This is a genomic window from Anoxynatronum buryatiense (assembly GCF_900182905.1).
Lineage (GTDB): Bacteria > Bacillota > Clostridia > Peptostreptococcales > Tindalliaceae > Anoxynatronum > Anoxynatronum buryatiense.
In genome coordinates this window covers 57,672-103,824 of record NZ_FXUF01000015.1, presented here as the reverse complement: position 1 = coordinate 103,824, position 46,153 = coordinate 57,672, and the positions used below count along the sequence as shown (strand labels likewise).

The following is a 46,153-nucleotide window of genomic DNA, read 5'->3' as shown; positions in this document are numbered from 1 at the left end:
TACTTGATCCCGATATATCAACCGGTTATTCAAACAATGCAGAAACTCTACTTTAATTTGGAAGGTTTTTCGGACAACTATCTTGACAATTACCGCTGACATACAATGATAAGCATTGGCTTCAAGTAGCCTAAAGGGAGTTATTGGAAATGACAAGAAATGTAGAAGTGTCTGTTGTGATGCCTGTCTATAACGCGAGCAAATATATCGAGGAAGCAATCGAGAGTGTGTTAAACCAAACACACAAAAATTTTGAGTTTATCATTATTGATGATGGGTCTGATGACGGGTCGACAGAAATGATAAAGAGATATGAAAAGCTGGATAATCGCATAATTGCTGTGTATCGGACCAACAAAGGGTTGGTTGAATCTCTCAACGAAGGTATAAGATTAGCTTCTTCACCACTTATTGCTCGTATGGATGCGGATGATGTATGTCTTGAAAAAAGACTTGAAGAACAAGTAGCGTACATGGAATCAAACCCAGATATTGATTTGCTAGGGACAAAAGTAGAAGTAATAGGCGAGTATGAGGAAGAGTATAAAAATGATATTCAGAGGAGATTTGGAAAAGTCGTTGGAAGCACTGAAAGTTTACCGGCGATGCTACTGAGAGAAAACATAATTTGTCATCCGTCATTAATGATCAAGAAGAGTGCTTTGGAGAAGTTGAACTACTACAGTCAAAGACCATCTGAAGATTATGATTTGTGGATGAGAGCTGTATTTGCAGGAATGGGAATTCAGAATCTAGATAAAACATTACTGAAGTACAGAGTGCATCGACAATCGAAAACTAGAACTGAGAATCATATCAATCTTTGCGATCAAATTCATGTCAGGTTAGAATATATGATGGCAAAAGAACTAGTAGATGTAAAAAAAGACTGTTATATTTGGGGAACCGGAGCAGGTGGTACACTTACTGCTGATAGCCTTAAGAGGGTAGTGAAGGGTGTTAGAATAAAGGGTTTTATTGATACATACAAAACTGGCACTTTTTTATCAAAAAAAATATATTCACCCAAAACCGCAGTTGATAACACGTCTTTTATCTTCATTGCGACAACTAAAGGAAAAGTTGAAGTGGAAGATTTTCTAAAAGATAATGGATATGAGCCGATGGTGGATTTTATTTGGTCTGTATGATTTAAGTGGAAGCCGAAAGGTGGGGGCTCATTGAGAAAGGTAATTACATATGGCACATTTGATCTGTTTCACGAAGGCCATATCAATCTGCTCAAACGAGCCAGGGAATATGGCGACTATTTGATTGTGGGAGTAACGACTGAGAGCTACGATGATTCAAGAGGCAAGCTGAATGTGCAGGAAAATTTGATGAAGCGCATTGAAAATGTTCGCAAAAGTGGTTTTGCAGATGAAATCATTATTGAAGAATACGAAGGTCAAAAGATTGAGGATATTCAAAATAGACAAGTAGATGCATTTGTCATTGGATCTGATTGGACGGGAAAATTCGATTATCTTAATGAGTATTGTGAAGTGGTATACCTGGAAAGAACAAAGGGTATTTCCAGTACAGACTTAAGAGCGAGGCAGAACGGAATTATACGTCTTGGAGTAGCAGGGTACGGCAGAATTGCTAATCGTTTTATTCCTGAATCGAAGTATGTTAGTGGGATAAATGTCGAAGGAGTCTTCGGTCGCGATGAATCGGCAGCAGATAGCTTTATAAAGACTCATGAGCTTAATTTTGCAGAAACAAATTATGCTGCTTTTTTAAATCGCGTGGATGCAGTTTATATTGCAACCCCGCATTTGACTCATGTCGATTATGCTCGTAAAGCTCTCGAAGAGAAGAAGCATGTGCTTTGTGAAAAGCCGATAGCACTGACGGCAAAAGAAACAAAAGACTTATACAATCTTGCCAAGAAACAAGGCTGTGTTTTTTTGGAGGCAATTAAGACGGCCTACGCGCCTGGGTTTTTACGTATGATTTCCATTGCAAAGAGTGGAGTTATAGGACAAGTAAGGAACATAGATGCAACCTTCACAAAACTGGTAGGCGGAGACGTCAGAGAACTGAAAAAAGAAACTGGGGGAGGGAGCATAACTGAACTGGCATCATACCCGCTCTTGGCGATTATCAAACTGCTTGGAGAAGATTATATAAGCATAAACCATTTTTCGGTAATGGACGAAAATCATGGTGTTGATGTGTTCACAAAAATTAGTATGGAGTATAAAAATGCAATCGCCACAGCTAAAGTTGGTTTGGGTGTTAAATCCGAAGGTGATTTGATTGTATCGGGCACCAAAGGATATCTATATGTTCCTGCACCATGGTGGAAAACAGATTACTTCGAAACTCGATTTGAAGACCCTAGTCAAAATAATAAGTACTATTTTAGATTCGATGGTGAAGGATTAAGATATGAGTTGGCAGAGTTTGTGAGGATTATTCAAAATGGTAAAACTGAAACATATAAACTTCGTATGGGTGATTCGGTTGCAATCAGCAGCGTAATTGAAAAACTACTTGCAGAACAAGAACGAAAGCAAGCATAAGAGAAAAAGATGGTGGTGAACCATAAATGAATGATCAAATAATTATTTTTGGCGCGTCAACATATGGAAAAAAACTGCTCAAATTGGTTGAAGAAGAGTATGCAAATATCGTATTCTGTGACAACGATAAGGCTAAGTGGGACCAAGTGTTTGAAGGAAAACGAGTCATATCACCTAATCAAATACTTAATCAAAAGAATGCAAGGATAATCATTGCCAGTCAATACAGCGGGCAGATAGCACAGCAGTTGATTAATATGGGATTTAAGAAATTTGAAGTTTTGTTATTAAACGAGATTAGAGAGGGTCGCAAATCAAGTGAGTTCCTGGCCCGGTATAACTATGAAGGTGTAACAGACTGGTCTATCCAGTCCAACAAAGTTTGTTTAATATCCAGGAATGACTCTGGTTCCAGTACAACAGCACTCTACAATAACCAACCGGATTTCATTAAAGATCGGTTCGAAGTTTACTTAGTTAAGGAAAATACAAGATGCAATGATTACTTTTATCATTTGCTGACAGCAAGTGTTGTTGTTACGACGCATGGACCTGTTGCATGTCTTGACGGACAACTGCTGGTTGAATGCTGGCATGGGTTTCCATTGAAAACCGTGGGGAACACTGTGGCGAATCATCAGGAGCAAAAAAAGACGCGTACGCAATGGAATCAACTGTCCTTGATGGCCAGTTACTCGTCATTATATGGAATGGCCATGAAGTTAAGCTTTGATGTTGATGAGACAGTTTTGAGGAACGTGGGTATGCCAAGAAACGATTGGCTGTTTCTATCTGAAGGCATGAACAACCTAAAAAAGCTTGTTGGTGTAAAATCATGCGATACAACAAAAGTACTCTTTGCGCCCACTTTCCGCAAGTCGTTCTATGGGTATGATGAAGAGACAACCACGAAACCTTGGTCAAATGTTTTTGGGTTCCACGATTATTCTGAAGAAAAGATGGAAGCATTTTTAAAGAAGTATCAAATAGAACTATTTGTTAAAGTACACCCTTTAGAAGAGCCTTTCTGGACTACGGTATTCACCAACCAAAAACACCCTTCGCAAGTAACACTGCTAAGAGATGAAGATTTTACGAAGAATTCTCTGGATTTCTATGAGATTCTTAATGCATTTGATATGCTCATTACAGATTATTCATCAGTCTATTTTGACTTTCTTCTCCTTGACAGACCATTAATATTCACACCTGTAGATATAGCAGAATATCAGCAGAAAAGAGGTTTTTTACTTGAACCGTACGATGTTTGGGCTCCAGGAGCAAAAGTGACCAGTCAGTCGGAGCTGATGATTGAGATGAAGAATTTGATTATAGGAGAAGACCATTATTCAAAACAAAGGGACTGGGTTAAGCGGGTTGTACATGAAAAAGAAGACGAAAAAGCTTCTTTGCGACTATGGCATGAAATCCAGCACATCATGATTTCTCGATGAGAAAATGTGAGATAATCATGATAATCTGATGTGGAGGTGAGTCGTGAAACCATTAGTTTCAGTAGTGATACCAGTATATAATGGCGAAAAATATGTCGCAAAAGCAATTAAATCAGTATTAAATCAAACATACACGCACTTAGAGCTGATCATTATAGATGATGGTTCACAGGATCGAACGTCTGACATAGTTTCGTCCATTAAAGACAAACGTATAAAATACTATTATCAAAAAAATGGAGGAGAAGCTTCGGCAAGAAATCTGGGTTTGAGGATGTCGAATAGTGAGCTGATAGCTTTTTTAGATGCAGACGATCTTTATAGGCAAGATAAATTGGAAAGGCAAGTTCAAGCATTGAGAGAAAATGCCGACTGTGGTTTTACTTATTGCTCAGTGGACATCATTGATGCGGATGATCATAAATGCTATAGCATAGATGCAGATGTCGATTTCAAACATAGACAAGATATGCTTGCATATTTACTATACAGACAGTTTATGCCAGCAACAGCTTCGATGATGATCAAGAGAGAATGTCTTAATGAAGACGTCTATTATTCTGAGCAGTACACACATGCAGTAGACTATTTTTTTTCCATTCGACTATTGATGAACACAAAAGGCTGCTATCAGGAAGATCGCCTTTATCAATATCGAAGGCATGGTGAGAACTTAACCAACAATCACATGAAGCAAAAATTATGCGAAAATAGCATTGTGAGAGAGTTGGGAGTTGAACGCATTGCAGAAATTGTTAACGAGTCTTTCTTTGACAAACAGGAAAAAGTGCTACTGCTGTCTAAAATATACTATAAGGTTGGGTTGACTGAGCTTTCAAGAAATCATCTAAGCAATATCCATAGAGACAAATGGGACTTTGAGTTTCACTTTCATGCAGGCGTATGTGCGTACTCTGACGGAGAATATGAAGAAGCTGCCCAATATTTTAAAGTGGCATTGTTAATAGATGCACAGAAGCCGGAAGCATTCAATAACTTGGGATGCTGTAAAATGAAGCTGGGTATGGTTAATGAGGCGACTGAAAGATTTAAAATGGCATATGATCTGAACAAAGATTATATTGATCCTCAGCAAAACCTAGTGAGCGTATCATTAAACGGCCAAGAGATGAGATTGACAGAGAGAGTACTGCGAAAGAGTTTAACGAAGTACTAGCAAACAAAAAAGTTGTCTTAAAGGCTACTGCTACTCTTATAGAATGTGAGGAAACTGAAATGAGTTGGAAGATGGAAGAAAGAGACAAAGAAAGGAAAACCTATATCATCGCCGAAATGTCTGCCAACCATGGCGGCGACTTTCAACATGCGAAAGATATTGTATATGCAGCTAAAGAAGCTGGGGCCGACGCCATCAAGCTGCAAACCTATACCCCAGACACCATGACCCTGAAAAGCGACAAAGCCCCTTTTCAGATTGGCAGCGGGCTATGGAAAGGGGAAAATCTCTATTCCCTTTACGAGAAGGCACAAACCCCTTGGGACTGGCAGGGGAAGCTGAAAGAAGAGGCGGTGGCTCTGGGATTGGGATTCCTCTCCACTCCTTTTGATGAAACCGCTGTGGATTTTCTGGAAAGTATCGGGGTGGATATGTACAAGGTGGCTTCTTTCGAACTGACAGATATCCCCCTCATTAAGTATATGGCCCGGCTTCAGAAACCCATGATCATGTCCACAGGCATGGGTACAGAACTGGAAATACAGGAGGCGGTGGACTGTGTTCGCGCGCAGGGGAATGAGCAGATGTGCCTCTTGAAATGCACCAGCGCCTACCCGGCCACCCTGGAAGACATGCATTTAAACACTATTCCGCATATGCGGAAAACCTATGGAGTGGCCGTTGGCCTTTCAGACCACTCTCTTGGAAGCATCGCCCCAATGACAGCTGTAGCCCTGGGAGCCCGTGTCATTGAAAAGCACCTGTGCCTTGACCGGAAAATCCCCACGCCGGATTCAGCTTTTTCCATGGAACCCGGAGAATTCGCCCAGATGGTGAAAGATGTGCGGGCTGTGGAGGCGGCTTTGGGTGAAGTGCGCTATGGAGCGGGTGAGGGGGAGGCTGTCAGTAAAAGTCACCGCCGGTCTCTGTTTGTGGCCTGCGAAATGGCACCGGGAGATGTTTTCACCCGGGAAAACCTGCGGGTCGTACGCCCCGCCCATGGACTGGCACCAAAACACTATGAAACGGTATTGGGGAAAAAGGCTGCAGCTGTGTTGGAGCCAGGTACACCCCTGACCTGGGAAATGGTGCAAGAATGAATAGATCCGAGTACCATATTCGAAACCTGCTCATGATGGAAGACCAGGTGAAATGGCACCTGCGGGAATGGCGGAACCAGCCTTTTGTGCGAAACCAAATGATCCAGTCCGAAGAAATCAGCGAATCAGCCCATGAAGCCTACCTTCAAAAGCTTCCCCACCACCCCACCCGGCAGGTGTACCTGCTCATGGAGGGCGAAACGCCTTTGGGGGTGATGAATCTGGACTGGTTTCGGGAGACAGATTCTCTGGAGTTTGGTTTTTTTGTCATTCGGGAACATGACCAGTACCGGGGACTGGGGGCGCTGATGGAATATGTGATTCTGGAACATGCCATCAACGAATTGGCAGTGAACGAAGTGTTTTGCCGCACATTGACCACCAATGAAAAAACCATCGCCCTTCACCGCAAGTTTGGTTTTCAGTCTCTGGGGAAGGAAACATTGGAGACCGGAAACCTGCTATTGCGCCAATCCATATCACCCCAGGAATGGCAGGATAAAAAAGATGGACTGAAGCGCATGCTGATGCGCATGGCACCGGTGACGGACATCCAGTGGCAGAATGGAGGGAGTTGATACGATGAAACAAATTGAACAGGGGGCGCTCAACCAATTGGTATGGGAAGGGCTGGAAGAGCTCAATGATACCCTTGAAGACGACCAGAAGCTGACCTTATCTCAGGACATGGCTCTTTTTGGAAAAGAAGGGGTGCTGGACTCTCTGGACTTTGTGAATCTTGTGATGATTTTAGAAGACCTGGTTCACGACAAGTATGGGGAAAGCATCACGTTAATGGATGAAAAAGCCTTTTCTCAAAAGCACAATCCCTTTCACAAGATTGATGCTTTAAGTATGTATATCAAAACGCTGCTGGCAGGTGACGGCCAATGATCATGGTGATCACAGGTACCCGTAAAGGCATTGGCAAAGGAATAGCGCTGCATTATTTGGAAAAAGGGCATATGGTGCTTGGCTGCAGTCGTGGCGAAGGAACCATTGAGCATCCCCGCTACCGTCACTATCAGGCAGATGTTTCCAATGATGAGCAGGTGCAGGCAATGGTGAAATCCATTCGGCAGCAGGAGAATCAAGTGGATGTGCTGATTAACAACGCCGGGGCAGCCGCTATGAATCACCTGCTGTTGACTCCCACTGCCAAAGCCAGGCAACTGCTGGAGGTCAACACTCTGGGAACAATGGTGATGACCCGGGAAATGTGTCGTTTACTGCGGCGATCCCCCGGCGGTCGCATCGTGAATTTCACCACAGTGGCAGTGCCTTTAAACCTGGAAGGGGAGGCAGTGTATGCCGCTTCAAAGGCGGCGGTGGAAACCCTGACCCGCATAGGCGCCAAAGAACTGGCTCCCTATGGGATTACAGTGAACGCCGTTGGGCCGGCACCGGTGAAAACCGATTTGATTGCCGGTGTACCAGAGGAGAAGATTCAAGGGCTCCTGAAGCAACAGGCTATTCATGCCTTCGGCACCATTGAAGATGTGATTCATGTGATTGATTTTTTTGTTAAACCTGAAAGCCGGATGATCACTGGTCAGGTGGTGTATCTGGGAGGGGTGTTTTAATGGAACTGACGATTCTTAAAAAACGATGGCAACAGCAACCGGAGCATGTGGTGCTGATTCATGACAATGACGCCTACACTCATGCCCAGCTGCTGGCGATGTGGGAATGCTGGGACACGAAGCTGTTGAAGTGTGACCTTGTCCCGGGAACCCCAGTGGCCATTGAAAGTGATTTTGGCCCGAAGGCCATCACGTTGATGCTGGCACTCATGGAGCACCATGCCATGATCGTCCCCCTGTCACCTCACATAAAAAATCGAGAACAGTTGCTGGGCATTGCCCAGGCTTCTTTGGTTTTCAACCTTTCTGAAGGTGAAGAACCGAGCCCATTGAATCCGCAGTCGGCGGGGCATCCCCTCTATGACCGATTGATCGCCCAGAAGAGTCCCGGGTTGGTGCTCTTCACTTCGGGTTCTACTGGAGAGCCTAAAGGAGCGGTGCATGATCTGGAGCGTTTGATGGCCAAGTTTCTGGTGCCAAGAAAAGCCCTGCGCACCATGACATTTTTACTGTTTGACCACATTGGCGGTTTTAACACGCTGATGCATGTCCTCTTTAACGGGGGAACGCTGGTGACTCCCACAGAACGCACGCCGGAATCTGTTTGCCATCTCATTGAAGCTCATCGGGTGGAGTTGCTTCCCACTTCTCCCACTTTTCTAAACCTGCTGCTGGTCAGTCGGGCCTATGAATCCCATGACCTTACCAGTCTGAAAATGATTACCTACGGCACGGAACCCATGCCTGAAAGCACGCTGCAACGGCTTCATCAAATTCTGCCCCCGGTGACACTGAAACAGACCTATGGATTATCGGAGCTGGGGATTATGCGCACCAAATCCAAATCCAATGATTCTTTGTGGGTTAAAATTGGAGGAGAGGATTACCAGACTAAGATTGTGGATGGAAAGCTGTGGATTAAGGCTGAGAGCGCCATGCTGGGATACCTTAACGCTCCATCCCCCTTTGATGAAGCGGGCTGGTTCAACACCCAGGACCGGGTGGAAGTGGAAGGGGAGTATGTTCGCTTTCTGGGACGCGATTCAGAAATAATCAATGTGGGCGGCGAAAAGGTCTATCCGGCAGAGGTGGAGAGCATCTTGCTGGAAGTGGAAGGTGTGAAGGATGCCTGGGTGTACGGCGTTTCCAATCCTCTTACGGGCCAGGTGGTGGCCGCCACGGTGGCGGTTGGCGGAGAGCATCATCACCGGGAATTCATCAAACAGTTGAAAACCCATTGTCGTCAACGTCTGGCCAAGTTTAAGTGTCCGGTTAAAATTGAACTGACAGAAAACACTTTTGAGAATCAGCGGTTCAAACGAAATCGCAGTCAAAGAGACGGCATGGTGTCATATGAAATCAAATAGCAACAAATAAAGCGTGAATGAGTGACCCTGGGTCACCCTTAATATGCATGAGAAAGCAGTGGTGTCCATGAAGCAGATTTACCTGATCACCGAAGGGAATCCGATTCTGGGAATGGGCCATGTGACCCGATGCGGTGCCCTGGCAGAAGCCTTCAGAGAAAAGGGGTGTCAGACCTTTCTGGTGGCAGGAGAATCGCCGGTTTCCATGGATTTTCCGGGCAGCCTTTTGAGCTATCCACTGGCGAAGGCGTGTCAACAGGGCGGATGGCAGCAGCAGGACACCCGTGATGCTTTGGCCAAAGTAATGGGGCTTATGGCCTTGCAGGCAGGTGATCCGGAAGAAAAGGTAATGGTGCTGGATCGCTACGACTTGTCGCCGGACTGGGTTCTCCAGTTGAAGCATACCGCTCATCAGGTGGGTTATCTGGATGATTATCATCATCGGATTTCAGAAGCTGATTTTTTAGTGAACCATCAGGTGGGTGCTGAAGAAGAACTGCAACCCGGTGGTTTTTACGAAAATCTCTCCATTCCAATGAAATTGGCAGGAGGGCAATACGCTCTTCTGCGCAATGATTTCAGAGATCTTCCGATTAAAGAACTGGGTGAGACTGTTTTAAACGTGCTCATTATGACAGGCGGCGGGAACCAGAAAGGCTGGCAGGAAAAACTGCTGCAATGGACGTGGGAGATTTACCCAAAACTGGAAGCTATGGCCTCCAAACCGGTGACCCTTCATCTCCTCACCGGGGCACAGGGGCCGCTTTTTCATACCTGGGAGCAACAGACACAGAACTTGCAGGGGATTCAGGTATACCCCCGCATGGCAGCCGACCAGGTGGCGGCCATGATGAAAAAGATGGACCTGGCAATCTCAGCTGGCGGAGGAACTGTATATGAGCTGGCGGCTTGGGGAGTGCCCACACTAGCGTTGGTGTTGGCGGAAAATCAGGAACCCTTTGTGAACGCCATGGAAAAAAGGGGTCTGGTGAGGTCTCTTGGCGGGCATAAAAGACTTGACAGTCAGTACTATCAAAAAATGTTGCTGTCGGCGACGGAAGACCTCCTTTGGCGTCAGACATCCAGCCGCAAAATGCAGCGGCTGGTGGATGGCCGCGGTCCGGAGCGAGTGGCGGCGGCGCTGCTGGCAAACAACAATCGATGAAGGAAATGAGGCGGGAAAATGAACCTTTGTATTGTCCAGGCCCGAATGGCTTCCACCAGACTTCCTGGAAAAGTATTGATGGAGCTGGCGGGTCAACCCATGATTTTACAAACCTTACAACGGCTTCAAGCATCAAAGTACGTGGACCAGCTGGTACTGGCTACTTCCCATCTCCCCCAGGACGATCCCCTGGCTGAAGCGGTGAAACAAGCTGGTTTCCAAGTCTTCCGGGGAGATGAGACGCATGTCCTCAGACGCTATGGTGACTGCAGTCGCCATTACGGAGCCAAGACGGTGATTCGCATCACCGGTGACTGTCCTTTTGTGGATCCTCAGCTGGTGGATTATGGAATTCTTTGTCACAGGATGCAGGAACTGGATTATGCGAGCGTCTCATCCATTCGGGGGCTGGATGTGGAAGTGGTCGCCGCGACGGCGTTGTATGAAGCCGAAGAAAAAGCAGATGAGCCAATGTATACAGAGCACGTCACATCTTATCTTTACACCCATCCGGAACAGTTTAGAGTAGGAAAAGCATCGCTGGGTACCCGCTATCAGCGACCCTACCGGCTGTGCGTGGATGAAGAAGCTGACTATGAAGTGGTGACAAAGGTGGCGGAGGGGATGGGGAACCGCCATGCCAGCGCCGGTGAAATCATCTTGTTTTTGGACCAACATCCTGAGATTGTTGCCATTAATGCGCAGGTACGGCAGAAAACCCTGGCGGATACATAGAAAAACGGAGCATTTTCCAGGTGGGAGCCTGTGAAGATCATCGACACAAAAAAGGAGCTGACCACATTGAATATACTTGTCACCGGCGGAGCCGGGTTTATCGGACGATGGGTGGTGAAAAAACTGTTGGAGGAACAGCACCGGGTATGGGTGCTGGATGATTTTTCCAACGGACGAAAAGAAAACCTGGCGGAGTTTCAGGGTCATCCTCTGTTGATGTCAGTGACTGAAGGGGACATCAAAGACCGTTCATTACTGGAAAGTCTTTTTGAAAACAGCTTCCACCGATGCTATCACCTGGGGGCCAGCATTAACGTGCAAGACAGCATCGACGATCCCCAAACCACCTTCGACAACGATGTGGTGGGCACCTTCAATGTGCTGGAATGCTGTCGAAAATGGAAAACACCCCTGGTTTTCATGAGCACCTGCATGGTGTATGATCAAGCCTCCCGCCCGGAGGGCATCAGCGAAACAGATCCCATCAAACCCGTTTCTCCCTACGCCGGCAGTAAGATTGCCGGGGAGAACATGGTGCTGTCCTACTGGCATGCTTACGGGTTGCCCACGGTGGTGGTGCGTCCCTTCAACACTTACGGGCCCTTCCAGAAAACCGGTGGGGAAGGGGGCGTGGTGGCCATTTTCATCAAACGTCATCTGGCAGGTGAGACCCTAAACATCTACGGCGACGGTACCCAAACCCGGGACCTTCTTTTTGTGGAAGACTGCGCCGATTTTGTGGTGAATGCCGGCATGTCGGATCAGGTACACGGAGAAATTCTCAATGCCGGTCTTGGCCGGGATATCACCATCAATGACCTGGCAGCCATGATTGAACCACAGGCAGACAGGATTCAACATGTTCCCCATATCCATCCCCAGAGTGAAATTGCTAAGCTGTTGTGCAATCATGAAAAAGCCAGCCGTCTGCTGGGATGGCACCCCCAGGTGACGCTGGAAGAGGGGATCTCCCGTACCAGGGAATGGATTCGACAAAATCCTTCCCTGGTGTAGCGCGATGTAGCGTGTAGCGGCAACAAGATCCCTCCCTTCAGCTGCAGAATAAGGAGCATGAAGAACAGCTACATCAGAAAAGAAGCAGTGCAGTGAATATGGTATGATACACAGCATGTATCAGGAGGAATCCTTTATGAAATCATCAATTGAAAGCCCGCTGGCCATTCACGGTGGTCAACCGGTGCGCAGCCAGTTACTGCCATATGGCAAGCAGTGGATTACCCCCGAAGACGAGGCAGTGGTGCACGCAGCATTGCAAAGTGACTACCTGACCACAGGCCCCTCGGTGGAGGCTTTTGAAAAAGCGCTGGCAGAAAAAGCAGGAGCAGCTTATGCCGTCAGTGTTTCCAACGGCACAGCCGCCCTCCATGCGGCCTGTCATGCAGCGGGAATCGGCCCGGGAGATGAAGTGATTACCACCCCCATCACCTTTGCGGCCTCTGCCAATGCCGTGCTGTATCAGGGAGGCACCCCGGTGTTTGCCGACATTGATCCCCTCACCTGGAACATTGACCCGACAGCCATTGAAAAAGCCATCACCCCCCGCACCAAAGCCATTATTCCGGTGGATTTCACTGGTCAGCCAGCCAATATGGAGGCCATTATGGCCATTGCCGAAAAGCATGGCCTGATAGTCATTGAAGACGCCGCCCATTCTTTGGGCGGGTCATGGAAGGGAACCCCCGTAGGATGCCTGGCCCATATGACCACCTGCAGCTTTCATCCGGTGAAACTGATTACCACCGGAGAAGGCGGCGCGGTGGTTACCAGTGATGCGCAGCTGGCTGAAAAATTAAGGCTGTTCCGCAGTCATGGGATCACCAAGGCGGCAGAGCAAAGTGGCACAGGTGAAGGTTTGGAAGAGGCTCATGGCCCTTGGTACCAGGCCCAAAGGCTTTTAGGCTACAATTACCGCCTCACCGACCTGCAAAGTGCTCTGGGAATCAGCCAACTGAAAAAAATCCACTTGTTTCTGGAACGACGGCAGCAGCTGGCGGCCTTTTATCAGCAGGCGTTTTCGCCATTGGAAGCTCTTCAGCTTCCTCACCTTTCTCCAGAAGCGATTTCTGCCTGGCATTTATACGTCATTCGGCTGAGAGGAAAAAACACCATGGACCGGCGCCGATGGTTCTTTGATGCCCTTCGGGCAGAAAATATTGGTGTGAACGTGCATTACCTGCCGGTGTACTGGCATCCTTATTACCAGCAACTGGGCTATCAGAAGGGGATTTGCCCCCAGGCAGAAGCCTATTATGAATCCTGCATCACGCTGCCTCTCTACCCCGCCATGTCAGATGAAGATGCCAGTGATGTGGTGACAGCGGTGAAAAAGGTGATGGCCTACGAAGGCAAGTGAAAGCAATGAAAGGCATCAAAACAAAGAAATATGAAAGAAAGAAATGAAGAAGCAAATGAATAAGGGAACAAAGAAGTAGTGAAGCAAAAAGAATAAAGCATCAGGTTCAACAGGTTCAATGGAGGCACCATTAAAAACAGGGAAAATGACCTAAAGTAGAAGCATTGGAGTGACGATACTCTTCATGAAAGGCAATTGTTAACGTCGATCATGTCGTTTAAGTCAACCAGGTTCCATTAAGATAATGAGGTGTTCCAGTGGCAATGAAAAATCCCTATGCAGCCTATCAAAAATTTGCAAAAAATAAGCCTGTAGTACAACCAACAGCTCAACCGAAGAAAGAAGAAGTGGATCCTGCAATCAGCAGTGCACAGGAAGAAGTTCAAGTGGACCAGGTGACCCAGAATGCAACTCCGGTTTCGGTGCCGCCTAAGGTGCGGGAAGGTTTTGTGCCTCCCCGGGAGAAGGTGCCCAACCCCAATTTGTACCAAATGAAAAAAACATTGGATTTGGAAGGTGAAAAGAAAAAAGCATCACAGCCTTCCAAAAACAATGTAAAGGCATCCAACCCCTACCTGGAATCCAAGATCAACACGGCCACACCGGAAGAACTGGTGCTCATGCTTTATGACGGTGCATTGCGCTTTCTGAAACAGACAGTGATCCATCTGGAAGTGGCGGATAAATCAAAGGCCCATGAAGCCAGTCTGCGAGCCCAGACCATTGTGGCAGAGCTTATGGGAGGGCTTGATAGAAACTATGGCATCTCAGAGCAATTTCACGCCATGTATGATTTCATCTACCGGCTGATGCGGGAAGCCAACGTGGAAAAATCAGCTTCAAAAACCCAAGAAGCGATTGAACTGCTCACCGATATGCGGACTACCTGGCAGGATGCCATGAAGAAAGCAAAGATGGAGCAGTGAGTGGAAACAGCCCCTAAAGGTTTCAGCGAAAGCCCAGGGGGATACAGGGAACCCCTGATGACAATTCGCTGAAGAGAGTGGCCGCAGGAGCGTGATGCAATGGAATGGAAGCTGCGACACCTACAGTCGCCAGACTACCCTTCAATTCAACAGTTAGTCAAAGAGGTCAACTCACACGATGAGTTGACCTATTCCCTTTCAAGAGAATGGTTCGATTATGTGCTGCAACAGGCACCCCACCGGGTGCTGACCGTCTTCAGCGGCGAAGAGCTGACAGGACTGGGAACTCTTTTTGATGAAGAACCAGCAGCAGACAGGAAAAGCACCATCAATATGGTGGTGAGGCCCAGGTGGCGGCATCAGGGCCAGGGAAGCCTGCTTTACAAAAGACTGATATCGGATGCCGTTCATTACAGACGCCGAACCCTTCAGGCAGTGGTCAAGGAAAGTCTTCAAGACTCTTTGGACTTTCTCCAGCGGCGATCCTTTGAAGTCGCGCAATATGCATGGGAAATGGAAAAGGAACTACCAAAAGTTCGCCAGGACCAAAGCGCCTCACAGGGAGGCGGAAGTTCATTGGGAGTTCTTCTGAATACCGGGAAACCTCCAGAAACACCAAGGCTGCGCCCCTTTACACATAGTGAAGCAGAAACCTACAGGCGCCTTTTTAGAGATGGCTTTGCTTATGAGCCTGAAGCTGAAAGCTTCCAAATGATGTGGCAGGATGCCACTGTCACCCCCTGGGTGCTGCTGGTTGACGGAGAGCCGGTGGCTATGGCCACCGTACAGGTGAAAGAACCCTTGTCAAAGGCGTACCTCTATGATATCGTTGTGGCAAAGGCATTTCGGGGCAGTGGGCTGGGAACTGCTCTGTTGGAAGAACTGCTGGTACAGGTTGGGCAGCTTGGCGTTGAAAGCGCCTCATTACTGGTGGCCGGCTCCAATGAAAATGCCTTGAGATTATACCAAAAGCAGGGCTTTTCAGTCACTGAAACACAGCTGGTGCTGGAAAAGCAACTGTGAAGCGCGCTTCTCCGAAGGAATGGATAAAAGACAATGTATCAAACCATGAATGGGGGAGCTCCCATGGAGAGCCTATATGGTTTAACCAAAAAAGAAATGTCAGCATTGACACGTATTTTTGAAAAGCGTGCCGCCATACTGGAAAAAGTCGTTTTATATGGCTCCCGTGCCAGAGGCGACTATCAGAATGCTTCAGATATTGATTTGGCAGTTATAACCAAAGATCAGGGGAAGGCGTTGCATGCGGTTAAGGAAGATTTGGAGAAGGCTGAAATCATTCATACGGTGGATTTAATTGACTATCAACAGATAACCAATGATGCCTTGCGAAATGAAATTGATACTCAGGGAAAGTTGCTTTTCTGCACAACTAAAGAAGGGGGGATTCTACTGACTGCCAACAAGCTTTTCTTCAAATGCAAGGATTTTCAAAAGGCCTTGGGAAAATTAAAAGACAGTCTGGCAAGAGATCCCCATGCAGATGATTTAGTATTGGATGCCACCATCAAGCGTTTCGAATTTACCTATGAGCTGGCATGGAAGCTGATGAAAGCGTATCTCCAGTATATGGGAAACAATGAAGCAACCAACCCCAGAAGTGCCATTAGGGAAGCCTATAAGGAAGGCCTGATTGCAGAGGGGGACGGATGGCTGCAAATGTTGCAGGATCGCAATATGACATCACACACATACGACGAAGAAACAGCCTGGACGATAAGGGACCATATAAAAGAGAAGTATCTTGATATTTTAATCGATTTTGAAACAACGATGACAAGACGGATAGATACCATTGAAAAACAGGAGTAGTCTGTCTGAAAGGAGGAAACCTTATGAATGTGGCAGCAGCTTCAACAGGTTTAAGCCAGGTGCAGGTGCAGCAGTCGGCCAATGTGAAGGTCATGAAAATGGCTATGGATTCGGTGGAAATGCAGCAGGAAATGTTGAAAGAAATGATTCGGGCAGATGCCTCCGTTTCCAACATGGAGCAGTCAGTGATGCCCCATTTGGGTGCTGCGTTGGATGTATACATTTAAGATGTGTCTTTCTGGTATCGGATGGATCTCTGCAACGGAAGACTTGCAGGGGTCCTTTTACATAAGGATGCAATATCATAACAATGAACTGAACCGGAGCATAACTGGGCATATTCCGGGTATAAATGACTAAACAATGCTTTTAACGGGAGGAGGAGGCAGTTGGAACCATTAACACTTGAAACCGTGGTGACGTACATGCATGAAGATCCCAATGGCAAGGGGATTTTCAGCCCCAACCATCATCTCAGAGCGGAGGCTCTGGGAGACCAGACCATTAACCTGGTATTTCGAGTCTGGTCAGAAGAAGACCCGGGCCGTTCAGTAGTGGTGAAGCAGGCCCTGCCCTACGTGCGCCGCATTGGCAAGGGCTGGCCCCTGACACCGGAGCGCCTCAATATTGAAGCAGCCGCCATGCAGCTTCACCATGTCTGCTGTCCGGAGCGTGTGCCAGAACTATACCGTCATGATCCCCAGGCCTATGTGATGATTATCCAGGATCTGCGGCCACGTCAGGAGGTGCGAAAAGCCCTGAATGCCGGCGAGCACTTCCCCCTGCTGGGCAAGCAAATGGGGCGCTATCTGGGGCAGGTATTGAGCAAAACCTCCGATTTCGGTCAGCCAACGGTGGAAAAACGGAAAAAACGGGCAAAATTTGCCAATCCTTATCTGGCCAGACTGACAGAAGACTTGATTCTCCTAAACCCCTTTAAAGATGGAGGCTGGGGAAATCGGGAAGAAGTGGATCAGCGAAAAGAAGTGCAGACCCTGCGGCAGGATCCCATTGTTCTGGAGCGCATGGCCACCCTTCGGTACCGTTTTCGTAACAGCGCCCAGGCATTGATTCATGGGGACCTTCACCTGGGCAGTATTCTGGCAGATCAAAGCACCGCCAAGGTTATTGACCTGGAGTTTGCCACTTATGGCCCCATGGGTTTTGACGTGGGCCTTCTCATGGGAAGCCTGCTGATTAACTGGATAGCACAGGGAAAACCGGAGAGGCATTTGAAAATGGTGGAAGACATGTGGGAGGCTTTTTCCCGGGAAATGAGGCTTTCCTGGCGTCGTTTGGATGCCCGGGAATGGCCCAAAGTATGGCTGGAAAAATTCCTTCATCAGGTGTGGGAGGATGCAGCGGGTTATGCCGCTGCTGAAATGGTGCGCCGGGTGGCGGGGATGACCACTGTCAGTGATTTGGAGCGAATTGATGACCCTGCCCAGCGCCGGGAGATCGACTGTGAGCTGATCTGTATGGCCACTGAGTTGCTCCGTGTGCCAGGGGACGGACCCGGCAGAATTCGGGAGTTGGCCCAGCAAACTGGTTGTCAGGGAATCTGATAATAGCGGCCTTTTTTTACACATAACCTGCCGGAATTCCCCGCAAATCGTAAAATACAACATATAAAAGTGGATCATACGAGATTTTGGGTGAAAAAACAGCCTGTAGCATGAGTTCTCTCACGCCGCAGGCTGTTTCTTTGTCATATAGGAAATAACATACACAAAAAGTTGTCAACTTAGCCTTTACAATGGTTTTAAGCTTCTTATTCACTATTCCCTATTACTTATTCCCTGCCCTGCCGCTAGACACTGGCAGGTTTCAGTTCTTTTGCGAAATGACAGGCCACATACCGCTCCGGCTCCAGCTCCCTTAGTTCAGGGGTGGTCGCTTTGCAGATTTCCTGTCGGTGTTGGCAACGGCCATAAAATCGGCAGCCATCCGGCGGGTTGATGGGGCTTGGAATATCCCCTTCCAGAATAATTTTTTCCTTGCTGGAGTGCAGCGAAGGAACAGGAATGGCCGATAACAATGCCTGGGTATAGGGGTGGAGGGGGTCTTTAAAGATGCTGTTGTACTCCGACAGTTCTACAATTTTCCCCAGGTACATGACGGCGATTCGGTTACTCACATGCTTCACCACGCTCAAATCATGAGAAATGAAGAGATACGTTAATCCAAACTCTGCCTGCAGGTCCATCATCAGGTTCAGAATTTGTGCCTGAATAGAGACGTCCAGCGCTGAGACAGGCTCATCCTGCACGATGAACTTTGGCTTCAGAGCCAGGGCCCGGGCAATGCCGATTCGCTGGCGGCGGCCGCCGTCCAGTTCGTGGGGGTAGGTGTTGATAAGGCGGCGGGCCAGCCCCACTGTGTCCATCAATTCTTCCACCCGTTGCTGCATATCTGTTTTAGCCCGGTAGACTTTATTTACCACCAGAGGCTCCGAGATGATTTCAGAGATGCTCATCCTAGGGTTCAGTGATGCAAAGGGGTCCTGAAACACAATCTGCATTTCCTGGCGCATTTTTCGCATTTGGTCCTTGTTGTAGGTGAGAATGTTCTCACCTTCAAACCAGATTTCTCCGGCGGTAGCCTCCAGCAGACGCAACAGCACACGGCCTGTGGTAGACTTGCCGCAGCCTGATTCACCAACCAGACCAAGGGTTTCACCCTTGTTAATGTAGAGGTTCACATCATCCACTGCATGCAGCAGGCCTTTTTTGGTGTGAAAATATTTTTTGAGATTTTTGGCTTCCAGCAGCTTTTCAGCCATTCAATTCACCTGCCTCTTCGGGGGTAATCGCTTCGTAAAGAAAACAACTCACCGCGTGGTCGGGTGCAATTTCTGTGCGGGCAGGCTCCCTCTGGGAGCATACGGGCATGGCTTTGGGACACCGGGGGTGGAAAGGACAGCCGGGTGGCAGATCAGTGGGGTCGGGCATTAATCCTTTGATGGGCTTCAGCCGGGCATCGTCTTCTTCAATATTGGGAATAGAGCCAAAGAGTCCCAGTGTGTAGGGATGCTTGGGGTCGGTGAAAAGTTTCTCTTTGGTGGTATTTTCAACAACGTTCCCCGCATACATAATGGCCACCTTGTCGCAGATTTCAGCCACGATTCCCAGGTCATGGGTGATCATAATCATGGAAGTGCGAAACTCCCTTTTCAGTTTATTCATCAGTTCAAGTACCTGGGCTTGAATGGTGACATCCAGCGCTGTGGTGGGCTCGTCAGAAATGAGCAGCTCCGGGTTACAGGCCAACGCGATGGCGATGATCACCCGCTGTTTCATGCCCCCCGAAAACTGATGAGGGTACTCGGTGGAGCGCTCCGGTGGAATACCAACGGTGGTGAGCATGTTAAGGGAACGCTTGGTGGCTTCGGCAGCGCTCACCTTTTGGTGCAGTTGGATCACCTCGGCAATCTGATCACCAACGGTCATCACCGGGTTCAGGGAAGTCATGGGATCCTGGAAAATCATGGAGATCTTATTTCCCCGAATCTTGCGGATTTCTGAAGGCCGCTTTTTCAGCAGATCTTCCCCCCGGTACAGAATTTCGCCGTTGAGAACCTTGCCCGGTGGGTCAGGCACCAACTGCATAATGCCCAAAGCAGTGGTGGTTTTACCGGCACCGGTTTCTCCCACCAGCCCCAGGGTCTCGCCCTCATTGATCTCCAGGCTCATGTTGTTAACAGCCTTGGTAGTACCCTCATGGGTGATATAGTGGATGGTTAAATCTTTTATTTCCAGCAATTTGGTTGCTTCACTCAATCAAATCAGCCCCTCTTAATTCTTGAGCCTTGGATCAAGGGCATCCCTTAATCCGTCGCCCAGCAGGTTCAAACCAAAAATGGTGGTCATAATGGCCAGACCAGGGAAGGTGGTCATGTGCCAGTAATCACGAATGTACTGGCGTCCCTGGGAAAGCATGGCTCCCCATTCAGGTGTGGGTGGTTGAAAGCCCAAGCCGATGAAGCTGAGGCCGGCAGCGGAAAGAATGGCATTGGCCACACCCAGGGTTCCCTGAACAATCAGGGGGGCCAGGGAATTGGGCATGATGTGCTTCGATATGATACGCATGTCATTGGCACCGACAGCCCGGGCAGCCTCAATGAACTCCTGGTCTTTGATGGTGATCACCGATGCCCGCACAATTCGGGCATAAGTGGGTATGGTGGCGATCCCCACGGCAATCATCACGTTGCGAAGGCCCGGCCCCAAAGAGGCCACAATGGAGATGGCCAGTAGTATGGAAGGAATGGCCATGAGGATGTCGATTCCCCGCATAATGATGTTATCCAAACGGCCTCCATAGTAGCCGGCCACTGCCCCCAAAAATCCACCTACGATGAGGGAAATACTCACGGCAATAAAGCCGACCATGAGAGAAATTCTGGAACCATAAATGATGCGGGACAGGATGTCACGGCCAAAGTTGTCGGTTCCCAGCAGGTGCTCCCGGCTGGGGCTCTGGAAGGTGCGCAGCAGATCCTGGTCGTCATAGTGATAGGGAGCGATCCAGGGGGCGAAAATAGCACTGAGGATGAGAATGGTTATAATGAACAGGCCCACCATGGCAGCTTTATTTTGCTTTAACCGGCGCCAGACTTCAAGCCACTGGCTCCGTTTTTTCTGGTTGGCGGGTTTCATGGCTGAACTGACAGTTGCGTTGACAGTAGATTCAATGGGGGCATCAATGGTTTGGCTATCATGATGAATCTGATGCTCCGGGTGCCGATGCTGATCCTCTTTAACAGGATCATCCCGCAGTTCTTGATCAAGGACAAGCTTTTCTTCGTGTTTTTCTTGCATCGTCGTAAGGCCTCCTCTTCGGCATCCAGGTTACTTGTACTGGGATCGGATCCGGGGATCCACATAAGCATACAGGATGTCGACTATCAAATTAACAAAACTGAAGGTGACGGCGATAAACAGAACGCCTCCCTGCACCATGGGAAAATCTCTGGTTCTGATGGACTGAACCATCAGGTTTCCCAGACCGGGAATGGAAAAAATGGTTTCTGTTAACACCGCGCCGCCCAGCAGATATCCAAACTGCAGGCCTACAACAGTCAAAATGGGGATCAACGCATTTTTAAGGGCGTGGCGGTTGATCACCTTGGACTCCACCTGTCCCTTTGCACGGGCGGTTCGTATGTAATCCTGGCGAACCACCTCAAGCATGCTGGAGCGGGTCATACGGGTAATCACCGCTGCTGTGGAAGTGCCGATGGTGAGAGCGGGGAGTACCATGTGCTTCCAGGTTGAGAAGCCTGATGAAGGGAACCAGCCCAGGTAGACGGAGAAGGCCAGGATCAGCATCATCCCCTGCCAGAAGTTTGGCATGGAGACCCCTACCAATGCCAGTACCATGGAGAAATTATCAAAAAATGAATATTGTTTGGTGGCCGATATTATACCGATGGGAATCCCCATGGCCACCGCCACCAACACCCCCAGACCAGCCAGTTTCAGGGTGGTGGGAAAACGGGCCACCAGTTCGCCGGTGACAGACCGGTTGCTTCGGTAAGACCGTCCAAGATCCTGATTCACCGCCACATCTTTTATGTAACGGCCAAACTGAATAAAAAAGGGATCATCCAGGCCCATTTCAGCGCGCAGGCGCTGTACATCCGTTTCAGATGCCTGTTCTCCCAGAATGATTCGTGCAGGGTCACCCGGTGTAAAGTACATCATAGTGAATATAATGAAGGTTACACCCAGGATCACCGGAATCAGTAAAAGCAGTCTTCTGAGAATATACTTATACATCGCCAGCCTCCTAGTTCTTTACCTGCCCTGCGGGCCAGGCATAAAAATAAATAGTGCGAATGATGAAATAATACCACCCATAAACAATCATGTAGAGCAAATGCCCTACATGATTGTTTGATCGCCTTGATTGTATGAAATGCCATGGTGTCAATGATCAGCATGAATGGCCGATTCAAATGGTAGATGTGTTAACAGGTGCTGTTTGTTTCCTATTCGAAGGAGACGTTGAACAGCTTGTGATGGCCGGCAGGGTGATTGCGGAAGCCCACCACATTGTTGGCCGTGGCTGTCAGGTCTTCGCCGGTCCAGGTAAAGATCCAGGGAGCGTCGTTGCGGATAAGCTCCTGCGCTTCAAGATAGGCGGCTTCGCGTTCTGCCGGATCGGTTGAGACTTTACCGATATCCAGGAGTTCATCAACCCGGGGGTTAGTGTAAAAAGTACGGTTGCCGGCTTCGCCATGCTGGCTGCTGTGGAACAGGGCATACAGACCGTAGTCTGGGTCGCCTGTGACGGTTACCCAGCCCAGAATGAACATTTGGTGTTCACCTGCAGCGGTGCCATCCAGGTAAGCGCCCCACTCCAGCACCTGAGCATCAGCATTGATGCCGATTTCACGAAGCTGGTTCTGAAGGATTTCAGCAATGTTGATACGCTGTTGGTTTTCGTTGGTCCAGATGGTGGTGGAGAAGCCATCGGCATAACCGGCTTCTGCCATCAGTTCTTTGGCTTTTTCAAGATCATAGCCATAAGGTTCCAGATTTTGGTTGGAAGCCCACACGTTGGGGCCCAGAGGACCTTTGGAGGGCGCACCAGTGCCCATGTAAACAGCGTTAACAATGGCATCCATGTTCACCGCGTAGTTGATGGCCTGGCGTACGCGCACATCATCAAAGGGAGCTTTGGCGGCGTTGAAACCAACGTAGGTGGTGGAGAAGTTGGGGCTGCGGATCATTTTCAGATCAGGATTGCCTTCAACACGGCTCACATCGTTGGGATCAATGTCGTAAGCGATGTGTGCGCCGCCGGTTTCAACTTCGATGGAACGGTTGGCATTTTCAGGTACATTTCTCATGATGACACGGGACACTTTGGCAGGTGTGCCATGATACTCATCGTAACGCACCAGTTCCACCCGGTCACCGGTGGTCCAGCTGTCATATTTGAAAGGGCCGGTTCCCACGGGGTTTTGACCGTAGTCTTCGCCGCCATCGGTAACAGCTTTCTCATTCAGAATGCTGGAAGCGGTGTGGGCCAGATGAGCCAGAATAGGACCAAAAGGCTCTTTGGTGGAGATGCGAATGGTGTAATCATCGATGACGTCAATCGTTTCGGGGTCAATTTGACCCACGATGTGCCCGATATGGGAAGATTCAAGGGCCCGCAGCAGTGTGAACTCGACGTCACTGGCTTTGAATTCTTCGCCATTGTGGAAAAGAACGCCCTGCTTCAGTTTGAATTCGTAAGTTCTTTCATCAATCACTTCCCATGATTCGGCCAGGCCGGGTTCGAGTTCCATTTCTTCATTTTGGACAATGAGACGCTCATAAATTTGTGCCATCACCCGGGATGAAGGTTGGTCGTTGGTGGCGTGGGGATCAAGAGAAACTGGGTCAGCCCCCTGTGCAACAATGAGGGTTTCGTCGGTCTGTGGTGCATCCACAACAGGCGCCTCTGCGCCTGGCTCGCTGGGTTCTGCAGGTGCCGGAGCGGGTTCGCTGCCGCCGCATGCAGTGACCATCAGGGCCAGTACCAACATAAGGCTTAGCAAAATGTACTTTTTCTTTTGGTTCATGATAAATCTCCCTTCTCTTCTTTTTTATTCAAACACGTTGAAGTTGCTGCCTCAGCGCGCTTAAATCTGGTGGACGGGGTTCATGAGATCAAAATACCCCCAATTAGAAATTCTAACCATGCGTCACCCTAAACAAAAACTAAACAGAATTTAGGGTAAAAAAAGAACAAACCTATAAATATTCGGCGAATCGAATATTTATGCGATGCCGGTGTTCAGCATGCGGTCTGTTTTTATCCGGGTTATAGAAACTGTAAAAAACCTTTCTGAAAACAATCAAACAAAATTCCAATTTTGTGGCAAGCTTCCACGAATCGTTAAAATGACAGACTGTTCGGTATCATTATAACGTAAGATTCGATAATGGGCAATCCTCTTTTTGGAGGACACTTGTCCACGGTGGAATGACAACCGTGGACAAGTGTCCTCCCATTCAGCACATTTGGTGGCAGGACCATTTAAAACACAACATGTAAACGACTACACATTGAAACGGAAATTCATGATATCCCCATCCTGCACCACATATTCCTTCCCTTCCAGGCGCACTTTTCCCAGCTCCTTCAGTTTGACCATGCTGGGATGCTCCCGGTAATCGGCAAAGGCAGTGACTTCAGCACGGATAAAGCCCTTTTCGATATCGGTATGGATCTTGCCTGCAGCGCGGCGGGCGATGGTTTCCCGTCTTATGGGCCAGGCACGCACTTCATCTTCACCGGCAGTAAGAAAAGAAATGAGGCCCAGCAGATCATAGGCGGTGCGCGCCACCTGGTGAATGCCCGGCTCCTGAATATGCAGTTCTTCCATGAACATATCCCGTTCATCGGCCTCCAGCTGGCTGATCTCCTGTTCTGCCTGGGCGCTGAGAACAATCAGCGGCAAGCGGTGGTCAGCACAGTATTCTTCCAGGGCTGCTTTCATGGGAAAGTCGCCGCTGGTTAATTGAGACTCATCAATGTTGGCCACCAGCATCATGGGCTTTTCTGAAAGAAAACCGAAATTTCGCAGCAGTTCCTGTTCTTCTTCATCCAGTTCCATTTCATGAAGAAGCTGGCCATTTTCAAGGGCTTCCTGGCATTTTTCCAGCACGGCTTTTTCTGCCTGATGCTCTTTGGTGATTTTCTTGCCGGCGTCAATACGGCCAATGCGGTTTTCGATGACACCCAGATCGGAAAACAAGAGTTCCATGGCAATGGTTTCCACATCCCGCAGGGGGTCGATGCTGCCTTCAGGGTGCATCACCTGGGGGTTGTCAAAGACCCGCACCAGATGGATGAGGGCGTCGGCTTTTCGAACAGCATCCAAAAACTGGTTACCCACACCTTTGCCGGTGCTGGCGCCTTTCACCAGGCCGGGCACATCCACCAGTTCAACGGTGGCATAAGTGGTTTTTTTAGGATGGTATTGACTGGCCAAAAAATCAATCCGTTCATCGGGGATTCTGGCCATGCCGGTATGGGCTTCCACCTTTCCTGTGGAAAACCCGCTGGTTTCAATATTTTGACCTGTCAACAAGTTAAAGAGTGTTGTTTTTCCGGTGGTGGGCAAGCCCACAATTCCCATTTTCATGATTGTTCCTCCCTGTTTTTCAATGCTTTGTTCTATTTGTTGGCTCCTTGTTGGTTCCTTTTGCTGGCTCCCTTTTTGGTTGTTTTTTGTTGGTCTTCCGCACACTCAGTCTGCGGAAGAACGGTGAATATCCACATAGGTTCGCACAAAATGGTGATAAAGTCCCTGCAAATTCTGAAGGGGTTCCAGAGTGACAGAAAATGAGTGACCATTCGCATTGCTGATGGGCAGCACGCCTGGAGAGGTGCCGGTAAGAAAAAGGGCATCGCCTTTTAGTAAGAAGGCGCGGGAAATGGAAGTTTCCTGAATCTGGTATCCCAGGCGATGTACCAGTCGCATCACCACCTGGCGGGTAATTCCCTGAAGCACCTGAGCTGCCGGCGGTGTGTAAAAAACATTCTGTTTGATGACAAAAAAATTGGAGCGGCTGCCTTCGGTAACTTCATCAGACTGATTCACCAGCAGGGCTTCATAAGCACCTGAGGATTCCAGGGCCTTCAGAATGGGTGCCCGAAAGCTGGTGGAAATGATTTTGGCATTGGGGTTTTTTCGTTCTGCCGGGTGCAGGATCACTGGAACTCCCTGATGCAGATCTTTGTCACTGGGGTATCGGGTAGTGATGAAGAATAGATAGGTATCAGGACTCAATGTGTTGTCCCAGTGATTCACCACCACTTTCAAATTATGATTCAATACCTGGTTTTTTTGGATCAGCAGGTCCATTTGGCTGCGGAGGTTTTCTCGATTCAGTTGAAAAGAGGCACCGGCCAGTGCCAGTGACTGCTGCATGCGATCCAAATGTGCCTCCCAGAAAAGAGGAACGCCGTCGATGACCCGAATCACTTCATACACGGAAGGATAGCGGATAGCCATATGAGGATCAAATTCTTCAACAGCATGCAGATGACCATTCAACAGAAAAAAAGATTTTTCGATTTCCCGGTGACTCATGGATGATTCCCCCTGTGGCTTGAAGCATGCCATATTCCGGACTTATTGTATCATACCGGAGGAAAATGAAAAAGCAGGAAGTTAACCTGAAGAAAAAACCTGTGGAAAACGGGCTCCAAAGGGTAAAGCATTGGTTAATAATACCGATAACTACATTAGAGAATGACGTATAGGAGGGAGCCTGAATGAAAATTGATGGAGCAGCAGTAGAGCGCATGCAGCCTGCTGAAAGAACAGCTCTGAGGCAGGGAAGCCAACAAGTTGAAGTGACGGATGTGAAAGTCGGACATTTTCCCAGACAGGCAGAAACGGTGCAACCGACTACCTTGAAAGAAAAGCATCAGGAAGATCAGGGGCGTCCCACTGATCTGAAAGAGTTGGAAAATGCCATAGAAAAAGCCAACAGAAGTTTTAAGAGCTTCAACCGACGTTTTGAGTATTCGATACATGACCAGCTGAACAAAGTGATGGTAAAGGTGATTGACAGCAGCAGCGACCAGGTGATTCGGGAGATTCCGCCGGAGAAGTTGCTGGATGTGGTTGCCAATATGCTGGAGGTAGCCGGTATCATTGTTGATGAAAAAGCATAAACGATGCGGCGGTTGGACACACTGATGAATGGAAATAACACCAGGGACACATGACAGAAAAGGCGGCGGTCGCCGGCTGAAAGGAGTGTTTGAGAATGACAATGCGATTAGGCGGACTCAGTTCCGGTATTGATGTGCAGGGAATGATTGATCAGATGATGCGGGTGGAGCGCATGAAGGTGGATCGCTATCTCCAGCAGGAGCAGCGTACCCAGTGGCGCCAGGAAGGCTTGCATGATATGACCAAAAGTCTGGCCAATTTTTTGCTGGACGCCCGAAAAGATTTTGGTCTGAATCAGGTAACCTACACCGGCCAGTTCAGAGCAACGAATGTGGATCAGTTCAACTGGGTGAAGAGTGCCCGGTCATCTAATACAACAGCGGTGACGGCAACGGCTAATGCCAACGCCATGCAGGGAACCCACCAGGTACAGGTGAAGCAGCTGGCGGAAGTGGCTCGCACCAACTCATTGAACCTGAAAGACGTGCAGGTGGGCGGTGAGGATCTTCTGAAGGCGGACGGCTATACTTTTAACCTGAGTGGAGAAGACACCCAGAACCTGGAGATTAACGGTGAAACCTTTACAGTGAAAGCAGGTGACACTGTCTTCACTTTGGTGAATCAGATTAACCGCGCCACAGACGCAGACGGAAAATCTCTGGGACTCAGCGCCTCTTATGACCGTGAAGTGGGCAGCTTGATGATCAGCAGCCGGACCACTGGCGCCAATCAAAAGATTGATATTGGAGTCGGCGGACTGGGCAGTGCTATTTTTGAGGCTGATGATCGCAACAAAACGGGAAAAGATGCAGAAATCACCTTCAATGGCCTGGATGTGAAACGAAGTACCAATAACTTTAGCGTCTATGGCATTAATCTCAATTTAAAAGAAACCACCTTGGTGGAGGGAACCACCGACGAATACGCCACCATCAACATCAACGTCAACACCAATGTGGATGGTATTGTGGACAAGATCAAAGGGTTTGTTGACCAATACAATGGATTGCTGGATTTAATCGGTGGGAAAACCAGTGAAGCTTATCATCAGAGCTACGCTCCCCTCACCGATGAGCAAAAGCTTTCCATGACAGAGCGGGACATCGAACAATGGGAAGAAAAATCGAAAAGTGGGTTGCTGCGTAACGACGAAACCCTGACCCGAATGGTTCAGAACATGCGAGGCCTGCTCTACGAGCCGGTCAAAAATACCACAGGCACCTTCAACCAAATCACTCAAATTGGCATCACCACCGGCAATTTTCGTGATGGAGGACGTTTGGTAATTGATGAAGATAAACTGCGGGAAGCCATTGCTGCTGATGCAGACGGTGTGATGAATTTGATCTTTAAAACCTCTGACGCCACCGATTCTAAGGAACGCTCACAAAACAGCGGTCTGTTCCAGCGAATCAACGACGAGATAGTCATCGGGATGAAAGATTTGGTGCGACGGGGAGGCACCGGTGAAAATGCCAGCCTGTACCGGTCGGTTCAGGGAAATATGCTCATCGACTATGTCACTAAAAACAGTTCCCGCAGCTTGATGGATCGAGAACTCAGCACTCTCAACACTCGTATTGCCCGGGAAGAACAGGCTTTGTTCCGAAAAGAAGAAGCATACTGGAAACGGTTCACAGCCATGGAGAAAGCCTTGAGTGAGTTGAACAACCAAGCCAGCTGGCTGGGAGCTCATATGGGAGCTATGTAAGGATTTCTTTCAGGAGGCAGTTATGGACATCAATGAAACAGTGAACAATCTGACGCAGTATTTAAATGAAAAGCAGGGGATCCTCAAAGATCTCCTGCGTTTTACCATGGAACAAAAGGATCTCCTGAACACATCGGAAAATCTTGATCTGGAAGCCTTCACCCTTCTTTTGACAGAAAGGGGTCAGCTGATGGAACAGGCAGACAAGGTGGATGCCCTGTTTCTCACCGCTTTTAATAGCTTGAAAGAGCATTTGGGAATCAAGTCGATGGAAGAGATTCCGGCGGGAGAAATTTCCCGTGAACAAGTGCATGGGCTGCAGGGTGCGGTTGACCAGGTGCAGCAGTTATTGAAGGCGATTCAACAGGTGGATGACGAAAACCGTGAATCCATGAAGAAGCAAATGGCCTCTTTAAAAAAAGAGATTACCCAGGTACAGCAGGGGAAAAAGGCCATTCATGGGTATGCCAATACCAAACAGCCCCAGCCCCCCCTCTTTATGGATCAAAAAGAAAAGCCTTCGCGAAGAAAATGAGCTGAGTGAGAAACTTGGTTCAAGCGATTTGAGAGTTGCGGAAGATGTTATAGCGGGCAACTCATCTGAAACTGTCGGTTGGCTGTTACCCAAGCACAAATGATAACAAACCCGTAACTGCTGTCTCTTATACCGGGACAGCAGTTTTTTGCAGTTTAATGGCTTTGTTGACGGGTTTTGGGAAGCATTGCATGCAAGCGCGGGTGAAAAGAGTGCCTGATTCAACAGATCCGCTTTCATTATTATATATAATGGCAGGATCATCTGGTATAATGACAAAAAGGAAATCTGGTTCAGAGATGGTCAGAATGAGTACATTGACGATGTTTTACCAGAGTAAACGCCTGCCCGGAGGGATACAATGAAACCAAGTTACTTGCGAATTCGCGACGAACTCAACCGCATGATTGAAGAAAAACAGCTGGAAGTGGGAGTAAGGCTGCCTTCTGAATACGAAATGGCCAGCCGGTTCAACGTTAGCCGGGAGACTTTTCGAGCAGCAGTTAAACTGCTGGAACAGGAGGGAAAACTCCTGGTGAAGCATGGCGTGGGCACCTTTATTATCAAACCTCTGGAGAGTATTCCCAGCAGCCTGGAGCAATTACAAAGCATGGGGGCCATGATTCGGCATGCGGGCATGCGTGAAAGTGAAAGTCGTGAATCGATTGGTAAACAGAATTGCCGGAAAGAGTGGGCACAGGCGTTGGGACTGAATGAGGGCGATGAAGTGCTGGTACTTGAAAGAGTACGTTTTGCAGATGATGAAGCAGTGGCTTTCTCAATCAACGTGATGCCCTATCAACTTGTGGGAGAAGCCTTCGAAAATGATGATTTTGCCGGATCCCTCTTCTCTTTTCTGGAGCAGCACTGTGAAATTTACGTCGCCCGCGCCGACTCGGAACTAATGGTTCCCGACAGTATTTCGCCGGAGATCAGAAAAATTGACCCCACAGGCAGCAAAACGGTTATGATTATGAAACAAGTGCATTATGATGAACGGAACAGAGCAGTTTTGTACTCAATTGATTACATGAGAAATGACGTTTTTCGATTCAGGGTTAGAAGACAGCGCGGTTAATGGCGGTTTAAAGCACTGAGCGGTTTAAAGCACTGCAAGGAATCAAAGAGTGAGTCTCAGCAAAATCCATACGGGCCGCAGCATTCATTGACGAAGCAACAGCTGGAAATATCCGGCTGTTTTTTTGATGAACAAAGTAGACTGAAAATTTACCCATTCTTAACACAAGAATGCGAACAATTATGGTATACTTGTCTTAGATGTATAGACATCTCAATCAGGTTTGCAACGCACCTTATACAGCAGGAAGGGAGCCGGAGTTCATGTCAATAACCCGTTTCGAAGAGAACCGACTTCATCAGGTTGAATCAAAATGGAAAATCATCGGAAACCGTGGACTATTTGCAGGAATCATGGCTTTTATTGTTGTGTGGTCGCTCTTCCCGGTTTACTGGATGGCCAATAATTCATTAAAAGGCAGACTGGAGCAGTTTTCAAGCATTCCCACCTTCTACCCGCATGCGCCCACCCTGGAAAATTATCATCGGCTGTTTCAGGAAATGGGATTTTTGGGAACTATTGGTAACAGCGCCATGGTGGCCTTTGTTTCTTCTGTTTTGGCAGTTGCCTTTGGAAGTCTGGCAGCTTACGCACTCTCTCGATACCAGTTTAAAGGAAAACAAGTGTTGCTGGCATGGATCCTTCTAACACGCATTTTTCCACCAGTTGCTTTTGTTATTCCCCTTTACAGTATCATGGGAAATGTGGGCCTGCTGAACACACGCATTGCATTGATCCTGGCTTATATTGTGTTCAACCTTCCCTTTGCCATTTGGATGCTCATCGGATTTTTCAGCGAGATACCCATTGAAATTGAACACAGCGCTCAGGTGGATGGTGCTTCACCCTTTCAGGTTTTTCGGCAGATTGTGCTGCCGCTGGTGGCGCCAGGTTTGGCTGCCACAGCCATTTTCAGTTTTGTCATGTCATGGAATGAGTTCATGTATGCCATGATCTTTATCCAGTCGCCTGATCTGGTGACCGTTCCCGTGGCATTATCAGGGCTGGTCACTGAGTACCTGGTGCTTTGGGGACCAATGAGTGCCGGGGGTATTTTATCAACCATTCCCATTCTGGTGTTTGTCATCTTTCTGCAGGATTATCTGATCAAGGGACTGACACTGGGAGCGGTGAAAGGATAAATGCTGGACAACCCAATGAAAAGATTCACTGTCAACGAAGATTGGTGAGATGAAAAGGAGGAACTAACGTGAAACGTATTTGGCAAAAGAAGCACTGGTGGGCACTGGTACTGGTTGGAGCCATGTTGTTGGCAGCTTGCGGACAGCCCGCTGCTCCAGCTCCAGCTCCGGCTCCCGCTTCCCCACCGGCGCAGGAAAGTGAAAACAATGATGCTGATCAGCCGGGTGTGGCCTCCATTGCCATTGCAGCCAGAGCCGGGGCCATGGCAGATGCACTGAAAGCTGTAGCAGCTCAGTACACACAGGAAACGGGTATCGATGTACAGGTTAACGACATGCCGTATGATAATTTAAAGGAAACCATTGTATTGGATGTTAGAAACAATTCAGGTGCCTATGACCTGGTGATGATGGATGATCCATGGATGCCGGAATTTGGACAGGCCAACCTCCTTGCCAATCTGGATGATTACTTCACTGAAGGAGTCGACCCGGATTTTGTGCCCACCACCATTAATCTCTCCCGGGAACCATACGGAACAGGTTCATTATACGCACTGCCACTGATCGGCAATGTGCAGATGTTTTTCTACCGGGAAGACCTGATTGAAAAATATGACCTGACACCGCCGGAAAACTGGGATGATGTGCTGGCCATAGCAGAAGTCATCACACGGGAAGAGCCGGATACTTTTGGCTATGCCTTGCGCGGGCAGCGTGGAAATCCCATTGTCTCCAATTATATGCCCCTCTTCTGGGCCTATGGCGGACGGGTGTTGGATGAAAATGGAGTGCCGCAGGTGAACTCAGAAGCAGGTGTGAAAGCCATGGAAACCTACATGAAGTTGAAAGACCTTGGCCCCGTTGGAGTTGAGGCCTTTGACAGCGACCAAATCGCAACTGCCTTGACACAGGGGCAGGCAGCCATGCTGGTGGCTTGGCCTTCATGGGTGGCGATGGTGGATAATGAAGAAGATTCACTGGTAGCGGGAAAAGTGGCTTTTGCAGCTGTGCCGGGGCAGGTGAACGAATCAGCAGCCATGATTGGAAACTGGTTGCTGGGAGTTCCCAGAACTTCATCAAAGATTGAGGCCGCCGTTGACTTTATGAAATGGGTCACCAGTGCAGAAGTGCAAAAAGAAATGGCCATGATCGGGGGAGGCGTTCCCACCCGAAGAAGCGTCTATCAAGACCCCGAATTAATTGAAAAGTATAGACATTATCCGGCGCAGCTGGAAGCTTTGGAGCGGTCGGTTGCCAGACCAAGAACCCCATATTGGAGCCAGATTGAAGATGTTTGGGGCATGTATCTTTCTCAGATTTTGGCAGGTCAGGTGGAAATTCAGGAAGGCCTTGACCGGGCCAATGAAGAAATTAAAAACATGCTTCCCTAACAGTACGTGTTTAAAGAAACGGGTGGAATCCACCGGTTCGGACGAATCACTTGCTTAGATATCTGAGCAAGTGATTCGCATACATAGTGCATTAAATTACCATTGATGGGGCTGATCATATGCGAAAGAGCGAACGAATGACATGGATTTTTTTAACGCCGACGGTGGTGCTGTTTTTGTTGCTGACGGTCTATCCTCTCTTTTATGCGGCGTATACCAGCTTCTTCAGGGTAGACTATATCCTTGATCAATCAACCTTTGTGGGCATACAAAACTATCAGCGGATCATAAGGGATATGAATTTTTGGAATGCAGTGAAGAACACACTGATTTTTGTGGTTTCAGCCGTTCTTTTTGAGTTGGTGCTGGGAACAGCCTTTGCTATCTTCTTTAATAAAGAGATGAAATACCGAAAACTGTTTCGTACCATCGTACTGATTCCCATGCTTTTACCGCCCATTACTGTGGCACTGACCTGGAAAATGATGTATGCCTATGACCAGGGGGTGTTGAATTACCTGCTGGAAGTGATCGGTTTGGGTAGAATTGAATGGTTAAGCAGCACCACCTGGGCTTTGACGGCTATTATCATAACAGATATCTGGCAGTGGACACCATTTGTTTTCTTAATGGTGCTGGCATCGCTTCAGGCCATTCCAGAGAGCCTGTACCAGAGTGCCCGTGTCAGTGGGGCCACCTCATGGCAATGCTTCAGGTATATCACCCTGCCACTGCTCAAACCCACATTAACCCTGGCGCTTCTCCTGAGAACCATCGATACCTTTCGCGTGTTTGACAAAATGTATGTGTTGACCGGAGGCGGACCGGGCAATGCCACTGAAACCATCACATTTTACATCTACAGGTATGGATTCAGATACTTTCACACAGGATATGCCGCTGCGGGATCCATCATTATGGTGATCATGGTATGCGGGGTATCGTTTCTTTACATCCGCAGAGCATTTCGTACAGCCAATGCCAAGTAAACAGCCGGATGATGATCATGAAGCCGGTGAACATGCCGGCAAGGATAAAGATGGCAATCACAGTGATGATAAAGAAAGAAAGTGGTGGTGTAAATGTACCTGGTGGAGTTCCTGAATGTGGGCTTTGGGTTAAGTGTTGTCATGCGAAAAGCAGACAACAGTCATGTGATTGTGGTTGATTGTGGAGATGACAAAGCTTCCATCTATGATCAGAAGGAGCGCCGGCGCGTGTCTGAATACCTATCCCAAACCGGGATTCGAACCGTCGACCTGCTGATCATTACCCATGAGCATGATGATCACATCGGAGGTCTTGAGAAGCTGTTGCAACAATGTGAGATCAGGGAATGCTGGCATGGCTGCTTGTCGCCGGTGCATCGGCACAACCTGCAGGCCCATCATATTGCCACAAAACTGATTGCTGATAAAGCAGCAATATCCATTGATACCTGGACTCTCACAGTGTTTCAGCCTGATCCCCTGAAGGCAGAAAGAATAAACCAAGTCATGCATGCGGGGACGCATGAGGGAGACGCGGCCATTGGAGAAAAACTAAATGAATGTTCATTGGGAGTGTTTCTTTCGGGCGATCAGGGTAAAGCACTGATCACTTCAGATATACCGTCAGACTACTGGGAAGAAAAAGCAGACTTGTATCATCAGGTACATGTGTTACAGGCGCCCCATCATGGGGATACACAGGCCTTGCCGGCAGTGCTGTTGACGTGTGCCCAACTGCAATGGATCGTGGTGTCGGCAGATGATGAAGGAACATGGGAGCTGCCCTCGGCAGATTTTGAAACGCATGTGAAAAAATACGCTCCCCATGCACAGGTGGTTAAAACAGCAGAAAAAAACAGCGGGTGTGATCATTCGGGGGTACGCTTTGTGTTCACAGAAAACGAAGCATGGCAGGAATCGCTGATCTGCGTGAAATCGTAACCGGTTCATGGGAGAGGCATCGAAAAAAGGTATAAAGGTATACGAGGGGATGTGCTGTCAGCAATGGATGGTCGACAGTTACATGCCTGATCAACGGAGGTGGTGTTGCAATGAAGATCACAATGAAAGAAGTGACCATGAAGTTCAATGATGTCACAGCATTGGATCAATTATCAGTGGATTTTGAGCCGGGGAATCTTATTTCACTGCTGGGACCCAGCGGTTGTGGAAAAAGTACCACCCTCTTTCTTCTGGCGGGACTACATCAGCCGACAGCAGGGGAGATCTATTTTGGCAGCCAGTTGATGAATCAGGTGCGGCCAGAAAATCGGGGCATAGGAATGGTTTTTCAGAATTATGCACTGTACCCACACATGACTGTTCAGGAAAACATCGAATTTCCTTTAAAGATAAAAAAAGCACCGGAAAAAGAGCGGGCCCGGCGAGCCATGGACATGGCGGAACTGGTGAAAATTGGAGAACTGCTAAAGCGGAAACCCCGACAGCTTTCAGGAGGCCAACAGCAACGGGTGGCCATTGCAAGAGCACTGGCCGGTAGTCCCAAACTGTTGTTGCTGGATGAGCCGCTGTCAAATCTGGACGCCAGGCTGCGGCTGGAAACCAGAGAAGAAATCAGACGTATTCAGCGTGAGACAGGCGTCACCACCATCTTTGTGACCCACGATCAGGAAGAAGCCATGAGTATATCAGACAAAATTCTCATCATGAACGCTGGACATCAGCAGCAATTCTGTCCCCCTCAGGAAATGTACGAAAAACCAGCCAATGCCTTTGTAGCCGCTTTTTTAGGGAATCCACCCATTAATCTGATGGAGGCGGTATGCACAGATGCTGGCATGCCGGGCATCAGGCTGCATACCATGGAGCATGCGGTTCCGCTGACAGATGTATTCAGAGAGGCATTGCCCACCGGGCAGCGGTGTCAGGCAGGTATACGGCCGGAAGACTGGTTCGTCACCAACGACACAGCGCACACTGCCTTTACAGGGAAGGTTATTCACAAAGAAACCATTGGCCGGGATACATTAATTCGAATTGAACGTGACGGTGTTTTTGTGCGGGCACTGGTTCAGCCTCAGGCCAACATTCTTCTGGGCGACAGCATTTCACTGGGTGTTCAGTCCGGTAAAATGAAGCTTTTCCATATCGACACAGGCAAAGCCTACGCATAAGGGTGCGAGACGGGGGGAACCATGAAAAAACGAAACTGTGACACGTTTATTATTGGACATGTGTCTTTAGACTGCAATATTTATCAGGGCCAGGAAAGCCGAAGCTTTGGAGGAGCGGTGGTTTACAGTTCTCATGCTGCTGTGGCTGGTGGCTGGCGGGTGGGAGTGCTGACAAAAACGTCAGAAGAAGATCAAAAGATGTTGGAAACCATTTTTAATGTCCCTAAAGAAAATTTATTTCACACGGCATCACCGGTGACCACCTCCATCCGAAACGAATACCTGACAGAAGACCGGGAGAGGAGAATCTGTACAGCTTTGCGGGTGGCAGCGCCTTTTACAGTGGCAGACCTGCCGCCGGTGACCTCCCGCATCTACCATTTAGGAGGTCTCATTGCCGGTGATTTTGACCCGGCACTGTTGCCGGAGCTGGCATCACGAGGGAAACTGGCGGTGGACGCACAGGCATTCCTTCGTCGAAATGAGGGCGGCAGCATGGTATTTCGCGACTGGGAAGAGAAACGCAAATGGCTGCCATACATTGACTATCTGAAAACAGATGCGGCAGAGGCCGAAATCATGACCGGGGAAACAGATCGTTCAAAAGCGGCGAAAGTGCTCCTGGAATGGGGCGCCAAAGAAGTGATGATTACCCACAACACAGAGGTGTTGGTGCAGAACCGTGACGAAGGGGCGGTGGTTCCATTGAAACCCCGCAACCTGACCGGGAGAACCGGCAGAGGCGACAGCTGCTTCAGTGCCTATATCACCGAAAGACTGGAAAAATCAGTACTGGAAGCCGCCCGCTATGCGGCAGCACTGGTATCGCTAAAAATGGAAAAGCCGGAACCCTTCAAGGGAAACCGGCAAGAAGTGGAAAACTATTTGCAGCAGTTTTACTAATGGGAGCCAGGCTGTTTCATCCGATAGCCTCAATCATTTTTACTTTCCATGGAAAGGACCTTTCTTGGATGAAAGGCTGAATCTGGTATATAATGGGAAGGTGAAAGGGGTGATGCATGGATGAAACAATACATCATGGCACTGGACCAGGGAACCACCAGTTCACGAGCCCTTCTGCTGAACCGCCAGGGAGACGTGTGCGGGGTGGCCCAAAAGGAATTTCTGCAACGATACCCTCAGCCTGGGTGGGTGGAACATGACCCCATGGAAATATGGGGAACCCAGAGCGGTGTTGCCCGGGAAGTGTTGGAAAAAACCGGGATTCGCCCCGAAGAAATTGCCGCCATTGGCATCACCAACCAACGGGAAACCACCGTGGTCTGGCACCGGGAAACAGGCCGGCCCGTGCATCACGCCATTGTATGGCAATGCCGCCGCACGGCAGAAATGTGCGACAGACTCAAAGAACAGGGCCTGGAAGAAACCATCAAAAGGAAAACCGGTCTTGTGGTGGATGCCTACTTTTCAGGCACCAAGATCAAATGGATTTTGGATCATGTGCCCGGAGCCCGGGAAATGGCCGCAAAAGGAGATCTTCTCTTTGGCACCATCGACACCTGGCTCATTTGGAACCTGACCCGGGGAGAAGTGCATGCCACTGATTATTCCAATGCTTCCCGCACCATGCTCTTCAATATCCACACCGGAGAATGGGATGAAGAGCTGCTGGCCTTGCTGGATATCCCGCCGGCCATGATGCCGGAGGTGAAAAATTCCAGCGGGATCTATGGCTATACAGACCCCCACACTTTCGGCGGCGCCCGTATTCCCATTAGCGGCGTGGCAGGTGACCAGCAGGCGGCTCTTTTTGGGCAAACCTGCTTTCGGCAGGGCATGGTGAAAAACACCTATGGCACCGGCTGTTTCTTGTTAATGAATACAGGCGAAACACCCATCCCTTCATCCCATGGGCTCTTAACCACCATCGCCTGGGGAATTGACGGGCAGCTTACGTATGCTCTGGAGGGCAGTATTTTCGTGGCAGGTGCTGTCATTCAGTGGCTTCGTGATGAACTGCGCCTGATTCGGGATGCGGCAGAAACAGAAGCCATGGCACTGAAAGTGCCTGACAATGGCGGTGTGTACCTGGTGCCTGCCTTTGTCGGTCTGGGAGCTCCCCACTGGGACATGTACGCCCGGGGCACCATGGTGGGACTTACCAGGGGAACCAAAGCCGAACATTTGGTGAGAGCAGCGCTGGAATCAATCGCCTACCAGACCTGCGACATACTGGAAGCCATGGCAGATGATGCGGACATCATCATTCCTGCCCTGAAGGTGGATGGGGGTGCGGCTCAGAATGATTTCCTGATGCAATTTCAGGCAGATATGCTGCAGGTCCCGGTGTTGCGCCCCTTAAAAGTGGAGAGTACTGCACAAGGCGCTGCTTTTCTGGCAGGGCTGGCCGTTGGTTTCTGGCAAAACCAGCAAGAATTGTCCCTATTACAGCAGGAAGATCACATCTTTGAACCCGCGATGGAACCGGTTGAAAGAAAGCAGCAACTCAGCCAGTGGCGTCGGGCGGTTCAGCGCTCCCTTCAGTGGGAACAAGCAGAATAAATGATCTGTACAAATGCTGGCAGCAGTATGGATCGTGGCGCATCCTGCTGTGATTGGTGAATCACTCTTCTGAAAAATCCGGGGACGGCTACTCAGATGGATGAAAATTTGATATAATAAAAGGGCAATAGAAGGTCTGTGGTTGAAAGTCCATGCCAGTCGCAGGCGAAAGGACCCACGTAACGCAGCCAAATGTGCTGCTGATCATGGTGCGGCTTAGGAGTAAGCCCTGCCGGGATCAAACCCGAGAGAAGCGGCGTGACGGCAAACCCGGAGCAAGGCTTCCAGCAGGCGAGTGTGGGGTCAAAGACCAGGTCAGCTTCTATTGTCCTTTTTTTTTGCCTTTTTCCATGGAATGACAGCATGCTTCTGACGGATGCCTGTGACATCCCCCTGGTTGGGAATTTTTACCAGCCCGTCGTTGATGAAGGTGGTGGTTTTGGTAAAAAAAACCAGATGATGCAGGGGAAAAAGACTGAAAATGCTGATTAAGCAACCGATTCCAACATTGGCACAGTCTTTGCAGTAGATCCATAAAGACCATGTGCTGTCAGCAGGGAAAGAAGAAACATTAATGGAGGTGCAGGGTTTTGGAGAATGAGCTGGTGATATTTGGGCATCGGGGATATTCGGGAGTGGCTCCGGAAAATACCATGGCTGCCTTTGAAAAAGCACTGAAAGCCGGTGCAGATGGGTTTGAGCTTGATGTTCACTTAACAAAAGAAGGTGAACTGGTGGTGTGCCACGATGAACTGCTGGATCGAACCACCAATGGAACCGGACTCATCATGGACAAGACCCTGGCAGAACTGAAACAGCTTGATGCAGGGGGGTGGTATGGTGAGGCTTACCGAAATCAATCGATACCAACCCTTCGGGAAGCGCTGCAATTGGTTGTGGGAAAAAAGTCTCTGGTGAACATTGAGCTGAAAAACAGTCTGATCTGGTATGAGGGCATTGAAGAGAAAGTGATTCAGATGATTCATGAAATGAATGTGCAGGATCAAATCATTCTTTCCTCCTTCAATCACAATTCCATTCTCAGAGTGAAGCAGCTGGACAACACCCTTCAGACCGGCGTCCTGTATTCATGTGTCCTGGTGGAGCCCTGGGAGTATGTGAGTCGAATAGGTGCCTCCTCAGTTCATCCCAGCCTGCTTTCCATTAATCGGGAAATCGTTGACAAATGTCACGAGAATGGCCTGAAAGTCTACCCCTTCTTCGATGGCGGCTATGAGGAAATGAGTCATGTCACAAAAGAAGAACTGATGGCGCTGGGAGTCGACGGTATTTTCACCAACTACATTCATCGCTACGCATCTGAGTAATAGAGCGGCATGGCCCCCTCTTCAGAGGATAAACGGCAGAGATAACAATCATCACAGGGGGTTGCCGCTGTCGGAACACAGCCAGTCTTGCAGTCAAAAACAGAACTGATCAGTTAACTGGAGGGAACGATATGGCACGATTAACCATCAACAACCTGGTGAAACGGTTTGGGGATTTCACCGCCATCGACAATCTGAGTCTGGACATCGCAGACGGTGAGTTCATTACGCTGCTGGGCCCGTCGGGGTGCGGCAAAACCACCACACTGAGAAGCATTGCCGGTTTCATTGAGCCGGATGAAGGTGACATTCTCTTTGACCAAAAGCGGGTGAATGACATACCGCCCAACAAGCGGTCCACCGCCATGGTGTTTCAGAGTTATGCCCTTTTTCCCCACATGACGGTGAAAAAGAACATTGCTTTCGGACTGAAAATGAAAAAAGTGAACAAGACAGAGGCTGAGAAGCGGATTTCAGAAGCCATTGAACTGGTAGGGCTTACCGGACTTGAAGGCCGTTTTCCAAAAGAGCTCAGCGGCGGGCAGCAACAGCGGGTGGCAGTGGCCAGAGCGTTGGTGATGCAACCCGACATTCTCCTGTTTGATGAACCACTCAGCAATCTGGACGCCAAGCTTCGGGAGAAAATGAGGGTGGAAATACGGGAGCTTCAGCGCAAGCTGAAGATCACAGCCATCTATGTCACCCACGACCAGGCAGAAGCGCTGGTGATTTCAGACAGAGTGGTCATCATGAACAAGGGCGTGATTCAGCAAATTGGCAAACCCACAGATGTCTACAACCGGCCCAATTCTGCCTTTGTGGCAGATTTCATTGGTACGGCCAACTTCATCGACGGTACCGTGAAGGAAAAGCTGGAGGCAGATACCTGGCTGCTGGAGACAGAAATTGGAAACATCAAAACCATGACAGAATACCAGTTGGCACTGGGTGATCAAGTGCTGTTGAGTGTTCGACCGGAAGATCTGCTGATGGAAAAAGGCAGTGAAAATACCTTTCAGGGTGTGATCACCACGCAAACCTACATGGGGAACTTTGTGGATTACCATGTGGAGGTGGCTGGAAAATCCCTGCGGATTCAGTCAAATGGCAAGCAACTTTTCGAAGAGGGAGACAGTGTTCAGGTACATTTCAGACCTGAGGACTGCACAATTGTTGAAATGAAGGATGTGAATCAGCATGAAACTGCCCATCAGTAAAAAGAACCGCGAACGGTTAAACATTTTCCTGCTGCTGCTTCCCGGTGTGGGGTTCATTGCCTTTTTTTTCATCTCTTCCCTGATGACCACCGTGATTCGCAGTTTTCAGATGGATGGCATTGACGGTTACACCATTGCCAACTATAGCAAAGTGTTACAGCCCTATTTTCTGGATTCCATCCTCTATTCCATTTGGATTGGAATCTCATCAGCTTTTGGTTCTTTGCTGTTTGCCTTGCCCCTCTGCTTTCTTATGCGCAATCATTTTCGCGGCAAGAACCTGCTCAACAGCCTCATCAAGATTCCCCTGTTTATACCGGCACTGGTGGCCACGTTTCTCATTGTCAACTTTCTGGCACCCCATGGCATGCTGAACCTGATCCTCATGCGGTTGAATCTCATCCGGGAGCCGTTGAAACTGGTGCAGGACAAATACGGGATAGGCATCATGATCATCCAGATTTGGAAAAACATTCCCTTTCAGATGCTGATTATCATGGCAGTCATGGAAAGCATCAACCCGGCACTGGTGGATGCGGCCCGCAATCTGGGAGCCAACCGCTGGCAGGTGGCCCGCCATGTGCTGATTCCCCTTTCCATGCCCGGTATTCTGGTATCGGTGATTCTGGTATTCATCAGGGCTTACGGCGGATTCGAAATACCCAAACTGGCAGGCCCGGTGTATCCCATTGCACTGCCGGTGCTGATGCATACCTCCATTACAGAAATGTTTGACTGGGACACAGGTTCAGTGGTGGGTACCGTCATCATTATTTCGGCGATGATCATGGTGGCCATTTACACCAAACTGGCCAAAAAAATTCAGGGAGGTGACATTGTCTGATGAACTCCGAAAAGAACAATCAACTTCCAGTGGAAAACCCTGATAACGAGCATCGGCCAGATGATGACAAAGCAGGCGGTCTGTTCTGGTTTTTAAAAGGAAAACCCTTCAAGTTCAGCAAAATCCTGATTGTACTGGTCTTTATTCTGGTATTGACCTCGGTGTTCATTCCGATTTTGGTGGCAGTTCTCTGGTCTTTTGTGGATCCGTCGGTGCCATGGTCTTACCCGGATATTTTTCCCAAGAGCTTTTCCCTCTACCACTGGCAGCATGTGCTGAAATATGGTGAAGTGATGCGGGCCATCACCACCAGCTTCATTGCGGCACCCATTACCACGGCGGTCTGTATTGTGTTGGCACTTCCCACCTCCTATGTACTTGGTCGCAAAAAGTTTCGGGGAAAAGGGCTGGCAAAACTCATTGTGCTGCTGCCCATCATCATGCCGGGGATTGTGGTGGCCATGAGCCTGGGACGCCTGCTGAATAACCTGCATTTGTCACAGACCTTTATCGGTCTGATCATTGCCCACACCCTCGTCGGCATTCCCTACATGATTCGCACGGTGACCACCACCTTTGAGGCAATTCCCCAGGAGGTCATTGATGCGGCCTATGACCTGGGTGCCAGCCACTTTGATGTGGTGAAGGAAATTTACATTCCGCTGGTGTTGCCGGGCATCTTTGCAGGCGGCGTGTTTACCTTTATTTACAGCCTGGAGGAATTTATCCTCACGTTTATTGTGGCCACTCCCACGTACCGGACAATCCCCACTCTGTTGTATTCTTACCTGGGGTATTTCTTTCAGCGCACCAATGCGTCAGTGGTGAGCATCATCTTAGTGGTGCCTGGCATTGTGATTTTGATGGTGGCAGAGCGTTTCCTGAAAAAAGAATACCTCTCTTCAGGATTCGGAAAAATATAGCGCTCGATCACTGAGAGGTGGAGGTGATGCATTAGCAGGCACATCTAGCAGTAACGGAAAGATGGTTATGAAGGGTCGCTTCAGCAGTTAACCTGTAAAGGATGAAGGGGCTTTTGCAAATGAACATCAATCAAGAAGGGGGAACAGAAATGACAAGAAAAACCAAGGTAATGGCAATAATTCTCGTAATGATGATGGCGGCAGGTCTTTTCGCAGGCTGCGGGCAGCAGGCAGCACCGGCACCGGTACCAGAAGGTGAACTGAGCGCAGCAGTGATGCTCATGGACTACGAGGCCAAGTGGGACCTCATCGTGGAACAGGCCAAACGTGAAGGAAAAGTCACTTTCTATTCCTATTCTGAAGAACCATTCTTTAAAGAAATGGCAGATCAGTTTCAGGCGGAGTACGGCATTTCTGTCGAGGTGATCATGGGCGATCAGAACGCCATTTTTGACAAAGTGGCGGCAGAAGGCAACCGTCCCCAGGGAACCGTGGATGCCATCCTCATGGGCGGCCAGAACCTGGGCAAGATGATCGATGAAGGCATGTTCTATGGGCCTTTTGCAGAAATGGTTCCTAACTACGAGTACCTGGATACCGTGGCCGCATACTTCACCGAAGGGATTGCCATTCGGGGGATGCTGGTTCCTTTCCGCCGTAATCAAACCGGCTTTGTCTTTAACCCCGAGCACATCTCCAATCCACCCCAAACCGTTGAAGAGCTGGAAAGCTGGATTGAAGCGAATCCTGGGCGATTCGGCTATGCCCCTCCCAACTCAGGCGGTTCCGGTCAGGCTTTTGTGACAGCGTTGATTTATGAACTGACGGGTGGAGCAGCCCAGTACAGCGGTGACTACGATGAATCAAAAACAGCGGTATGGAGTGACGTGTGGGACTGGCTGAATAAAATTGAACCCAACATCACCTATGGGAATTCCAACGCCGATATTCTTGACAAAATCAATCAGGGCGAAATCTGGCTGGCACCCAACTGGGAAGATATGACTTTCAAATACATGGAAGCCGGAAATCTTTTCCAGCATGCTGAAATTTACATTCCGGAAGGCATTGCCATGCTGGGTGGATCCGATGATTTCGCAGTGATTAAAAATGCTCCCAACAAGGCAGCAGCATTGGTGTGGATCAATTATCTCATCAGTGAAGGTGCTCAGGAGCAAATGAATGATATGATCGGTGCCAAACCCGCCAGACAAAACGTGGTAGCCGAGAAAAACCTCATCAGCGATGCAGAAATTTCAGCAAAAGGATCCACCTGGTTCAATGGTGATTATAAGACGTACATGATCAACACATGGATTGAGGAAGTGGGTCGACAGTAACAGATGGTAAGAGTGCATACCTTTCATGAGCAGCGGGCAAACCACTGCTGAAAGAAAGCAGTTTAGAAACCGTTTTGAAAGAAACATTTACAAAGTCTTCTGTTAATGCTATAATGACTGCAAAGCAAATAACTGGCTGAGATGCGGAGAGCCATACAGACCGACCTGGGAAAACAGGGCGGCGCTGTATGGCTTTTTTGTGAAGCAATATTCGCCGGCATGGCATTTTTAGGCGAGAGAGGGTGACGGAGATGACCGTGGGAAAAGTGACACACATTCAACGACTTCACATGGAGACAGGTGATCACAGCACTTATCAGCGACTGTTTCAGCTGCTTCCTGAAGGGGTTTGTGTGGTAAATGGCAGTGGGCGTGTGGACTACGTCAATGAGGCCTTCATCACCCTTTTTCAACTGGAAGTGCAGCAGATAATGGGAAAGAGTGTTTTTCAGGTGGCGGGGGATGAGTTAATGCTGGAAGCCTTCAAAAAAAAGAAACGTATGGTGGGAACGGTTCTGGATAAAACAAGGGGAACCCGCTTGACGGCAACGGTGGTGCCCATGTGGGAAGCAGACAGTTTTTGCGGAATCCTGGCTTTCTATCAAAGGGAGGGAAATACGCTGGGTTCACCAACAGGTGAAGTGGTGCCCCTGAAACAGGACCCGTCATGGGAAATCGAGCTGAACCCGCATTTTTCCACCATTATCGGGAATAATCAACGGTTTAAAAGAGTGCTGGCAAAAGCTCAAAAGGCCGCCGGCGTATCATCTACCGTGCTGCTGCGGGGAGAAAGTGGTACCGGAAAAGAACTGGTGGCAAAAGCCATTCATCGCTCCAGTGAACGAAAAGGAGAACCATTTGTAAAAATCAACTGTGGAGCAATTCCCCCTAATCTATTGGAATCAGAGCTTTTTGGCCACGAACAGGGAGCCTTTACCGGGGCCTTGCGACGGCGTATTGGAAAATTTGAAGAAGTGGGAAAAGGGACCCTTTTTCTGGATGAGATTGGCGATTTACCCCTGGAGATGCAGGTAAAATTGTTGAGAGCCCTTCAGGAAAAAGAATTTGAACGGGTGGGGGGAAATGAAGTACTGACCTGTGAAGCCCGCATCATTGCAGCGACACACCGTGATCTGGAGACAATGGTTGCCCAAGGCCTGTTCCGGGAAGATCTGTTTTACCGGCTACAGGTGATACCGGTGGAGATACCATCTCTGCGGGAGCGAAGGGAAGACATTCTTCTCCTCAGCACCTATTTCCTGGAACGAATGAGCAGGCAGCTGGAAAGTACGGTGACAAGCATGGAAAAAGAAGTGCAGGATGCTTTTGAAGCTTACCATTGGCCGGGCAATATTCGGGAGCTGGAAAATCTCATGGAGCGTATGCTGGTATTGGCAGAAGGAGAACAATTAACCCTGGCAGATGTACCTCCCCATATTTCAGAAATCTATGAACTACAGATGCCCGTAGCTGCCGCACCTTCGCTGATCAATTTAACCGCTGCAGGACAAATCGCCACTTGGGAAGAATACGAAAAACATATTGTTCAGCAGGCCATACGCACCTTTGGAAGCTTCAATGCTGCCGGCAAAGCACTGGGAGTCACGCATAAGACCATTGCCGCCAAAGCGCGGAAATATCGATTAGTGGAGTAAATTTTGCTTTAGTCAGCGATACCGGATATAATGGGCCTGTAAGTCTTGAAATGGAAGATTTAACTCAGGAGGGGAAAGATTGAAAGATACTTTTTTTCAGCGCATCCAGAACAATCCCATTATTGCGGCGGTAAATGATGTGAACTGCCTTGACGAAGCCATTGATTCTCCCGCAGATATGGTCTTTATGCTGACTGGCAATATCTTCAACCTGGCAGAGATGGTGGAACGGGTGAAGGCAGCCGACATGCAGATTTACATCCATTTGGACCTGATGGAGGGCTTTTCAAGAGACGCCATGGCCATGCGCTACATTGGTGAACGCATACAGCCCCATGGCATTATTACCACCAAAAGCAACCTGATCAAAATCGCCAGGGAAATGAACATTTTTGCCATCCAGCGCC

Annotated in this window: 44 protein-coding genes (1 of these 44 running past the window's edge); 37 read left to right on the top strand and 7 right to left on the bottom strand. The window is 48.7% G+C overall.

Annotation, left to right across the window (positions count from 1 at the left end):
* The first annotated feature begins 149 nt into the window (after positions 1 to 149).
* The 18 genes from QOL74_RS15520 (at position 150) to mtnK (ending at position 17,810) form a co-directional block, all read left to right on the top strand.
* Positions 150 to 1,151 carry a glycosyltransferase family 2 protein gene (locus QOL74_RS15520; RefSeq protein WP_283410412.1) on the top strand — a complete coding sequence of 334 codons (1,002 nt, stop codon included), beginning with the start codon at positions 150 to 152 and terminating at the stop codon, positions 1,149 to 1,151.
* A 30-nt stretch (positions 1,152 to 1,181) separates the two neighbouring features.
* Positions 1,182 to 2,531 (top strand): Gfo/Idh/MocA family oxidoreductase, encoded by a 1,350-nt coding sequence (locus QOL74_RS15515; protein WP_283410411.1) that lies wholly within the window; start codon positions 1,182 to 1,184, stop codon positions 2,529 to 2,531.
* 26 nt (positions 2,532 to 2,557) lie between these two features.
* Entirely contained in the window at positions 2,558 to 3,985 is a 1,428-nt protein-coding gene (locus tag QOL74_RS15510; RefSeq protein WP_283410410.1) for a CDP-glycerol glycerophosphotransferase family protein, read from the top strand.
* 43 nt (positions 3,986 to 4,028) lie between these two features.
* Positions 4,029 to 5,162, top strand: coding sequence for a glycosyltransferase family 2 protein (locus tag QOL74_RS15505; RefSeq protein WP_283410409.1), 1,134 nt, complete (start codon positions 4,029 to 4,031; stop codon positions 5,160 to 5,162).
* Between the two features lie 59 nt (positions 5,163 to 5,221).
* Positions 5,222 to 6,262: a pseudaminic acid synthase gene (gene pseI, locus QOL74_RS15500; RefSeq protein WP_283410408.1), complete on the top strand. Its 1,041-nt coding sequence runs from the start codon at positions 5,222 to 5,224 to the stop codon at positions 6,260 to 6,262.
* Positions 6,259 to 6,840, top strand: coding sequence for a GNAT family N-acetyltransferase (locus tag QOL74_RS15495; protein WP_283410407.1), 582 nt, complete (start codon positions 6,259 to 6,261; stop codon positions 6,838 to 6,840). Before pseI ends, QOL74_RS15495 begins: the two co-directional genes overlap by 4 nt.
* Positions 6,841 to 6,844: 4 nt before the next feature.
* The gene (locus QOL74_RS15490; protein ID WP_283410406.1) at positions 6,845 to 7,156 is read left to right on the top strand and encodes a hypothetical protein; all 312 of its coding nucleotides are present in this window, start codon (positions 6,845 to 6,847) and stop codon (positions 7,154 to 7,156) included.
* A complete protein-coding gene (locus QOL74_RS15485) occupies positions 7,153 to 7,845 on the top strand; it encodes an SDR family NAD(P)-dependent oxidoreductase (RefSeq protein WP_283410405.1) in 693 nt (230 codons plus the stop codon). The genes QOL74_RS15490 and QOL74_RS15485 overlap by 4 nt, the downstream gene beginning before the upstream one ends.
* Positions 7,845 to 9,212 (top strand): ANL family adenylate-forming protein, encoded by a 1,368-nt coding sequence (locus QOL74_RS15480; protein ID WP_283410404.1) that lies wholly within the window; start codon positions 7,845 to 7,847, stop codon positions 9,210 to 9,212. Before QOL74_RS15485 ends, QOL74_RS15480 begins: the two co-directional genes overlap by 1 nt.
* A gap of 67 nt (positions 9,213 to 9,279) precedes the next feature.
* Complete coding sequence (locus QOL74_RS15475; protein ID WP_283410403.1) at positions 9,280 to 10,377, top strand: PseG/SpsG family protein; 1,098 nt, start codon at positions 9,280 to 9,282, stop codon at positions 10,375 to 10,377.
* 18 nt (positions 10,378 to 10,395) lie between these two features.
* A complete protein-coding gene (locus tag QOL74_RS15470) occupies positions 10,396 to 11,112 on the top strand; it encodes a cytidylyltransferase domain-containing protein (protein WP_283410402.1) in 717 nt (238 codons plus the stop codon).
* Positions 11,113 to 11,178: 66 nt separating this feature from the next.
* Complete coding sequence (locus QOL74_RS15465; RefSeq protein ID WP_283410419.1) at positions 11,179 to 12,126, top strand: dTDP-glucose 4,6-dehydratase; 948 nt, start codon at positions 11,179 to 11,181, stop codon at positions 12,124 to 12,126.
* A 136-nt stretch (positions 12,127 to 12,262) separates the two neighbouring features.
* The gene (gene pseC / locus QOL74_RS15460) at positions 12,263 to 13,486 is read left to right on the top strand and encodes a UDP-4-amino-4,6-dideoxy-N-acetyl-beta-L-altrosamine transaminase (protein ID WP_283410401.1); all 1,224 of its coding nucleotides are present in this window, start codon (positions 12,263 to 12,265) and stop codon (positions 13,484 to 13,486) included.
* A 263-nt stretch (positions 13,487 to 13,749) separates the two neighbouring features.
* On the top strand, positions 13,750 to 14,412 hold the full coding sequence (fliS, locus tag QOL74_RS15455; RefSeq protein ID WP_283410418.1) for a flagellar export chaperone FliS: 663 nt from the start codon (positions 13,750 to 13,752) through the stop codon (positions 14,410 to 14,412).
* A 99-nt stretch (positions 14,413 to 14,511) separates the two neighbouring features.
* Positions 14,512 to 15,435, top strand: a complete 924-nt coding sequence (locus tag QOL74_RS15450) for a GNAT family N-acetyltransferase (RefSeq protein WP_283410400.1) — start codon at positions 14,512 to 14,514, stop codon at positions 15,433 to 15,435.
* A 63-nt stretch (positions 15,436 to 15,498) separates the two neighbouring features.
* Entirely contained in the window at positions 15,499 to 16,245 is a 747-nt protein-coding gene (locus QOL74_RS15445; protein WP_283410399.1) for an HI0074 family nucleotidyltransferase substrate-binding subunit, read from the top strand.
* 23 nt (positions 16,246 to 16,268) lie between these two features.
* A complete protein-coding gene (locus tag QOL74_RS15440; protein WP_283410398.1) occupies positions 16,269 to 16,472 on the top strand; it encodes a YjfB family protein in 204 nt (67 codons plus the stop codon).
* 162 nt (positions 16,473 to 16,634) lie between these two features.
* Positions 16,635 to 17,810 carry an S-methyl-5-thioribose kinase gene (gene mtnK, locus QOL74_RS15435; RefSeq protein WP_283410397.1) on the top strand — a complete coding sequence of 392 codons (1,176 nt, stop codon included), beginning with the start codon at positions 16,635 to 16,637 and terminating at the stop codon, positions 17,808 to 17,810.
* A gap of 245 nt (positions 17,811 to 18,055) precedes the next feature.
* Here the strand turns inward: mtnK and QOL74_RS15430 are convergent, their stop codons facing one another.
* From QOL74_RS15430 to QOL74_RS15400, 7 genes are all read right to left on the bottom strand, one after another.
* Positions 18,056 to 19,027 carry an ABC transporter ATP-binding protein gene (locus QOL74_RS15430; protein ID WP_283410396.1) on the bottom strand — a complete coding sequence of 324 codons (972 nt, stop codon included), beginning with the start codon at positions 19,025 to 19,027 and terminating at the stop codon, positions 18,056 to 18,058.
* Positions 19,020 to 20,024, bottom strand: coding sequence for an ABC transporter ATP-binding protein (locus tag QOL74_RS15425; RefSeq protein ID WP_283410395.1), 1,005 nt, complete (start codon positions 20,022 to 20,024; stop codon positions 19,020 to 19,022). The genes QOL74_RS15430 and QOL74_RS15425 overlap by 8 nt, the downstream gene beginning before the upstream one ends.
* Positions 20,025 to 20,039: 15 nt before the next feature.
* Positions 20,040 to 21,065 (bottom strand): ABC transporter permease, encoded by a 1,026-nt coding sequence (locus tag QOL74_RS15420; protein ID WP_346771758.1) that lies wholly within the window; start codon positions 21,063 to 21,065, stop codon positions 20,040 to 20,042.
* Positions 21,066 to 21,095: 30 nt separating this feature from the next.
* Positions 21,096 to 22,025: a nickel ABC transporter permease gene (gene nikB, locus QOL74_RS15415; protein ID WP_283410394.1), complete on the bottom strand. Its 930-nt coding sequence runs from the start codon at positions 22,023 to 22,025 to the stop codon at positions 21,096 to 21,098.
* Between the two features lie 212 nt (positions 22,026 to 22,237).
* Positions 22,238 to 23,821, bottom strand: coding sequence for a glutathione ABC transporter substrate-binding protein (locus QOL74_RS15410; protein WP_283410393.1), 1,584 nt, complete (start codon positions 23,819 to 23,821; stop codon positions 22,238 to 22,240).
* A gap of 480 nt (positions 23,822 to 24,301) precedes the next feature.
* Positions 24,302 to 25,390, bottom strand: coding sequence for a redox-regulated ATPase YchF (ychF, locus tag QOL74_RS15405; protein ID WP_283410392.1), 1,089 nt, complete (start codon positions 25,388 to 25,390; stop codon positions 24,302 to 24,304).
* A 105-nt stretch (positions 25,391 to 25,495) separates the two neighbouring features.
* Entirely contained in the window at positions 25,496 to 26,341 is an 846-nt protein-coding gene (locus QOL74_RS15400) for an aminotransferase class IV (protein WP_283410391.1), read from the bottom strand.
* A gap of 185 nt (positions 26,342 to 26,526) precedes the next feature.
* Here QOL74_RS15400 and QOL74_RS15395 point away from each other — a divergent pair, with 185 nt between their 5' ends.
* From QOL74_RS15395 to QOL74_RS15305, 19 genes are all read left to right on the top strand, one after another.
* On the top strand, positions 26,527 to 26,931 hold the full coding sequence (locus QOL74_RS15395; protein WP_283410390.1) for a flagellar protein FlaG: 405 nt from the start codon (positions 26,527 to 26,529) through the stop codon (positions 26,929 to 26,931).
* 95 nt (positions 26,932 to 27,026) lie between these two features.
* Positions 27,027 to 28,643 carry a flagellar filament capping protein FliD gene (fliD, locus tag QOL74_RS15390; RefSeq protein WP_283410389.1) on the top strand — a complete coding sequence of 539 codons (1,617 nt, stop codon included), beginning with the start codon at positions 27,027 to 27,029 and terminating at the stop codon, positions 28,641 to 28,643.
* 22 nt (positions 28,644 to 28,665) lie between these two features.
* Positions 28,666 to 29,178: a flagellar export chaperone FlgN gene (gene flgN / locus QOL74_RS15385; protein WP_283410388.1), complete on the top strand. Its 513-nt coding sequence runs from the start codon at positions 28,666 to 28,668 to the stop codon at positions 29,176 to 29,178.
* A 361-nt stretch (positions 29,179 to 29,539) separates the two neighbouring features.
* The gene (locus QOL74_RS15380; RefSeq protein ID WP_283410387.1) at positions 29,540 to 30,256 is read left to right on the top strand and encodes a GntR family transcriptional regulator; all 717 of its coding nucleotides are present in this window, start codon (positions 29,540 to 29,542) and stop codon (positions 30,254 to 30,256) included.
* A 263-nt stretch (positions 30,257 to 30,519) separates the two neighbouring features.
* Positions 30,520 to 31,398 (top strand): carbohydrate ABC transporter permease, encoded by an 879-nt coding sequence (locus QOL74_RS15375; protein ID WP_283410386.1) that lies wholly within the window; start codon positions 30,520 to 30,522, stop codon positions 31,396 to 31,398.
* A 68-nt stretch (positions 31,399 to 31,466) separates the two neighbouring features.
* Positions 31,467 to 32,792, top strand: coding sequence for an ABC transporter substrate-binding protein (locus QOL74_RS15370; protein WP_283410385.1), 1,326 nt, complete (start codon positions 31,467 to 31,469; stop codon positions 32,790 to 32,792).
* 119 nt (positions 32,793 to 32,911) lie between these two features.
* Positions 32,912 to 33,781 carry a carbohydrate ABC transporter permease gene (locus QOL74_RS15365; protein ID WP_283410384.1) on the top strand — a complete coding sequence of 290 codons (870 nt, stop codon included), beginning with the start codon at positions 32,912 to 32,914 and terminating at the stop codon, positions 33,779 to 33,781.
* Between the two features lie 93 nt (positions 33,782 to 33,874).
* The gene (locus tag QOL74_RS15360) at positions 33,875 to 34,723 is read left to right on the top strand and encodes a ComEC/Rec2 family competence protein (protein ID WP_283410383.1); all 849 of its coding nucleotides are present in this window, start codon (positions 33,875 to 33,877) and stop codon (positions 34,721 to 34,723) included.
* Between the two features lie 110 nt (positions 34,724 to 34,833).
* On the top strand, positions 34,834 to 35,916 hold the full coding sequence (locus QOL74_RS15355; RefSeq protein WP_283410382.1) for an ABC transporter ATP-binding protein: 1,083 nt from the start codon (positions 34,834 to 34,836) through the stop codon (positions 35,914 to 35,916).
* Positions 35,917 to 35,937: 21 nt separating this feature from the next.
* Entirely contained in the window at positions 35,938 to 36,819 is an 882-nt protein-coding gene (locus tag QOL74_RS15350; protein WP_283410381.1) for a PfkB family carbohydrate kinase, read from the top strand.
* 120 nt (positions 36,820 to 36,939) lie between these two features.
* Positions 36,940 to 38,439, top strand: coding sequence for a glycerol kinase GlpK (gene glpK / locus QOL74_RS15345; RefSeq protein WP_283410380.1), 1,500 nt, complete (start codon positions 36,940 to 36,942; stop codon positions 38,437 to 38,439).
* A 363-nt stretch (positions 38,440 to 38,802) separates the two neighbouring features.
* Positions 38,803 to 38,931, top strand: a complete 129-nt coding sequence (locus tag QOL74_RS15340; protein ID WP_283410379.1) for a hypothetical protein — start codon at positions 38,803 to 38,805, stop codon at positions 38,929 to 38,931.
* Between the two features lie 98 nt (positions 38,932 to 39,029).
* Positions 39,030 to 39,767 (top strand): glycerophosphodiester phosphodiesterase, encoded by a 738-nt coding sequence (locus QOL74_RS15335; protein WP_283410378.1) that lies wholly within the window; start codon positions 39,030 to 39,032, stop codon positions 39,765 to 39,767.
* Between the two features lie 131 nt (positions 39,768 to 39,898).
* Positions 39,899 to 40,984, top strand: coding sequence for an ABC transporter ATP-binding protein (locus QOL74_RS15330; RefSeq protein WP_283410377.1), 1,086 nt, complete (start codon positions 39,899 to 39,901; stop codon positions 40,982 to 40,984).
* Complete coding sequence (locus QOL74_RS15325; RefSeq protein ID WP_283410376.1) at positions 40,965 to 41,828, top strand: ABC transporter permease; 864 nt, start codon at positions 40,965 to 40,967, stop codon at positions 41,826 to 41,828. Before QOL74_RS15330 ends, QOL74_RS15325 begins: the two co-directional genes overlap by 20 nt.
* Entirely contained in the window at positions 41,828 to 42,751 is a 924-nt protein-coding gene (locus tag QOL74_RS15320) for an ABC transporter permease (protein WP_283410375.1), read from the top strand. The genes QOL74_RS15325 and QOL74_RS15320 overlap by 1 nt, the downstream gene beginning before the upstream one ends.
* Positions 42,752 to 42,900: 149 nt before the next feature.
* Positions 42,901 to 44,091, top strand: a complete 1,191-nt coding sequence (locus tag QOL74_RS15315; RefSeq protein WP_283410374.1) for an extracellular solute-binding protein — start codon at positions 42,901 to 42,903, stop codon at positions 44,089 to 44,091.
* A 251-nt stretch (positions 44,092 to 44,342) separates the two neighbouring features.
* Positions 44,343 to 45,746, top strand: coding sequence for a sigma-54 interaction domain-containing protein (locus QOL74_RS15310; protein WP_283410416.1), 1,404 nt, complete (start codon positions 44,343 to 44,345; stop codon positions 45,744 to 45,746).
* A 79-nt stretch (positions 45,747 to 45,825) separates the two neighbouring features.
* On the top strand, positions 45,826 to 46,153 hold the 5' portion of the coding sequence (locus QOL74_RS15305) for a glycerol-3-phosphate responsive antiterminator (RefSeq protein ID WP_283410373.1). The gene runs 239 nt beyond the window's last position; 328 of the gene's 567 nt are visible here — the first part of the coding sequence; it begins with the start codon at positions 45,826 to 45,828; the stop codon falls past the right edge of the window.

Excerpts from the sequence above, each read along its gene's own strand:
- QOL74_RS15520 (WP_283410412.1), top strand. The coding sequence starts at position 150 with ATGACAAGAAATGTAGAAGTGTCTGTTGTGATGCCTGTCTATAACGCG.
- QOL74_RS15510 (WP_283410410.1), top strand. The coding sequence starts at position 2,558 with ATGAATGATCAAATAATTATTTTTGGCGCGTCAACATATGGAAAAAAA.
- pseI (WP_283410408.1), top strand. The coding sequence starts at position 5,222 with ATGAGTTGGAAGATGGAAGAAAGAGACAAAGAAAGGAAAACCTATATC.
- QOL74_RS15495 (WP_283410407.1), top strand. The coding sequence starts at position 6,259 with ATGAATAGATCCGAGTACCATATTCGAAACCTGCTCATGATGGAAGAC.
- QOL74_RS15490 (WP_283410406.1), top strand. The coding sequence starts at position 6,845 with ATGAAACAAATTGAACAGGGGGCGCTCAACCAATTGGTATGGGAAGGG.
- QOL74_RS15485 (WP_283410405.1), top strand. The coding sequence starts at position 7,153 with ATGATCATGGTGATCACAGGTACCCGTAAAGGCATTGGCAAAGGAATA.
- QOL74_RS15480 (WP_283410404.1), top strand. The coding sequence starts at position 7,845 with ATGGAACTGACGATTCTTAAAAAACGATGGCAACAGCAACCGGAGCAT.
- QOL74_RS15475 (WP_283410403.1), top strand. The coding sequence starts at position 9,280 with ATGAAGCAGATTTACCTGATCACCGAAGGGAATCCGATTCTGGGAATG.
- QOL74_RS15470 (WP_283410402.1), top strand. The coding sequence starts at position 10,396 with ATGAACCTTTGTATTGTCCAGGCCCGAATGGCTTCCACCAGACTTCCT.
- pseC (WP_283410401.1), top strand. The coding sequence starts at position 12,263 with ATGAAATCATCAATTGAAAGCCCGCTGGCCATTCACGGTGGTCAACCG.
- fliS (WP_283410418.1), top strand. The coding sequence starts at position 13,750 with ATGAAAAATCCCTATGCAGCCTATCAAAAATTTGCAAAAAATAAGCCT.
- QOL74_RS15450 (WP_283410400.1), top strand. The coding sequence starts at position 14,512 with ATGGAATGGAAGCTGCGACACCTACAGTCGCCAGACTACCCTTCAATT.
- QOL74_RS15445 (WP_283410399.1), top strand. The coding sequence starts at position 15,499 with ATGGAGAGCCTATATGGTTTAACCAAAAAAGAAATGTCAGCATTGACA.
- QOL74_RS15440 (WP_283410398.1), top strand. The coding sequence starts at position 16,269 with ATGAATGTGGCAGCAGCTTCAACAGGTTTAAGCCAGGTGCAGGTGCAG.
- QOL74_RS15430 (WP_283410396.1), bottom strand. The coding sequence starts at position 19,027 with ATGGCTGAAAAGCTGCTGGAAGCCAAAAATCTCAAAAAATATTTTCAC.
- QOL74_RS15420 (WP_346771758.1), bottom strand. The coding sequence starts at position 21,065 with ATGCAAGAAAAACACGAAGAAAAGCTTGTCCTTGATCAAGAACTGCGG.
- nikB (WP_283410394.1), bottom strand. The coding sequence starts at position 22,025 with ATGTATAAGTATATTCTCAGAAGACTGCTTTTACTGATTCCGGTGATC.
- QOL74_RS15410 (WP_283410393.1), bottom strand. The coding sequence starts at position 23,821 with ATGAACCAAAAGAAAAAGTACATTTTGCTAAGCCTTATGTTGGTACTG.
- ychF (WP_283410392.1), bottom strand. The coding sequence starts at position 25,390 with ATGAAAATGGGAATTGTGGGCTTGCCCACCACCGGAAAAACAACACTC.
- QOL74_RS15400 (WP_283410391.1), bottom strand. The coding sequence starts at position 26,341 with ATGAGTCACCGGGAAATCGAAAAATCTTTTTTTCTGTTGAATGGTCAT.
- QOL74_RS15395 (WP_283410390.1), top strand. The coding sequence starts at position 26,527 with ATGAAAATTGATGGAGCAGCAGTAGAGCGCATGCAGCCTGCTGAAAGA.
- fliD (WP_283410389.1), top strand. The coding sequence starts at position 27,027 with ATGACAATGCGATTAGGCGGACTCAGTTCCGGTATTGATGTGCAGGGA.
- flgN (WP_283410388.1), top strand. The coding sequence starts at position 28,666 with ATGGACATCAATGAAACAGTGAACAATCTGACGCAGTATTTAAATGAA.
- QOL74_RS15380 (WP_283410387.1), top strand. The coding sequence starts at position 29,540 with ATGAAACCAAGTTACTTGCGAATTCGCGACGAACTCAACCGCATGATT.
- QOL74_RS15375 (WP_283410386.1), top strand. The coding sequence starts at position 30,520 with ATGTCAATAACCCGTTTCGAAGAGAACCGACTTCATCAGGTTGAATCA.
- QOL74_RS15365 (WP_283410384.1), top strand. The coding sequence starts at position 32,912 with ATGCGAAAGAGCGAACGAATGACATGGATTTTTTTAACGCCGACGGTG.
- QOL74_RS15360 (WP_283410383.1), top strand. The coding sequence starts at position 33,875 with ATGTACCTGGTGGAGTTCCTGAATGTGGGCTTTGGGTTAAGTGTTGTC.
- QOL74_RS15355 (WP_283410382.1), top strand. The coding sequence starts at position 34,834 with ATGAAGATCACAATGAAAGAAGTGACCATGAAGTTCAATGATGTCACA.
- QOL74_RS15350 (WP_283410381.1), top strand. The coding sequence starts at position 35,938 with ATGAAAAAACGAAACTGTGACACGTTTATTATTGGACATGTGTCTTTA.
- glpK (WP_283410380.1), top strand. The coding sequence starts at position 36,940 with ATGAAACAATACATCATGGCACTGGACCAGGGAACCACCAGTTCACGA.
- QOL74_RS15340 (WP_283410379.1), top strand. The coding sequence starts at position 38,803 with ATGCTTCTGACGGATGCCTGTGACATCCCCCTGGTTGGGAATTTTTAC.
- QOL74_RS15330 (WP_283410377.1), top strand. The coding sequence starts at position 39,899 with ATGGCACGATTAACCATCAACAACCTGGTGAAACGGTTTGGGGATTTC.
- QOL74_RS15325 (WP_283410376.1), top strand. The coding sequence starts at position 40,965 with ATGAAACTGCCCATCAGTAAAAAGAACCGCGAACGGTTAAACATTTTC.
- QOL74_RS15320 (WP_283410375.1), top strand. The coding sequence starts at position 41,828 with ATGAACTCCGAAAAGAACAATCAACTTCCAGTGGAAAACCCTGATAAC.
- QOL74_RS15315 (WP_283410374.1), top strand. The coding sequence starts at position 42,901 with ATGACAAGAAAAACCAAGGTAATGGCAATAATTCTCGTAATGATGATG.
- QOL74_RS15310 (WP_283410416.1), top strand. The coding sequence starts at position 44,343 with ATGACCGTGGGAAAAGTGACACACATTCAACGACTTCACATGGAGACA.